The sequence below is a fragment of the Aurantiacibacter rhizosphaerae genome (assembly GCF_009807005.1).
In the GTDB taxonomy this organism is placed as follows: Bacteria; Pseudomonadota; Alphaproteobacteria; order Sphingomonadales; family Sphingomonadaceae; genus Alteraurantiacibacter; species Alteraurantiacibacter rhizosphaerae.
On record NZ_WUBR01000001.1, the window covers coordinates 1,253,184 to 1,310,113 of the forward strand.

54 protein-coding genes, 2 tRNA genes and 1 pseudogene (1 of these 57 only partly in view) are annotated in these 56,930 nt (G+C 59.7%); 36 read left to right on the forward strand and 21 right to left on the reverse strand.

What is annotated here, in order from left to right; translation table 11 throughout:
* Positions 1-55 precede the first annotated feature (55 nt).
* From GRF63_RS05880 to GRF63_RS05890, 3 genes are all read left to right on the forward strand, one after another.
* On the forward strand, positions 56-1,030 hold the full coding sequence (locus GRF63_RS05880; RefSeq protein WP_160484999.1) for an amidohydrolase family protein: 975 nt from the start codon (positions 56-58) through the stop codon (positions 1,028-1,030).
* A 97-nt stretch (positions 1,031-1,127) separates the two neighbouring features.
* On the forward strand, positions 1,128-2,288 hold the full coding sequence (locus GRF63_RS05885; protein WP_160485000.1) for a sialidase family protein: 1,161 nt from the start codon (positions 1,128-1,130) through the stop codon (positions 2,286-2,288).
* Between the two features lie 184 nt (positions 2,289-2,472).
* Positions 2,473-3,249 (forward strand): IclR family transcriptional regulator, encoded by a 777-nt coding sequence (locus GRF63_RS05890; protein ID WP_160485001.1) that lies wholly within the window; start codon positions 2,473-2,475, stop codon positions 3,247-3,249.
* A gap of 41 nt (positions 3,250-3,290) precedes the next feature.
* Here GRF63_RS05890 and GRF63_RS05895 read toward each other — a convergent pair whose 3' ends face one another.
* A complete protein-coding gene (locus GRF63_RS05895; RefSeq protein WP_160485002.1) occupies positions 3,291-4,076 on the reverse strand; it encodes an SDR family oxidoreductase in 786 nt (261 codons plus the stop codon).
* A gap of 433 nt (positions 4,077-4,509) precedes the next feature.
* Here GRF63_RS05895 and GRF63_RS05900 point away from each other — a divergent pair, with 433 nt between their 5' ends.
* The 6 genes from GRF63_RS05900 (at position 4,510) to GRF63_RS05925 (ending at position 13,610) form a co-directional block, all read left to right on the forward strand.
* A complete protein-coding gene (locus tag GRF63_RS05900) occupies positions 4,510-5,478 on the forward strand; it encodes a helix-turn-helix domain-containing protein (RefSeq protein WP_160485003.1) in 969 nt (322 codons plus the stop codon).
* A 265-nt stretch (positions 5,479-5,743) separates the two neighbouring features.
* Complete coding sequence (locus GRF63_RS05905) at positions 5,744-6,703, forward strand: ABC transporter substrate-binding protein (protein WP_160485004.1); 960 nt, start codon at positions 5,744-5,746, stop codon at positions 6,701-6,703.
* Positions 6,700-8,607 carry a nuclear transport factor 2 family protein gene (locus GRF63_RS05910; RefSeq protein WP_160485005.1) on the forward strand — a complete coding sequence of 636 codons (1,908 nt, stop codon included), beginning with the start codon at positions 6,700-6,702 and terminating at the stop codon, positions 8,605-8,607. The genes GRF63_RS05905 and GRF63_RS05910 overlap by 4 nt, the downstream gene beginning before the upstream one ends.
* A gap of 9 nt (positions 8,608-8,616) precedes the next feature.
* Complete coding sequence (locus GRF63_RS05915) at positions 8,617-9,534, forward strand: cupin domain-containing protein (protein ID WP_237392302.1); 918 nt, start codon at positions 8,617-8,619, stop codon at positions 9,532-9,534.
* A 22-nt stretch (positions 9,535-9,556) separates the two neighbouring features.
* Positions 9,557-10,414 carry an amidohydrolase family protein gene (locus GRF63_RS05920; RefSeq protein ID WP_160485006.1) on the forward strand — a complete coding sequence of 286 codons (858 nt, stop codon included), beginning with the start codon at positions 9,557-9,559 and terminating at the stop codon, positions 10,412-10,414.
* 160 nt (positions 10,415-10,574) lie between these two features.
* Entirely contained in the window at positions 10,575-13,610 is a 3,036-nt protein-coding gene (locus tag GRF63_RS05925) for a TonB-dependent receptor plug domain-containing protein (protein WP_160485007.1), read from the forward strand.
* Between the two features lie 106 nt (positions 13,611-13,716).
* Here GRF63_RS05925 and kce read toward each other — a convergent pair whose 3' ends face one another.
* The 7 genes from kce to GRF63_RS05960 all read right to left on the reverse strand — a co-directional run bounded on the left by kce (position 13,717) and on the right by GRF63_RS05960 (position 20,956).
* Positions 13,717-14,652: a 3,5-dioxohexanoate:acetyl-CoA acetone transferase gene (kce, locus tag GRF63_RS05930; protein WP_160485008.1), complete on the reverse strand. Its 936-nt coding sequence runs from the start codon at positions 14,650-14,652 to the stop codon at positions 13,717-13,719.
* Positions 14,653-14,663: 11 nt separating this feature from the next.
* Positions 14,664-16,121, reverse strand: coding sequence for an NAD-dependent succinate-semialdehyde dehydrogenase (locus GRF63_RS05935; protein WP_160485009.1), 1,458 nt, complete (start codon positions 16,119-16,121; stop codon positions 14,664-14,666).
* Positions 16,118-16,576, reverse strand: a complete 459-nt coding sequence (locus GRF63_RS05940; protein ID WP_160485010.1) for a nuclear transport factor 2 family protein — start codon at positions 16,574-16,576, stop codon at positions 16,118-16,120. The genes GRF63_RS05935 and GRF63_RS05940 overlap by 4 nt, the downstream gene beginning before the upstream one ends.
* A gap of 111 nt (positions 16,577-16,687) precedes the next feature.
* Positions 16,688-17,638 carry a helix-turn-helix domain-containing protein gene (locus GRF63_RS05945; protein WP_160485011.1) on the reverse strand — a complete coding sequence of 317 codons (951 nt, stop codon included), beginning with the start codon at positions 17,636-17,638 and terminating at the stop codon, positions 16,688-16,690.
* A 98-nt stretch (positions 17,639-17,736) separates the two neighbouring features.
* Positions 17,737-18,471, reverse strand: coding sequence for an SDR family oxidoreductase (locus GRF63_RS05950; protein ID WP_160485012.1), 735 nt, complete (start codon positions 18,469-18,471; stop codon positions 17,737-17,739).
* Positions 18,468-19,808 carry an MFS transporter gene (locus tag GRF63_RS05955; RefSeq protein WP_237392303.1) on the reverse strand — a complete coding sequence of 447 codons (1,341 nt, stop codon included), beginning with the start codon at positions 19,806-19,808 and terminating at the stop codon, positions 18,468-18,470. Before GRF63_RS05955 ends, GRF63_RS05950 begins: the two co-directional genes overlap by 4 nt.
* The gene (locus tag GRF63_RS05960) at positions 19,805-20,956 is read right to left on the reverse strand and encodes an iron-containing alcohol dehydrogenase (protein ID WP_160485013.1); all 1,152 of its coding nucleotides are present in this window, start codon (positions 20,954-20,956) and stop codon (positions 19,805-19,807) included. Before GRF63_RS05960 ends, GRF63_RS05955 begins: the two co-directional genes overlap by 4 nt.
* A 199-nt stretch (positions 20,957-21,155) precedes the next feature.
* Between GRF63_RS05960 and GRF63_RS05965 the strand changes: the two genes are divergently transcribed.
* Together GRF63_RS05965 and GRF63_RS05970 are read left to right on the forward strand one after the other, a co-directional pair.
* Complete coding sequence (locus GRF63_RS05965) at positions 21,156-21,719, forward strand: gamma carbonic anhydrase family protein (RefSeq protein WP_160485014.1); 564 nt, start codon at positions 21,156-21,158, stop codon at positions 21,717-21,719.
* Between the two features lie 7 nt (positions 21,720-21,726).
* The gene (locus tag GRF63_RS05970) at positions 21,727-22,494 is read left to right on the forward strand and encodes an HpcH/HpaI aldolase family protein (RefSeq protein ID WP_160485015.1); all 768 of its coding nucleotides are present in this window, start codon (positions 21,727-21,729) and stop codon (positions 22,492-22,494) included.
* 42 nt (positions 22,495-22,536) lie between these two features.
* Here GRF63_RS05970 and GRF63_RS05975 read toward each other — a convergent pair.
* Positions 22,537-22,612 (reverse strand) — tRNA-Thr (locus GRF63_RS05975).
* A gap of 164 nt (positions 22,613-22,776) precedes the next feature.
* On the opposite strand from GRF63_RS05975, the gene GRF63_RS05980 reads away from it, so the two are divergent.
* Positions 22,777-23,142: a TM2 domain-containing protein gene (locus GRF63_RS05980; RefSeq protein WP_160485016.1), complete on the forward strand. Its 366-nt coding sequence runs from the start codon at positions 22,777-22,779 to the stop codon at positions 23,140-23,142.
* Between the two features lie 10 nt (positions 23,143-23,152).
* Here GRF63_RS05980 and GRF63_RS05985 read toward each other — a convergent pair whose 3' ends face one another.
* Both GRF63_RS05985 and GRF63_RS05990 read right to left on the reverse strand, forming a co-directional pair.
* Positions 23,153-24,019 carry a hypothetical protein gene (locus GRF63_RS05985; RefSeq protein WP_160485017.1) on the reverse strand — a complete coding sequence of 289 codons (867 nt, stop codon included), beginning with the start codon at positions 24,017-24,019 and terminating at the stop codon, positions 23,153-23,155.
* Positions 24,016-25,329 carry a replication-associated recombination protein A gene (locus tag GRF63_RS05990; protein ID WP_160485018.1) on the reverse strand — a complete coding sequence of 438 codons (1,314 nt, stop codon included), beginning with the start codon at positions 25,327-25,329 and terminating at the stop codon, positions 24,016-24,018. The genes GRF63_RS05985 and GRF63_RS05990 overlap by 4 nt, the downstream gene beginning before the upstream one ends.
* 120 nt (positions 25,330-25,449) lie before the next feature.
* On the opposite strand from GRF63_RS05990, the gene GRF63_RS05995 reads away from it, so the two are divergent.
* Positions 25,450-26,361, forward strand: a complete 912-nt coding sequence (locus tag GRF63_RS05995) for a PadR family transcriptional regulator (RefSeq protein ID WP_237392304.1) — start codon at positions 25,450-25,452, stop codon at positions 26,359-26,361.
* Between the two features lie 64 nt (positions 26,362-26,425).
* Positions 26,426-26,860: a hypothetical protein gene (locus tag GRF63_RS06000; RefSeq protein ID WP_160485019.1), complete on the forward strand. Its 435-nt coding sequence runs from the start codon at positions 26,426-26,428 to the stop codon at positions 26,858-26,860.
* Here the strand turns inward: GRF63_RS06000 and GRF63_RS06005 are convergent.
* A complete protein-coding gene (locus GRF63_RS06005; RefSeq protein ID WP_160485020.1) occupies positions 26,852-28,021 on the reverse strand; it encodes a glycosyltransferase family 4 protein in 1,170 nt (389 codons plus the stop codon). The genes GRF63_RS06000 and GRF63_RS06005 overlap by 9 nt on opposite strands.
* Positions 28,022-28,157: 136 nt before the next feature.
* Between GRF63_RS06005 and GRF63_RS06010 the strand changes: the two genes are divergently transcribed.
* Together GRF63_RS06010 and GRF63_RS06015 are read left to right on the forward strand one after the other, a co-directional pair.
* Positions 28,158-28,913, forward strand: a complete 756-nt coding sequence (locus GRF63_RS06010; protein WP_160485021.1) for a hypothetical protein — start codon at positions 28,158-28,160, stop codon at positions 28,911-28,913.
* Positions 28,914-29,061: 148 nt separating this feature from the next.
* The gene (locus GRF63_RS06015) at positions 29,062-29,298 is read left to right on the forward strand and encodes a hypothetical protein (protein WP_160485022.1); all 237 of its coding nucleotides are present in this window, start codon (positions 29,062-29,064) and stop codon (positions 29,296-29,298) included.
* Positions 29,299-29,304: 6 nt separating this feature from the next.
* Here the strand turns inward: GRF63_RS06015 and typA are convergent, their stop codons facing one another.
* Entirely contained in the window at positions 29,305-31,143 is a 1,839-nt protein-coding gene (gene typA / locus GRF63_RS06020) for a translational GTPase TypA (RefSeq protein ID WP_160485023.1), read from the reverse strand.
* A 315-nt stretch (positions 31,144-31,458) separates the two neighbouring features.
* Here typA and GRF63_RS06025 point away from each other — a divergent pair, with 315 nt between their 5' ends.
* From GRF63_RS06025 to GRF63_RS06035, 3 genes are all read left to right on the forward strand, one after another.
* Entirely contained in the window at positions 31,459-34,155 is a 2,697-nt protein-coding gene (locus GRF63_RS06025) for a TonB-dependent receptor (protein ID WP_160485024.1), read from the forward strand.
* Between the two features lie 129 nt (positions 34,156-34,284).
* The gene (locus GRF63_RS06030; protein WP_202131572.1) at positions 34,285-34,764 is read left to right on the forward strand and encodes an RDD family protein; all 480 of its coding nucleotides are present in this window, start codon (positions 34,285-34,287) and stop codon (positions 34,762-34,764) included.
* Between the two features lie 34 nt (positions 34,765-34,798).
* Entirely contained in the window at positions 34,799-35,296 is a 498-nt protein-coding gene (locus GRF63_RS06035; RefSeq protein WP_237392305.1) for a DUF805 domain-containing protein, read from the forward strand.
* On the opposite strand, the gene GRF63_RS06040 is transcribed toward GRF63_RS06035, so the two are convergent.
* A complete protein-coding gene (locus GRF63_RS06040) occupies positions 35,293-37,800 on the reverse strand; it encodes an ABC transporter permease (protein ID WP_160485025.1) in 2,508 nt (835 codons plus the stop codon). The two genes, GRF63_RS06035 and GRF63_RS06040, sit on opposite strands and share 4 nt — an antisense overlap.
* Positions 37,801-37,804: 4 nt before the next feature.
* Entirely contained in the window at positions 37,805-38,518 is a 714-nt protein-coding gene (locus tag GRF63_RS06045) for an ABC transporter ATP-binding protein (RefSeq protein WP_160485026.1), read from the reverse strand.
* 39 nt (positions 38,519-38,557) lie between these two features.
* On the opposite strand from GRF63_RS06045, the gene GRF63_RS06050 reads away from it, so the two are divergent.
* Positions 38,558-39,313, forward strand: a complete 756-nt coding sequence (locus tag GRF63_RS06050; protein ID WP_160485027.1) for an arylesterase — start codon at positions 38,558-38,560, stop codon at positions 39,311-39,313.
* On the opposite strand, the gene recF is transcribed toward GRF63_RS06050, so the two are convergent.
* Entirely contained in the window at positions 39,310-40,395 is a 1,086-nt protein-coding gene (gene recF / locus GRF63_RS06055; protein WP_160485028.1) for a DNA replication/repair protein RecF, read from the reverse strand. The genes GRF63_RS06050 and recF overlap by 4 nt on opposite strands.
* A 223-nt stretch (positions 40,396-40,618) precedes the next feature.
* On the opposite strand from recF, the gene GRF63_RS16655 reads away from it, so the two are divergent.
* Genes GRF63_RS16655 through GRF63_RS06060 form a run of 3 tightly spaced genes read left to right on the forward strand, consistent with a single transcriptional unit; the run spans position 40,619 to position 41,130 of the window.
* Positions 40,619-40,747, forward strand: coding sequence for a hypothetical protein (locus tag GRF63_RS16655; RefSeq protein WP_272914647.1), 129 nt, complete (start codon positions 40,619-40,621; stop codon positions 40,745-40,747).
* 42 nt (positions 40,748-40,789) lie between these two features.
* Positions 40,790-40,912, forward strand: coding sequence for a hypothetical protein (locus tag GRF63_RS16660; RefSeq protein WP_272914648.1), 123 nt, complete (start codon positions 40,790-40,792; stop codon positions 40,910-40,912).
* Positions 40,909-41,130: a PspC domain-containing protein gene (locus GRF63_RS06060; RefSeq protein ID WP_160485029.1), complete on the forward strand. Its 222-nt coding sequence runs from the start codon at positions 40,909-40,911 to the stop codon at positions 41,128-41,130. The genes GRF63_RS16660 and GRF63_RS06060 overlap by 4 nt, the downstream gene beginning before the upstream one ends.
* A gap of 25 nt (positions 41,131-41,155) precedes the next feature.
* Here GRF63_RS06060 and GRF63_RS06065 read toward each other — a convergent pair whose 3' ends face one another.
* The gene (locus GRF63_RS06065; RefSeq protein WP_160485030.1) at positions 41,156-41,857 is read right to left on the reverse strand and encodes a queuosine precursor transporter; all 702 of its coding nucleotides are present in this window, start codon (positions 41,855-41,857) and stop codon (positions 41,156-41,158) included.
* A 58-nt stretch (positions 41,858-41,915) separates the two neighbouring features.
* Between GRF63_RS06065 and GRF63_RS06070 the strand changes: the two genes are divergently transcribed.
* The 9 genes and pseudogenes from GRF63_RS06070 (at position 41,916) to GRF63_RS06105 (ending at position 49,045) form a co-directional block, all read left to right on the forward strand.
* Positions 41,916-41,992 (forward strand) — tRNA-Arg (locus GRF63_RS06070).
* 97 nt (positions 41,993-42,089) lie between these two features.
* Positions 42,090-42,287, forward strand: a pseudogene (locus GRF63_RS16830) (DUF6538 domain-containing protein); the annotation flags it as partial.
* Between the two features lie 63 nt (positions 42,288-42,350).
* On the forward strand, positions 42,351-43,778 hold the full coding sequence (locus tag GRF63_RS06075; protein ID WP_160485031.1) for a site-specific integrase: 1,428 nt from the start codon (positions 42,351-42,353) through the stop codon (positions 43,776-43,778).
* Between the two features lie 182 nt (positions 43,779-43,960).
* A complete protein-coding gene (locus tag GRF63_RS06080) occupies positions 43,961-44,785 on the forward strand; it encodes a GIY-YIG nuclease family protein (RefSeq protein ID WP_237392306.1) in 825 nt (274 codons plus the stop codon).
* A gap of 11 nt (positions 44,786-44,796) precedes the next feature.
* Positions 44,797-45,156, forward strand: coding sequence for a winged helix-turn-helix domain-containing protein (locus tag GRF63_RS06085; protein WP_160485033.1), 360 nt, complete (start codon positions 44,797-44,799; stop codon positions 45,154-45,156).
* Between the two features lie 318 nt (positions 45,157-45,474).
* The gene (locus GRF63_RS06090) at positions 45,475-46,434 is read left to right on the forward strand and encodes a DNA cytosine methyltransferase (protein WP_160485034.1); all 960 of its coding nucleotides are present in this window, start codon (positions 45,475-45,477) and stop codon (positions 46,432-46,434) included.
* A gap of 52 nt (positions 46,435-46,486) precedes the next feature.
* Entirely contained in the window at positions 46,487-47,386 is a 900-nt protein-coding gene (locus GRF63_RS06095; protein WP_160485035.1) for a NaeI family type II restriction endonuclease, read from the forward strand.
* A gap of 14 nt (positions 47,387-47,400) precedes the next feature.
* Positions 47,401-47,976: a hypothetical protein gene (locus GRF63_RS06100; protein ID WP_160485036.1), complete on the forward strand. Its 576-nt coding sequence runs from the start codon at positions 47,401-47,403 to the stop codon at positions 47,974-47,976.
* A 25-nt stretch (positions 47,977-48,001) separates the two neighbouring features.
* A complete protein-coding gene (locus GRF63_RS06105) occupies positions 48,002-49,045 on the forward strand; it encodes a GmrSD restriction endonuclease domain-containing protein (protein WP_160485037.1) in 1,044 nt (347 codons plus the stop codon).
* Between the two features lie 58 nt (positions 49,046-49,103).
* On the opposite strand, the gene GRF63_RS06110 is transcribed toward GRF63_RS06105, so the two are convergent.
* Positions 49,104-49,754 (reverse strand): hypothetical protein, encoded by a 651-nt coding sequence (locus tag GRF63_RS06110; RefSeq protein ID WP_160485038.1) that lies wholly within the window; start codon positions 49,752-49,754, stop codon positions 49,104-49,106.
* A 342-nt stretch (positions 49,755-50,096) separates the two neighbouring features.
* Between GRF63_RS06110 and GRF63_RS06115 the strand changes: the two genes are divergently transcribed.
* The 4 genes from GRF63_RS06115 to GRF63_RS06130 all read left to right on the forward strand — a co-directional run bounded on the left by GRF63_RS06115 (position 50,097) and on the right by GRF63_RS06130 (position 52,489).
* Complete coding sequence (locus GRF63_RS06115) at positions 50,097-50,576, forward strand: hypothetical protein (protein ID WP_160485039.1); 480 nt, start codon at positions 50,097-50,099, stop codon at positions 50,574-50,576.
* Between the two features lie 29 nt (positions 50,577-50,605).
* Positions 50,606-51,589 carry a hypothetical protein gene (locus GRF63_RS06120; RefSeq protein WP_160485040.1) on the forward strand — a complete coding sequence of 328 codons (984 nt, stop codon included), beginning with the start codon at positions 50,606-50,608 and terminating at the stop codon, positions 51,587-51,589.
* 145 nt (positions 51,590-51,734) lie between these two features.
* A complete protein-coding gene (locus tag GRF63_RS06125) occupies positions 51,735-52,292 on the forward strand; it encodes a recombinase family protein (RefSeq protein WP_160485041.1) in 558 nt (185 codons plus the stop codon).
* Positions 52,289-52,489 carry a hypothetical protein gene (locus GRF63_RS06130; RefSeq protein ID WP_160485042.1) on the forward strand — a complete coding sequence of 67 codons (201 nt, stop codon included), beginning with the start codon at positions 52,289-52,291 and terminating at the stop codon, positions 52,487-52,489. Before GRF63_RS06125 ends, GRF63_RS06130 begins: the two co-directional genes overlap by 4 nt.
* Before the next feature lie 426 nt (positions 52,490-52,915).
* Here the strand turns inward: GRF63_RS06130 and GRF63_RS06135 are convergent, their stop codons facing one another.
* The 3 genes from GRF63_RS06135 to GRF63_RS06145 all read right to left on the reverse strand — a co-directional run.
* On the reverse strand, positions 52,916-54,358 hold the full coding sequence (locus GRF63_RS06135) for an RNA-dependent RNA polymerase family protein (RefSeq protein ID WP_160485043.1): 1,443 nt from the start codon (positions 54,356-54,358) through the stop codon (positions 52,916-52,918).
* Positions 54,359-54,700: 342 nt separating this feature from the next.
* Positions 54,701-56,080 (reverse strand): NAD-dependent succinate-semialdehyde dehydrogenase, encoded by a 1,380-nt coding sequence (locus GRF63_RS06140; RefSeq protein WP_160485044.1) that lies wholly within the window; start codon positions 56,078-56,080, stop codon positions 54,701-54,703.
* Between the two features lie 352 nt (positions 56,081-56,432).
* Positions 56,433-56,930, reverse strand: the 3' portion of a protein-coding gene (locus GRF63_RS06145; RefSeq protein WP_160485045.1) for an SOS response-associated peptidase. The gene runs 120 nt beyond the window's last position; the window shows 498 of its 618 coding nt (coding positions 121-618); its start codon lies off the right edge, out of view — the gene reads right to left on this strand; its stop codon occupies positions 56,433-56,435.

Here is a 56,930-nt window from a genome sequence, read left to right on the forward strand (position 1 = left end):
GGCGCTGCCCTGCGCTAGGATCGAATGACAAATGACTTCGGGAAGAGGACCCAGCATGATCAACCGTCGCACATTTATCGGAACGACTGCAGCCGCCGCGGGCCTTGCCGCGTTGCCGCGTTCGGCCTTCGCCCATGTCATCAAGCCGTCCTACAAATTGTGGGACGCGCACGGGCATTTCTATACCAACGATGTCGACAACTATCCCTTCAATTCCACCACGGCACGCTACGGCCCGGAAATCATGGTGGCCAAGGCCATGCGCTTTCCGCAGACGCCCAAGGAAGTGTTCGAGTTCTGGGACGAGAACAACATCGCGAAGGGCGCAGGCGTGCAGTATTCCAGCACATACCGGTACGACAATTCCTACCTGCTGGATATTGCGGATGAATATCCCGACCGGATCGTGCCTGTCGTCATCCTCGATCCGCGCGCAGAAGATACGCCGGAAAAGCTGGCGACAATGGCGCGCGACAACAATATCGCCGGCGTCCGCTTCACCGGCGTCGACCGCGAGGGCTTCTTCCCCTTCCTGACCGATGCGGCTTCGGGCGCATGGGAGGCGGCCAATGATCTTGGCCTCGTGGTCGTGCTGATGCCGATCGGTGGGGACACGCCGGGCGCAATGGCAGCGGTTGGCGAACATGCGGCGCGCTATCCCAACACGAACATCCTGCTCGATCACATCGGCTTCCCGCGCCCGCAGGAACTGCCGGAAACCTGGGGCCTGACGCCGCAGCATCTCGCGCTCGCGGATCTGCCCAACGTCTATTACAAATACACCACCCTGCTGATCGAGCAGTTGCATGCCGCCAATATCGACGAGAAGCCATTCCTGGAGGCGATGGTAGGCACGTTCGGGGCAGACAAGCTGTGCTGGGGCAGCGATGTGGGCAACACGCCGGGCAGCATGTTCGGCTGGGTGCAATACGCACTCGCTTCCGCGCAGGGGCTGACGCCCGCTCAGCAGGAACAGCTGTTCTGGACCACGGCAGAGACGATCCATGTTCCGGGCGGTCGCGGCTCCTGACATTCGGTACCCGTAATGCCCGCTTGGCGAAGATCGGCACGGCCATGCAAGAACAATGCTCCGCACGTTGCGGGAAGGGATGAATATGGCAACTGACATGAGGCCCCCGATCACGCCCACCGGGCTCGAAAACGACGTGGTCTATTACCGCGATGACGAATTTTGCTCATGGCCCTTCACCAGCGGGTTCTGGGAAAATGGCGACGGTACGCTGATTGCCAATTTCATGACCCGGAACGTCAGCTATGCCAGCGGCGATGCCATTCGTCACGACGTGCTGGGCCAGAACAGCTCCAACCCGCGTACCGTCACGGTCCGGTCCTACGACCGGGGGCGGACATGGGATGGCGAGGATCCGCAATACAACATGATGGCAGGGCCCGGTGGTGGGGGAGAGGCGCTCGATCCCGAAACGATGCCGCAGGCGTTCGACGCGCCGGTGGACTACACGGACCCGAACGTGCTGGTTTCCAGCGGCAGCATGGATGGTTTCGCCACGGCTAGCACCAAAGCGACCACGCGGCTGTCTCGCGATGGCGGCAGGACGTGGGGGCCGACTGTCCTCGTGCCGATGGAAAACCTGCCATCCTTGACCGGCATACAATCCACAATGGTCCGGCCCGACGGGCGGATGCTGATGTTCCTGTTCTCTGTCGAGCCGGACAACACCCGCCGCCGCCCGCTCGTTTATGGCAGTGTGAACGAGGGCCGCGAATTCCGCTTCATGAACTACATCGTTCCGGAGGAAGATCCTTGGGGGAATGCCGATGGCGACTATGACGATCCCAGCGTCGCCTTCGTCGGCCACCGCTGGTTCTACCCGCGCGGCTACATGCTTTCGTCCGGCCGCATCATCTGCGTGATCCGTTGTCAGCGCGATCCGACGGGCGTGATGTGGAGCGAGGTTTACAGCAGCGATGATGGCGGGCGGACATGGGGCTTTCTGTCGCGCATCAATGATTTCGGCGCGCCGAGCAGCCTGGTGGTGATGCCGGATGACAGGGTGGTTGCGATCTACGGCTATCGCCTCGCGCCGCAGGGCATCCGGGCGCGCGTCAGCGAAGACGGGGGCAAGACCTGGGGCCGTGAACTGATCATCCGTGATGACGGCGGCAGCTGGGACCTTGGCTATCCCAATGTCTGGCACGTGGAGGGCAGCACCGTAGGCGCGCTTTATTATTTCAACAGCAAGGATGATCCGATCCAGGCCAACGGAGGCGTGCGGCATGTCGCGCGCAGCCTGTTCTCGATCGATTGACGGAACCTCCCACTGGTCCGGGGTCGCTTCTCAAATTCTGAAATCAGGCGGTCCCGGACATTTTTCCACTTTTCCTTGAGGAGGCAGCATCGTGTTCGGCAGCTCATCGGGTGTGGAGGGCTTGATAGACGCGCATGCGCGACGCATGATGGCAAAATGCCGTCCGATCTCACCACCCGGTAAAATGCCCGACATCGCACCCGACAAGGCCGAGGAATCGGTCCAGGCAGCGCGCATGACCGTGCGCATGCTCGAACAGCTTGCCACGCATGAAGAGCTGGGCGTGAGCGAGGTTGCCCGCGAGACAGGCATGACCAAGGCGCGTGTTTACCGCTATCTGCGCACGCTGGTAACGCTGGGCTATGCGGTGCAATACAACGGCAGTGACCGTTATGCGCTCGGCCCCAAGATGCAGGCCTTGGCGCGGGTCATCGGGCAATCGTCCGAAGAAGGTGTGGTGGACCTGACGCGGCCCTTGCTGCAACGCCTTCACGAGACTTTCGATCACACTTTCAACCTGTCGCTGGTCTACGGCGATTCTGTAACGATCGTGGAATCCCTGCAGGGCAAGGGGCTTGTCGGGATCGTTGTGCAAACAAACCAGCAACTGCCGCTGCACTCGACGGCGGCGGGAAAGTTGCTGCTGGCCGATCGGCTTCGGCGTGATGGTAATCTGCCGGAGGGCAAGCTGGAACGGTTCACGCCGCACACGATTCAGGACCGCGAAGTGCTGCTGCGCGATATCGAGGATGTTGCCGAAAAAGGCTGGGCTGACGCGCCGGAGCAGGTGGTGCTGGGCATCAATGCGGTAAGTGTGCCGATTTACGACCATCGCGAGGAACTGGTGGCCATGCTGACAGCTATGGATTCAATCCAGTTCATCACCCGCGAGCCCGCCGAAGGTCTGATCCGTGCGCTGTGCAATGCGGCAACGGAAATCAGCGCGCGACTGGCGGTTTAGGGGGTGGGCTTGTTAGCGGCGCTGGCCTGCTGGCGCCGCTGTCAGAGCGCGCCGATATATCCGCCATCGAGCGGGATCACATGGCCGTTGACATAGGCACCCGCACGAGAAGCCAGGAATATCACCACACCTTGCGCATCTTCCGCCTCTCCCGCGCGGCCTGCGGGAATGTAGGTCGCGATGCTGCTGCGCGTTGCTTCGCTTGTCGTATCGTGCATCTTTGACGGAAAAGGGCCGGGGGCGATGGCGTTCACGGTGATGTTGTCCTTGCCCAGCGATTTCGCCAGCGAACGGGTGATCTGGTGCAGGGCGGCTTTCGATGCGCCGTAGGGATGGGCTTCCCAATTGGGCACGTGCAGGCCGCCAATCGATCCGACATTAACGACCCGTGCCGGATCGCCGGGCTGCGATGCGGATTTGAGCATGGGCGTCAGCATCTTCACCAGGAAGATCGGCGCGCGCAGGTTGACGGCCATTACCTCGTCCCACGCTTCCTCCGTCAGATCGGCAAGGTCCCCGTCGCAATTGGTGCCCGCGTTGTTGACGAGAATGTGCAGCGCATTTTCTCTGATGGATAGTTTGGCAGCGAGGGCGGACGGGGAGGAGGCATCAGCGAAATCGGCGGCGAGGGCGATGACTTCGCCGTCGCTATCTTGAGCCAGTTGCCGGGCAACCTCCGACGTGCGTGAAAGGTCGCGGCCGGTCACGTAGGTCCGCACGCCGCGCTTCGCGAGGCCGGTGGCGATCATGGCCCCGATGCCGCTCGTCCCCCCGGTGACGAGAGCGGTTTTTCCTGCAAGCGAAAATAGCGGATCGGCGGTGGTCATGGCGGTTTCCCGAAGTGTTCGGGGCAGAGCATAGGAACCGAAAACCGCTCGATTCAAGCAGGAAAAAAGCCCTATGCAAATATACTTTGCGCGGCAAATTCGCGCGCCGGGCCGGTCAAGCCACCGTACGATTCCAAGCTAGTTTGACGAGGTGCGTCTGCCCTCTCCGGCGCACTCTCCCTGGGGCGGAGCCGCGACAGCCGCGGCTCCGTCTTAACGGGATCCAGCGCAAACCGCGCGCTCCCAGCAAACTTGTTTGTCTCGCCAGGCACGATGCCTGCCATGCCTGCGACGATTTGTAGCGCCGTCCTTCATGCTGCACCGCAAAAACGAAACGTTGTTTCGAAAACTTGACATGATGCGTAAATTGCGGTTAACCAGACAACCGGAAAAATGACCGAAAGATTCGGCGAGGGACGGCGGGGAGAGAGTGATGGAACTACTGAGCACGAAGGGCTTGCCCGAAGGGCGCAGGGCGGCAGCGTGGGCGGAACTGTACGCCACCCGCATGAGTGCCTGCGATTTCATACCGCAGCATCGTGACGAGTTCGATGCAGAGCTGCGGATCGGCCACCTTGGGCCGGTAAAGCTGGCGCGGCTGGAGCTGGATCGCTGCAGCGTGGAGCGTAAGCCTTCTCACATCTCCCGCAACTCCTCTCGCCTTTACAATTTCCTGTTGCAGGCGAAGGGCACGAGCATCTTCTCCCACTGCGGCAAGGAGGCCGAGCTGGTGGAGGGTGATTTCGTCCTTTGCGATACCAGCCTGCCACATTTCTTTCGGACCGAGACGCAGTCAACCACCGTCATGGTGCGTGTTTGTGCAGAGACCCTCAAAACCTATCTGCCCACACCGGCGCAATATTGCGGCCAACGCCTCGGCCGTGCGGATGGCTTGTCCGGCGCGGTAGCAGCGATGGTGGGCGAACTCAGCAGCGGCGGCGTCGCCAGTGTCAACCACATGTGCCAAGAGAGGGTGGCTCGATATCTCCTCGAAATGATCTCGATGGCCTACACCACGGGAGCAGGCATCGCGCCAAGCGAGGAAGCGACCGCCGTTGCATGGCAGCGCCACAAGGATGTCATTGGCTATATCGAGGACAATCTGCGCGACCCTGAACTTTCGCCCGCGACAATTTCCGAAGGCCTGCGAGTCTCGCCCCGCTATTTGCGCGCGGTGTTCTCTCCCGGCGGGGAAAAGATGGGCGCCTACATCCTGCGCCGCCGCCTTGAGGAATGCGCCCGGCAAATGGCCAGCCCGGCATGGAAGGCGCATACGCTGACCGAGATAGCCTTTTCGTGGGGCTTCAACAGTGCGGCCCATTTCACGCGCACCTTCAATGAAAAATATGGTCAGGCCCCGCGCGAATATCGCCGCTCCCGGCTCGCGTGTCTCGCGGCCTGAGAGAGAACCCGTCCGGCAATGATAGCTTGAGCAACGGGATGACAATCACAGTGCGATTCATCGCGACCAGCTGCGGTTTTTGCCCTTTTCGGAACTGAAACCTGCCTTAGTCGGCTTCGGCCTTTGCAGCGATTGCAGTTTTGCTCCTTCCATGAATAGTTGATCCTGCATCGGACGGTGGGTTTTCTCGCCGAGCCGGATCGTCGGAGGGAGATTAGTCTTGGCTGGAAGCCTGAAATACGCGTTCGCAAATGTAACGGGGTTGATGCTGCTCGCATCATGCGCAGCCGTGCAGGAGCCTGCGCCGCAGCCAGATCCGGGGCCGATCGCTGTTTACGGCAATGTGCAGACTTTCGAAATTGCCTCCACTCTTCTTGCAGCGGAAGAATTCTATCCGGGCGAGGCGACGGTGCGGATGGGCTCGATCGCCAACCTAGTGGGCGAACCGCCGGTGCCGGGCTTTGGCGAGGAAGGGGAGGCCGATGTTGCGACCAATGCCGAAACGCAGGCCCTGCGCTATTCGGTAAAGCATCCCAACCTGCGCATCCTGATGACGGTTACCGAGGGACTTTACCGCGTGGTTGCGCGCCGCTCCGCCGGGATCGAGAGCATGGCGGATATGCGCGGCAAGCGCGTCGCCACCATTCCGCAGACCTCGGCAGGCTACTTTTTCAAGCTGATGCTGGAACGCGAAGGCCTGAGCTACGCCGATATCGAAGCGGTTTCCATCGTGCCGCTTGCCGGCATGACCGAGGCGCTGGAAGCTGGCGAAGTCGACGCGGTGGTGATCTGGGAGCCTGAAAGCGAAAATGCCGCGCAGGTGCTGGGCGACGACCTGATCGTGTTCAGCGGCGAGGGCGTTTACCGCGAGCTATTCAATTTGAATTCCACCGCAGAAAAGCTGGCGGATCCGGTTACCCGCAAGAAGATCGTCTATTTCATCCGCGCGATACTGGATGCGAGCGAAGAGGTTCGCAGCGATCCCGCACGGGCGCAGCAGCTGGTGACGCAATCGGGCGAGTTCGATCCGCAGGACGTGGTCGATAGCTGGGAACACCATGCATGGCTCGCCAACGTGCCGGATGACCTGCTGGATGTGCTGGTGGTGCAGGAACAATGGCTTGCCGAGCGCGACGATCGCGAGCCGCGCACGCGCGAACAGCTTGCCACGCTGATCGACACCAGCGTTTACGAAGAAGCCGTCGCGCTGGGAGCGGGCGGATGATCCGTAACGCTTTCATCCTGTTTTGCGCAGCTCTGCTGGCCATTCCCGCTGCGGCGCAGGAGGCCGCGAATGACGTCGCGCTGGAAACTGCGCGCCTCGAAGACCTGCGCTCCATCCGCGAGATCAAGAACCTGCAGGCCACGTGGGGGCATCTGGCATTCCACGGAGCCTTTCCCGCCATGGCTTCTTTGCTGACCAATGATATCGAACTGGTGAGGGCGGGTAGCGTCATCACCGGACCTGCTGGCGTGGAAGGCTGGCTGCGTGAAACACAGGGCGATGGCAGCAGCGGTGATGCTTTCGTCCCCGGCATTCTCAACGCGCGGATTTTTCTCAGCCCGGTCATCACGCTGGCTAAGGATGGCCAGTCTGCCACCGCACGCTGGCATGAAGTGGCCATGACCGGTCGCAGCGGAGAGCGCGCCGATTGGCAGGGCCTGACCCACGTCATCGACTATCGCCTGGACCGGGGCGAGTGGCGGATCTCCCGCATCCGGCCCTATGAGCATTTCGCCGGAACCCAGGCCGATGGCTGGTTCCACGATGCCGAGACGCTGGAGCGCGCGCCCTATCACTACACGCCGGACGAGGCGGGCCGGATATTCACCGGCAGGAGCGCCGCCGAACCGATGAGCCACGCGCAACTGGCAGCGCAATCGGGCGCGCTGCTTGATCAGAGCCATGCGCTCAACCTGGTGAATGCCTATGGCTATTATCTCGATCGCGGGTTGTACGACGATATCGTGGACCTGCTGGCCGACGACGCGACCATTGATGTCGCCGGACAAGGGCGCTGGGTAGGGGCGGATGGCGCGCGGCGCTATCTGCTCCGCTTCGGTGCACCGGGGCTGGAGCAGGGGGAACTGAACGACCGGCCTCTGCTGATGCCGAAGACAACCTTCCTGCCAGACGGCCAGATCGAAATCATGACGATCGAGCTGGGCATGACGGGGCAGCATGGCGGCAGCGGACAATGGTCGATCAGCACGCAGGTATTCCGCCTTGGCGAGGGCGAGGACGGCGTGTGGCGCATCGCCGCCATTACCCGCACGCCCTTTATGCGCGCCGATTATGAAACGGGGTGGAGCGATCCGCTGCCCGCAGCGCTGCCGGTGCCCGCTGGCGGAGAGCCGGATGCGGAGACCACGGTGCATGCGATGGCCTATCCGCAATCGGCCTATGGCGTGCCGCTGGCATCGCCATCGCTGAACCTGCCACTGTTCCGGCTGGAAGAGAAAGCCACGGGCGAGGTCACGAGCGAGGTGAATGCGCTCAATCATGCCGAGGCTTTTGACGGGGCGGCGAATGTTTCGAATGCCTATGGCTATTACATCGATCAGTTCGCCTGGCGCGACACCGCCGCCGTCTTCTCTCGCGATGGCTGGAAAGAGCTATCCTATATCGGCACCTTCATCGGTAAGGACCGGGTGCTCGCCAGCTTGATCCAGCGCTATGGCGAGGGCGGACCGAACGATGCCTTCCAGGCCATTCACCAGAAGACCCAGCCCTATGTCACCGTATTCGGCGATGGAACGCGCGCCTTCGTGCGCAACCGTTTGCTGCAATTCAATTCCGGTACGGAGCCGGGCGGCAGCTGGATCGGCGGCGTTTACGAGAACCAGGTGATCAAGGAAGATGGCATCTGGCGTATCCACGGCATGGATCTCGATTACGTCTGGCTGGGCGATTACGACGGCGGCTGGATGGGCATAGATCCTGCCAACAACTCGCGCTTTGGCGTGAGTGCGGATGTCATCGCCGAATTCGCCCCAAATGCGCCCCTGCGCGGCGAAACCTTCGCGCCCTTCCCTGATATCAGGCCGATGGGCTTCCACTTTGATAACCCCGTCAGCGGCCGGAAGGCCGAAACGCCGCTGACCTGGTCTGACGGCAATCGCGAGTGAAACTGGACCATGACGATGTATGAATCTGACGACCCGCGTGCGGGCCTCTCAACAGCCAAGGGTGGATCGGGGCAGGCCGCAGCGTCAGCCAGCGATGCCTTCGGCACCAGCACCTACGCCCGCTATTACGACAGCGAACCGCAGGAGCGCAGCGACCATGCCCGAACATGGTACACCAGGGGCCAGAACATGGTCGTCTGCTATTCCGAGGTGGAAGACGGCGCGGTGTTCGAGCGCGACGGACAGGTGGACGAATATGTTCTGCTGCTGCCCGAAACCAACGTCAGCGCCACGGTAGAGGCCAATGGCGAGACGCAGGAGGTCGAACCGTTTTCGATCACCATGATCCCGCCGGGCGACAGCAGGATCAAGCTGCATGGCGAAGGGCCGGCCGTGCGGCTGATCTCCACCCGCTCTCCCGATATCGTGGCCAAGGTCCACAATGCCGACCGCTATCCGGGCGATCATCCGCATGTGCCGGAACTGGAATCATGGCCCACACCGAATGGCGGTTTTCGCATCCGCAGCTACAGCCTCGACGTGCCCGATGAAGAGGGGCGTTTCGGCAAGATTTTCCGCTGCACCACCTTCATGGTCAACGTGTTTCCCCCGCAGGGTCCGCGCGATGTCACCAAGCTTTCGCCGCATCATCACGACGATTTCGAGCAATGCTCGCTGGCGGTGAAGGGCTGGTACATGCACCACCTGCGCTGGCCCTGGACGGCCGATCAGAACGAGTGGCGGGAGGATGAGCACGAGAGGTGTCTTGCCCCGTCGGTCTGCGTCATTCCGCCGCGCGTGATCCACACCTCCGCGCCATCGGATCCCCAGACCAATGTCCTCGTTGATATTTTCTCGCCCCCGCGGGAAGATTTCTCCGACATGCCTGGCTGGGTGCTCAACGCGGATGATTATCCGCGCAAGTGAGGCGCAGGGGAGGGGAAAACGAATGACCGCGGCAGGAGGAAACTCGATTGCGGGCAGTTTGATCATCGACTGCCACGCCCACGTGTTCGATGCATATATGCCGACAAGTCCCGATGCCTGGACGGTGCCGGACTATGCCTTCACGGTCGAGGATCTGCTTGGCACGCTCAATGCACACGGCGTGCATTTCGCCGTGCTTTCGGGCCTGTCCATTTCGGGCGGATACAACGACTACATGATCCGTGCTCTGCGGCAGCACAAGCGGTTGAAGGGCACCGCCATCGTCGATCCCCGGACAGACCTTTATACGCTGGAGCGGATGCAGGCGGACGGCATCGTAGGGGTGCGGCTGCAACTGGCGCGGCAGCAGACACTGCCCGACTTCAAATCTGCGGACTGTCAGCTGCTGATCCGCCGCATGCGCGATCTCGACTGGCATGCGCAAGTCGCGGTGGAAGGGCACAACCTGCGGCAGGTGATAGACCCCTTGCTGGATGCAGGGGTGAAAGTGGTGATCGATCATTTCGGCCATCCTGCGCCTGAAGACCCGCTGGGCTGCGATGGTTTCGATGCCATGCTGGCCGCTGTCGATACGGGTTTGTGCTGGATAAAGATGTCAGCGGGTTTCCGTCTGCCGGGAACGGCCGCGTGGCGCGACGATCCCGATGGCGATCTTGAAAGCGTTGCCGCGACGGTGGCGGCAGAGTTGCTGCGCCGCGTTGGTACCGATCGCCTGCTGTGGGGCAGTGATGCACCATTTGTGGGCTATGAAAGCCGGGTGACTTATGAGCAGGTTCTGGCCAGCTATGCCCGTTGGCTGCCCGACCCGGAAAAGCGCGCGGAAATCTGCCGCACGGGCCTGCAACTTTACTTCAATTGATCCGGTAATGCCCGGCCTGCGAGTGCCGCCTGCGGCAGAAAGGCGTACCCTTTTGGGAAAGCCCTGAATCCCCTTCCCTGCGAATGAAACAACCGAAGCGTCATCTCCGGCCACCAGAAACCCGGAAGAATGAGGCGCCGGACTTTGAGGGAGGGAATACATGCTTTTGAAACGATCACGTACTGGTAAACTGGAGACAGGAGCCGCACTGGCCGCATTGGCCATCGGTCTGCTGTCGGCGACTTCGGCCATGGCCCAGGAAAACGTTCCGCCGCCCGCTGACCCTGTCAGAACTGACGATGCAGAAGCCTCCATCGTGGTGACCGGCACGCGCATCAGGCGCGATGGCTTTAACGAGCCGACACCGGCAACCGTCTTTAGCGCGGAAACGACCAATGATCTTGGCATCGTGAATGCAGGCGACATCGTTGAACTGATCCCGCAGAACACCGCGTTCCAGTCCGACGCAACGGCGGGCATCACCGCCGGTGCCGATGTGGGCGCAAGCTTTGCCAACCTTCGCGGCCTCAACCCTGATGGTGGCACCCGCACGCTTACGCTGGTCAACTCGCGTCGCTTCGTGCCGACATCCAATGGCGGGTCGGTCGATCTCAACATGATCCCGACGGCAATGATCGAGCGGGTGGAAACGGTGACCGGCGGCGCTTCTGCTGCCTATGGCTCTGACGCCATTGCCGGTGTGGTCAACATCATCCTCAACACAAATCTTGAAGGGTTGCGGCTCCAGGCCGACTACGGGCAGACCTTCCGCGGGGATGGTGAGGATTATCACGCGTCCGCTGTTTACGGCACGTCCTTCGGTGATGGCCGCGGCCATGTGGTGTTCGGCGGCGAATACCAGAACGTGAAGGGCATTGGGGATTGTGCCGCCGTGCGCCTGTGGTGTGCGGAAAGCTGGGATATTTTCTCCAATGAAGGTGACGTGCTGCGCGATGGCACTGTGACCGGCTACAACACGCCCGGTTCTTCCACTTTCGGCGAGCCCAATTTCGTCATTGCGCCCAATTCCAAGCAGGCCTTCAACGATAGCCGCGGCGTGGTTCGCAACCGTGGCCCGGCAAATCCTGCCGCGCGCAACCTGCGCTTCAACGACGATGGCACGGCCATCTTCGACTTTGACCCCGGCATTTACGTAAACGCCAACACCTTCGGCCCGCGCAGCGGCGGCGACGGCGAATCCACCTATGCCGATTCCGATATCCAGACACCGCAGGAACGCTACGTCGGATATCTCTATGCGGAATACGCCTTCAGCGACGCGATCGAGGCTTACACAGAGCTGACCTACTCGCACCGGGAGGCATCGAATTCCGGCGTCACCGCAGGTCCGCGCTCGACCTTCTTCATTAAGCCGGACAATGCCTATCTGCCGGATGAACTTGTCGATCTGCTCGACGGTACGTCCTTCAGCCTCGGCAAGGATGTGGACAGTCAGATCCCGGCCTTCAACCAGGTGGAAGCCGATGTTTTCCGCGGGGTTCTGGGCTTTACGGGCGAAATCGGCAGCAACTGGACCTGGGACGTCTATTACCAGTACGGCAAGAACGACCAGCATCGCGATGGCCGCTATTCGCGCGTCAACACCGAGTTCCAGTATGCGCTCGATGCGGTTGACGAGGGCCAGTTCCTCACCGGCACGCCCAATGGCAACGTCGTCTGCCGCGAAACGCTGGCCGCAAATCCGGACCCGCGCTCGCAAGGCTGTGCACCGCTCAATCTGTTTGGCCTCGACAATCTGACGCAGGAGGCGATCGATTATGCCTATCGCCCGATCGTGCAGGATTTCAAATATTCGCAGCACGTTCTTGCTGGTGTGATCAGCGGTGACCTGTTCGCAGGGTTCGGAGCCGGTCCCATCGGTGCTGCAATCGGCGCGGAATATCGCACTGAAAAGGGTGACGTGACCAATGGCGACATTCCCAACTTCAATGATTACGCCTTCACCTTCGGCACCGATTACGGCGGCTCCATCGACGTTTTCGAGGCATTCGGCGAGCTGAATGTCCCGATCCTTGCCGATGTTCCCTTCGCCGAAATCCTGGAGCTGAACGGCGCGGTCCGCTGGACGCAGAACACCGCCGACAACGCCAACACCGGGGAGAGCAAGACCACCGATGCAATCAGCTACAAGCTGGCAGGTATCTGGGAACTTGGCGCAGGTGTCCGCCTGCGCGGTTCGCGGTCCCGCGATATCCGATCGCCGGGTTTCCGCGAGTTGTTCAACCAGCAGGTGCCGACCGAGGAAGGCTCTTCGCAGGGCATTGTCGACAATTTCAACATTCCCGGCTCACCGGGGCTGGGTGATGACCCGACACCCATCCTGAACGGAGGCAGCTTTGCGCTGCAACCGGAAAGCGCGGACACGACCACGCTCGGCGTCGTCTTCCGTCCCGACTTCATTCCCGGTCTGCGGCTGTCGGCTGACTGGTACCAGATCGAGGTGACCGACACCGTCACCACGCTGCCGGGCCAGAGGATCGTGGATTTCTGCGGCGACTTTGACCTGTTCTGCGATCGCATCACCTTTGCCTCGCCAAACGACATCACCTTCGTCGATGCGCGGCAGGTGAACCTTGGCAGCCTGGACGTGCGCGGCTTCGATTTCGAACTGGCGTATAATTTGCCGCTGTACGAGGTGTTCGCCGGATCGGAAGGGGCGGTAAGCCTGCGCTTGCTGGCCAACCACCAGTATGATTTCCAGGTACAGGCCGATCCAACGACGCCGGTCATCGATTATGCCGGTCAGTCTGGCCCGGTTACGAACGGCGGCGATTTCAACCCGGCACCGGATTGGATCTACAACGGGTTCCTGTCCTACGACGATGACAATTTCAACGCGACGCTGTCGGTCCGCCATATTCCAAGCGGCATTTACGACGTGGAGAAGATCGGGCCGCAAGACGCGGGTTATGACCCGTCACTGCCGGACAGCATCAATGACAACCGTGTAGACAGCGCGACCTATTTCGGCCTCGCCATGTCCTACCAGATACCCATCAACGCTGGCGGAGACCGGTACGTGGAGGTGTTTGGCGCGATCCAGAACCTGTTCGACACCAAGCCTCCGGTTGCGCCGGGCGGTGGTGGCCTTGGCGGGTCCAACTACCCGACCAACCCCGTCTATTTCGACACCTTCGGATCGCGTTTCCGCGCAGGGGTTAGGCTGCGCTACTGATCCTGACAGGGTCGACGAAGCAAGGGGCCGGATCGCAGCAAAGCGATCCGGCCCCTCTTTGTTTGTAATTTGAACTGTAGCGCCCGCTGGCGCTGCCCATTGGAAGCTAGAAGGCTACAGCGTCGCCGCCCTTCAGGCCCAGCATTTCGCGTGCTTCGGCTGGCGTTGCCACTTCGCGGCCCAAAGCCTCCACGATGCCGCGCAGCTTCGAGACCTGTTGAGCGTTGCTCTTGGCGAGCTCGCCGCGATCTATGAACAGGCTGTCCTCCAGCCCGACGCGCGCATTGCCGCCCAGCAGGACGGACTGCGTGCCAAAATCCATCTGGTGCTTGCCCGCGGCAAATGCGGAGAAGATGTAGTCCTCGCCAAACAGGCTGTCGGCAACCGTAACCATGTGGCCAAGGTTGCGCAGGTCCGGCCCGATCCCGCCAAGGATGCCGAATACGCCCTGCACCAGGAACGGCGGATCAATCAGCCCGCGATCGGCAAAATGCGCCAGCGTGTAGAGGTGTCCGATGTCGTAACATTCGAATTCGAAGCGCGTGCCGAACTCCCGGCCGACTTCCAGCATGATGCGTTCGATATAGGCGTTGTCATTATACATTATGCGGCCGCGCGAGCTTTCGACATATTCGCGCTCCCACTCATGCTGCCAGTGCTCCACTCTTTTGCCAGCGCCCGAAAAGTCGAAGATCAGCGGGCCCATGTTGAGGGAACAGACTTCGGGCTGGGCGGCCTTCGCGCCTTCCAGCCGGTCATCCAGGCTCATCATGGCGCTGCCGCCGGTGGAGATGTTGATTACCGCATCGCAGCCCTGCTTGATGCGCGGCAGGAAGCGCATGAAGTCCGCCGCGCGCGGGCTGGGGCTGCCATCAGCCTCATTGCGGGCGTGAAGGTGCAGGATAGCGGCCCCGGCCTCCGCCGCCTCGATCGCCGCGTGGGCGATCTGGTCTGCCGTGACTGGCAGATGCGGCGACATGGAGGGCGTGTGGATGGAGCCTGTGGGCGCGCAAGTGAGGATTACCTTGTTCGTCTTGCGCATTCACATGTTCCTTACAGACCGGCCTGACAGATGTACTTGGTGTTGAGATATTCCTCGATGCCATGGTGAGAGCCTTCGCGGCCCACGCCCGACATCTTCACCCCGCCAAACGGCGCGGAGGCATTGGAGATGAGGCCGGTGTTGATCCCGACCATGCCCGACTGCAGTCCACGCGAGACATGCGCGATGGTTTCCGGGTCACTGGAGCAGAGATAGGCGGCGAGGCCGAACGGGGTGTCGTTCGCCAGCTCGAGGCCCTTCTCGATTGTGTCGAAACCGATGACACCGGCGAGCGGCCCGAAGGTTTCCTCATGCGCCAGTTTGGCGTCTGCGGGCACGTCCGTCAGCAGGGTGGGAATGGCGATCCGGCCACCGGGAGACGATCCACCTGCAACGCATTGCGCGCCATGCGACAAGGCGTCCTCGCGGTGTTCGTCCACCTTCTCTATCGCATCGCCATCGATCAGCGGGCCGATGTCGTTATCCTCGTCAAACCCGTCACCGGCCGACATCTGAGAGACGCGATCCTTGAACGCATCGAGGAACTTGTCGCGTATGCCGTCCTGCACATAGATGCGGTTGGCAGCGATGCAGCTTTGCCCGCTGTTGCGGAATTTCGCGACCATCGCGGCTTCGACGGCAGTGTCCAAGTCGGCATCGTCGAAGATCAGCATGGGGGCGTTGCCGCCCAGTTCCATGCTCACCTTTTTCATCGTCGCTGCGCATGCCTCCATCAGCGAAACGCCCACGGGGGTGGAGCCGGTGAAGGTCAGCTTGCGCACGGCCATGCTTTTCGTCAGCACCTTGCCGATGTCGCTGGATTTGCCGGTGACGACGCTGAACACGCCCGCGGGAATGCCCGCTTCCTCGCCCAGCTTGGCGAAGGCGAGCGCGGTGAGCGGGGTCTGCCCAGCGGGCTTTGCCACCATGGTGCAGCCTGCGGCCATCGCCGGGGCCGCCTTGCGTGTCAGCATCGCCAGGGGGAAATTCCACGGCGTGATGGCCGCGCATACGCCAACAGGTTCGCGCTCTGCCAGCAGGCGGCGGCCCGGCTTGTCGGCGGGGATGATCTCGCCCAGCACGCGCGTTGCCTCGTCGGCGTAGAATTCCATGAACTGGTTGGCGTAATCGACCTCGCCGCGCGCTTCGCGAATGGCCTTGCCGTTTTCGCGCGTCATTATCGTGGCAAGGTCTTCCTTGTGCTCCTCGATCAGTTCGAACCATTTGCGCACGATGGCTCCGCGCTCCTTGGCCGGGCGCGTCGCCCAGTCGGGCAGGGCTTCGGACGCAGCATCGATTGCGCGCTGCGTGGTCGCGGCGCTGACAGAGGCAATTTCGGTGATGGTGTCGCCGGTGAACGGGTCATCCACCGCAATAGCGTCGTTTTCCCCTTCAACCCATTTGCCGGCGACGAACGCCTTGGAGATGAGCAGGTCTGGTTGGTTAAGCTTGCCGCGTTGTTCGGTCATGTTTCCTCGTCGAGATCCGGATTGGTGATCGGAGTGTCACTCTCGAACAAATGCTCGAAACGCCGAAAAGTGCACAGCCACCTGCCATCGACGCGGCGGAAACGGTCCGTGGCAAGAGAGATCGTTACCGGCACATGGCTGGCGAGCGGCTTCTCGCCATTCGCGGCGTAGAGGAACAGGAAGTTGGTCGCCTCGGCCGTGTCTTCGCCCGTGAAATACGCGCGGAAATTGGTGAAGCTGTGTACCGACAATCGTGGGCCTTGTCCGCGCCGCCAGTCATAGAAGGCCTGGATCTTGTCACGCCCTACGTAGGAGGCGAACTGACCGTGGAATTCGGCGTCCGGTGTGTAATATGCGCTGGCACCGGCGCCGCCGTTGAAATCGATCTCGTGCCAGTAGTCTGCCAGCACCAGCGCCAGCTCCTGCGTCAATGCCGATCTGCTGTCGCTTGTCATGCCCGTCTCCGCCAATAGTAACCTGGCGAGCGCTGACAGGTTAGGGGAGCGGCGACTTGCCTGTCGGGGCAGGGTGACTTGCCCTAAACGGTTTGGTGCAGAATCTGGCGGTCACTTCATCATGCGGCGCCGATATTCGCGCGGGGCGACGCCGTGATGTTCGTGAAATGTGCGCGTGAAGTGGGATGCGCTGTTGAAGCCCCAGCCAAATGCGATCTCGGTCAGCGTATGGCCGCACCAGTTGGGATCGCGGATCTGCTTTGCGCATTCCTCAAGCCGCCGCCGGATGACATAGGATGAAACCTTCTCGCCGGAACTCGCGAAGATCGTGCGCAGGTAGCGCGGCGAGATGCGCATGCCCTTCGCAATGCTGGCAGGTGACAGGTTCGGATCGCGCAGATTATCCTCGATATAACGGATAACCTCTGCATGCCGCCCGCGAAGCACGGCGGATACATCGGGCTCCAGATCGAAGCCGATGGCATAGGACATGGAGAGCATTTCCAGCACGTTCTGTGCGAAACGCTCGTCATAAGTGGAGGTGAAGCCCTTCTCCAGCTGCCTGTCCAACCGCTCCAGCATGGCCGACATCGTGGCGGTCAGGCCGACTTCGTTTTTCAGGTGCAGGCCGCAGAAACGCTCCGGCGTGGGCAGATGCTTCTTCAGCGTCTTGGCATCGATCCGCAGCATGATCACGATGCTGTTGTCGTCCACGGTGAAATTGTGCGGGGCGGAACTGTCGCACAGGGCGAAGTCGCCCGCGGTCAGCTGCGCTTCCTGCCCGCAATGCGAAAGCGTGCTGCTGCCGCTGGCCTGCAACAGGAAGGAATAGAGCCGCTGCTGGCTGGGCAGAATGTGTTTGCGCGTTCGCATTATGTTGGTGCGATTGGTGCACATGCGCGCAAACTGGATCGGGCCCAGCTGCCCCAGGCTCAGCCGTGCGGCGAAATCGACATTGCTGGCGGGCGTGAATTCGACGTTGTTGAGCTGCTTTGAATAAAGCGCATTCCACGCTGAAGTCCGCGTGGCCGCCGGCAACGTGTCGGAATTGTAGGACTGCATTCGCTTTCCTCTCTCCGGCCCAGGCTTCTTGTCGAGCCATTGGTACCTGTTATCAATACTCTAACATCGTTCGTCGTTTGGCAAGTCGGGCCACTGGCCTATGCACCTCCCGCTACGGCCAGATTTGCGCCGGTTACGTAAGATGCTTCGTCCGATGCGAGATAGATCACCGCATCGGCGATCTCGGAAGGTTCGGCAACGCGGCCCATGGCCACGGCTGCTGCGCCCTTTGCCTGCCGCTCTGCGCTCAGCATCCCTGTATCCACCGGGCCGGGCGAGACGCAATTCACGCGAATGCCCTCCTGCGCCACCTCTCGCGACAGGCCGATGGACAGGCTGTTCACGCCGCCCTTGCTGGCAGCGTACCAGACATATTCGCCCGAAGAGCCGCGATCCGATGCGCGCGAGGATATGAAGATGATGGAGCCGCCTTTGCCCCCGTGCCGCGTGGACATGCGCTTAACGCTTTCGCGGGCGCACAGCATCGCACCGGTCAGGTTGATCGCAACCACATCGCGCAGCGTTTCGCCGCTGACTTGCGCCAGCGGAGACGCGGGGCCGGTGATGCCGCTGGAGTAGACCATCGCGGAAAGCGGCCCGAGTTCGGCTGCTTTTTCAAACAGCGCCACCACATCGCTTTCGTCTGCGACATTGCAGGGAAGGGCAGTCGCAGAACCACCTTCCGCGTCGATCTCGCGAACCACCGCAGCCGCTTCATCGGGGCTGCTGGCGTAGGTGAGCGCGACGGTATAGCCGCGCCGTGCCGCCTTTCTTGCCGTCGCGGCACCAATCCCGCGATTGCCGCCAATCACCAGCATTACGCCCTTGCTCATGCATCACTCCGATCTGTCACTGGTTCCTGTCCGGGCGAAAGGGCGCGCCCGACGGTTTCAGGAAGGATCAGCGTGGGTATCAGTGCGCAGGCAATGCCGACAATCCCCATCGTCGCCATTGCTGCGCTAAGCGGCATGAATTGCGCGGTAATCGGGACGGCGAGGATGAACAGCGCCGCTCCGGCCCGGCCAGAGTTGTAGGCAAAGGCCTGGCCCGATCCACGTATCTCGGTGGGGAAAAGCTCGGTGAAATAAGGGCCGAAGCTGGCATACATGCCGAACTGGAAGAAGCCGTAGATCATCCCGATCGGTACCAGGAACCAGAGGTTCCCGCCCCATGGCCCGAACAGGTAAATAGACGCCATGATAAGAAAGCCGAAGCCGAACAGGCGAAACACGGTGCGCCTGCCCATCACGTCGCTGATATAGGAATTGGCGATGCAGCCGAAGAAGCCGCCGGCCGAATTCACCAGCACCAGCAGGCCCGCCACGGTCTGCGTCAGCCCGCGCTCCACCGTCATGAAAGAGGTCAGGTAATTGGCAACCGAATAGGCCGCACCCTGCACGCCGAGGGACAGCATGGAGGCCAGCAGCGTGATCCACACCACCTTGCGATTGAAGATCGCACCAAGGCCGACGCTGCGGTTCTCTGCCTTCAGTTTGGCATGGGTATCCTTGAAGATCTGCGAATCGTCCGAACCCTTGCGAATGAAGAAGATCAGCAGCGCCGGGGCAAGGCCAGCCCAGAAAGCGATGCGCCAGCCGATATCGGGATCGAAGCTGGCCGCCACCGGCCCCGCCATCAGCGCCGCGATGCCCGATCCGATCGGAGCGCCCGATTGCACCGCGCCCAGCGCCTTGCCGCGATGCCTGGGATTGATCATCTCGCCCAGCAGCACCGCGCCCACGGCCCACTCGGCACCAAAGCCGATGCCGTGGAGCACGCGGATCACCAGCATCTGCTCATAATTCTGCGCGAAGCCCGAGAGGAAGGAGAAAACCGAGAACCACAGGATGGTGACGATCAGGATGCGCGCACGGCCATACCGGTCGCACAACCAGCCGCCCAGCCAGCCGCCGATCGCCGCTGCAAAATAGCTGGCACTGGCGATGGATCCGGCCTCGGTCAGCGTAATGCCCAGCGACATGATCAGGAGCGGTATCAGGTACTGGAAGACCTGCGCGTCCGCGGCATCCATTACCCAGCCGCCAAACACGGTCCAGAAAACGCGCCGGGTCTTGCGCGGGGCTTCGCGATACCAGCCGAACAGGCTGCGATCCGGCGCTTCGGATTCTGCGCCTTCAGCTTCGGCAGGGATGTTCGTCGCGGTGGTCATAGCGCTGCCTCGTAAATGGCCAGGGCATCTGCCTCGGTAACCTCACGCGGGTTGTTCTTCAGCAATCGCTGCACGGTCATGGCCGCGGCTGCCATCTTGGGCAGGGCGTTGGAACTGATCCCCACGTCGCTAAGGCGGCGGTCGATACCCACGACGGAAGAAAGGCGTTCAATCTCGGCAACGCCTGCATGCGCATCGGCGCGCGCATCGCCCGTCGGCTCCACGCCCAAGGCGTAAGCGACCTGTGCATAGCGGCCCGCTTCAAGCTCTGTATTAAAGCGGATGACGTGCGGCAGCAAAAGCGAGTTTGCCACCCCGTGCGGAATATGGAACTCTCCACCAAGGGGATAGGCGAGCGCATGTACGGCAGCAGTGTTGACGGGGCCAAGGCACATCCCGCCCAGATGGCTTGCCATCAGCATGCCCTCCCGCGCCGCAAGATCATTGGGTTCCTCGCAGGCGCGTTCCAAATTTTCGGCGATCAGGCGGATGCCGTCCAGCGCCCAGCGATCCACCACGGGATGCGAAAAGCGGTTGGCATAAGCCTCGATACAATGCGTCAGCGCGTCCAGCCCGGTGGAGGCGGTTACCTTGCGCGGCATAGAGCAGGTGAGCTTCGCGTCGAGATAAGCGAAGTCCGGCACCAGATGGCGGCTGACGACGCCCTTCTTGAGCTCGGCCTCCTCGTCTTCGATGATGGCGATTGGGGTGACTTCGCTGCCGGTGCCCGCCGTGGTGGGGATGCAGGCGAGGGGAAGCGTGCGATCCGCCAGAAGGTCTATCCCGACCACATCCTCGAACGATTGCGGTGACTGGTGCAGCGCTGCGACCAGTTTTGCGAGGTCCATCGCGCTGCCACCGCCAAGGCCGATCACAAAGTCGGCATTGAAGTCCGTCGCTGCTGCCAAGGCCTGCAACAGATCGGCGCGCGTCGGCTCGCCTTCGGGGCCGGAGTAGACGAGGTTGTCAATCTTCCGCGCATCCAGGGCTTGCGAAAGGGGCGCAGCCAGCGCGGCGATGGGGCTGGAGGTTATGATCATGACCTGCTTCGCCCCGGCAGCAGCGCAGTCACTAGCGCACTTGGTCAGGATGTCGGCACCAATCCTCACGCAGGAAACCTGGTACAGGTTGATACTTGTGTCAGTCACTTTGGCGGTCTCCCCTCGCGCGGCACCCTTGGCATGTTCGGCGTATTTCTCAGGGCGTGCCTCTTATCGCCGCTGGGATCGGGGTTTTCCAGTATGATGGGTGCCCTCAACTTGACCCAAGCGGCATCATATCCGGTCATAAGCGGCTCAGGAGCGATTGGCGGTTTTTTGGCGGACCAGGGATGTGCAGGATATTGCCATGCACGACCATCCAGAAGCACTCGTCCTCGCCTATCGCGGCAAGGCACCGCAGATACACCCCAGCGCTTTCATAGCGCCGGGGGCAAAGATCATCGGCGACGTGGAGATCGGTGAACACGCAAGCATCTGGTACAACTGCGTTCTGCGCGGCGATCTTGGCCCGATCAGGGTCGGCGCGCGCAGCAATGTGCAGGACGGCACCGTGATCCATGTCGAAGGACCGCGCATTGGCGCGAAGGGCGAAGTGCTGCCCACCATCATTGGTGAGGATACGTTGATCGGGCACATGGCAGTGCTGCACGGTTGCCGCGTGGATGATCGCGCCTTCGTGGGGATGGGCGCCATAGTCATGGACAAGGCGGGGGTGCTCTCAACCGGGATGCTGAGTGCAGGAGCGCTGCTAACTCCGGGAAAAACCGTGGGAGCGGGCGAGATCTGGAGCGGCCGTCCGGCAAAACCGATGCGCGCGCTGACGCCCGAAGAAATCGCCGGCATGGCGGAGCAGTGCGATCATTACCTGGAAATGGCGGACCACCATCGTGGCCTCGCGAACGTGGGCTGAGGGCAGAATGAAGAATATCATTGAAACGATTGCGAAGGCCGAGCGCGGACTTCTGGGCACCTGGGTCAAGATCCCTTCGCTCGAAACTGTCGAATTGCTGGGCCATGCCGGTTTCGACTTCGTCGTGATCGACATGGAACACGCGCCCCACACCCTCGAAACGGCATACAAGCTGGTTTTCGCCGCGCAGGCCGCTGGCCTTGCTGCACTGGTGCGCTTGCCGGATTGTAGCGGCTCGACCATCCAGCCTTTGCTGGACGGAGGGGCGGATGGCCTGTTGGTGCCCCGCGTGACAAGCCTTGAGGATGCCGAGAGCGTTACGAGGAAAATGGTCTTCAGCCCGGCAGGGGAACGGGGCCTGGGCACGACATCGCGTGCAGGCCGCTGGGGGCTGGGCGAAATGTCCGACTATCTCGATCGAGGTGACAATCAATGCTTGCGGATGGTCCAGCTCGAAGATTGGAAGAACCTGGAGATGGCGGCAGAATATGCTGCGCTCGAAAACGTGAACGGCATTTTCATCGGTCACGGCGATTTGATGCTTTCCAGCGGCAAGCCATCGGCTGATCCCGAAGTCCGGGCGCTTACCAAGCAAGTGCTGGACGTGACACGGCGAGCCGGGATTGTTTCAGGAGCCGCAGCTGGAACGCCGGAGGAGGCAAAGCTCTATCTTGAAATGGGTTTCTCGCTGGTGATGGTGAGCAACGATGCGACGATCTTCGGCAGCGCCGCTAGAGAAGCGGTGCGGCGTGCGGCTCCCCCGGCAATCACCTGACGATGGGTTTGCTGACTGGTGAGATGCATTGCAATTCGGGGATGGTGCCGGTTGAAGGATTCGAACCCTCGGCCTGATGATTACAAATCAACTGCTCTACCAACTGAGCTAAACCGGCTTACCAATCGGACGATGGCCAATCGGGCGATGGCCCCTTTGTCCGAAACGCTTCGCAATGGCAAGTGGGTGCAGCTGTTCTTTGCGGCAAATCGCGCGAAAGTGCCGTTTGAAACCAAGTTGCGTTTGTGCTTCTATCGATGTGGGGCGAAGCAGGAGCATTGAATGGATTCCCGTACCCAGGACCACCTGATTTTCGAGGCGCATCGCAAGTCCACCGGCGTCAGCTACCTGCTGTGGTTCTTCTTCGGATTTCTTGGTGCACACCGGTTTTATATCGGGCGCACGCGCAGTGGGATCGTGCAGTTGCTGATGTGCCTTTCGGTGATCGGCATCATCCCGCTGGCGTTCTGGTGGCTGATAGACGCCTTCCTGATCCCGGACTTGGTGAGGGATGAAAACCTGGAAACCATTCGCAAGCTGGGCGCGCGTGAGCCGATGGCGCCGGAGCCACAGCTTGCCAAGCCCGCGCAGCCCGCCGCTTCTTTCGATCCGAGGGTGGAGGAAATTCGCGAGATGCGCCGCCGCTAGGGCAAGAGGCTCACGCCACGCCGAAGGTCCACCCCTCCGTTTGCGCGACCTGCGCTGTCATGGCAGCGGGAGCCCACAGCGCCGGATTGTCTGCCACCGTGCGCAGCCAGGCGGATGTCACCAGAGCATCGCTGGCGTGATCGTCTATCGCGCCCTTCGCGGCAATCGGCGGGCTGCCCAGATTGATCAGCGCTGCGTTCAATTCCTCAAACGTGCGCATTTTTGCGCGCGACGCGGTGCGACCGGCGGTGATCGCGGCAAGCGAGGTGTAGATCTCCACGATTACCGAGCCTTTGGCGGGCAGCGGATCGATGGGCCACACGGGCAGATGTCCGCGCAGGGCATGCAACATGCGCATGCCCGTGAGGCTGGATTTCCCGACCTGCGCCGCACCAACAAGGTTGAAGTTTGAATAGGGTTTGCAGCCAAGCTTCGCTTGTTCGATCTCTGTCACGCGGAAGCGGCCACGCCCACCGCCGAACCGCGCCCCCTCTCTCCCACCGTGACGCCGGAAATAGGCGCTGGCATCGGGATGATCGACAAAGCTGCTGGCGGCCAGATGTGGGTCATCAAGGCATATCCGTTCGATCATCTGCCACAGGCTGCGCGCGTCGGATGGGCTTTCGTGCCAGCCGGGAAAGAAGCTGCCGCAATCCACGAAGGGCAGCGATATGCCAAGGTCCAGACCAACCAGCGTTGCAGGCGGCAGATCGTCACGCAGCAGTGCCAGAACCTCTTGCCTGCTCCACCCCTTTTCGCGCTTCACCAGAACGGGCGCGCCGCCCTTCGCATCGGCAATCGCCATGGCGATCGCCTTGTGCCGGGGGCCGACCGCGCCTGACCAATCAATGGCGACGAAATGGCTGAACCGCGTCAATCCCGCTCGGCTCTCAGCTTGTTCCAGTAATCCAGACGCTTGGAAATCTCCCGCTCGAACCCGCGCTCCACAGGTGCGTAATAGGTTTGCGGCTGCATTTCGGCTGGCCAGTAATTATCGCCGGAAAAGCCTTCCTCCGCATCGTGATCATAGGTGTAGCCCTTGCCGTAGCCGACGTCCTTCATCAGCTTGGTTGGCGCGTTCACGATGTTCATCGGTGGCATCAGGCTGCCCGTTTCCCTGGCGCTTTTGAAGGCGGATTTCTGCGCCTTGTAAACGGCATTGGATTTGGGAGCGGTCGCGACATAAAGGCACGCTTGCACCAGGGCAAGCTCGCCCTCCGGACTGCCGAGGAACTGGTACGCATCCTTGGCGGCCATGCATTGGGTCAACGCCTGCGGATCGGCAAGGCCGATATCCTCCACCGCCATGCGGATCAGGCGCCGGGCAACGAACAGCGGTTCTTCTCCCGCCACCAGCATGCGCGCCATGTAATAGAGCGCAGCCTGCGGATCAGAGCCGCGCACGGCCTTGTGAAGGGCGGAGATCAGATTGTAATGCCCTTCGCGATCCTTGTCATACACGGCCACGCGGCGTTGCAAGAATTGCCCCAAGGCAGCAGGATCCAGCGGTTCCTCGATCTTGGCGGCGTAGAGCGTTTCCGCCTGGTTAAGCAGGAAGCGTCCGTCTCCATCGGCCGATGCGATCAGGGCTTCGCGCGCCGGCTGGGTTACGGGTAGGGGGCCTTCCAGCTCCTCTGCACGGTCCAGCAGGCGGCCAAGCGCCTCTGCATCAAGGCGGTGCAGGATCAGCACCTGCGCACGGCTGAGCAATGCGGCGTTGAGCTCGAACGAGGGGTTTTCCGTGGTCGCGCCAACCAGCGTCACCAGGCCGCGTTCGACAAACGGCAGGAAGCCATCCTGCTGCGCGCGATTGAACCGATGAATCTCGTCCACGAACAGCAGGGTTCGCTGGCCCGCCTGCTGCGCCTTTTCGGCGGCGGCGAAGGCCTTTTTCAAATCCGCAACGCCGCTGAACACGGCGCTGACAGCCTCGTACCGCATGCCCACGGCGGCTGCCAGCAGGCGCGCGATACTGGTTTTGCCAGTACCCGGCGGACCCCATAATATCGTGCTGGAAAGCTTTCCGGCGGCCACCATCCGGCCAATCGCGCCCTCCGGACCGGTGATGTGCTCCTGCCCAATAATCTCGGCAAGGGTGCGGGGACGAAGGCGATCTGCCAGCGGAGCGTCATCGCTCACCACTTCGGGTGCGGATTGCGGTGTATCATCGGCAAAGAGATCGGCCATACCCGCCTATGTAGCGCCTCTGCCTGCGCGAAGTAGGGCGCGCGGCAAATTTTTCACCGGCTCTTGTTAAGATAGCACTAAGATATATCTTAAGCGCGTGGGATATATTGGAGAGCACGGATGAGCAAGAACGACGCAAAACCCCCCAAGCCGCCGAAACCGCCCAAGGCACCCAAGCCGGGCAACGCGCGCCGACGTGGCGCGAAGGGCGAAATCGTGGAGCCTGAGGGTATCGAAGGCCAGATTGACGAATATCATGAGGGCGAGGACTTTAACGTCGATATCGACGTGGAGATTGACGACACTGAAGAGGATGAGGGCATGGGTAATCGCGGATCACACCGCTATCGCCGCCGTGCCTATCGCAGCAATGATCTGTTCGGTGCAGAGGGCCTGTTCGGCCAGGATGGCCCGTTTGGCACGGGCGGCCCCTTCGGCCCCGATGGCCCCTTCGGCAAGGATGGACCTTTCGGAAAGGACGGCATGTTCGGACCCGGCGGCTTGTTCGCCAAGAGCGGCAAGGCCCGGCGTAGAGAGCATGTGCAGCCTCATGGCGGGGATGCCCCGCGCAGGCGTCGCCTGTTCGGGCCGGGCGAGTTGCGTCTCGTCCTGCTGGCCATGTTGGCAGAGGAGCCGCGCCACGGTTATGAGCTGATAAAGGCGCTGGAAGAGATGACGGCGGGTTCCTATTCGCCCAGTCCCGGCACCATTTATCCCACATTGCAAATGCTGGCCGACGAGGGCGTCATCGCCGAAAAGACCAGCGACGATGCAAGGAAGCTGTTCCAGGCGACCAAGTCCGGCCTTGGCGAATTGCAGGACCGGCAGGATGAGCTGGAAGAATTGTGGGCACGTTTGGGCCGCAAGCGGGAACGCGCACGTCCAACTGGTTCAGCAGAGCTTTTCCGCGCCATGGGCAACCTTGGTTCGGTGCTGACAAATAAGGCATCGAAAGGCGGGTTGAAAGATATGGACAAGGACAAGGTCGTCGACCTGATCGACGAACTGGCACGCAAGATAGAGCGCCTGTAGCATTGTGAACTATTTCCTGTTGCGTTGATTTATGTTATTAAACATCGCAACAGGGAGTTTGCGAATGGCCATCATGGAACGGCGTACACCATGGCATTTCTGGCTGGTGACCATATTGGCGCTGCTGTTTTACGGTGGCGGCTCTTATAACTACTTGATGATGCAGTCAGATAATGCTGCGTATCTTGAAAGTTACACACCCGAACAACTCGCCTATTTCGAAACTGCGCCGATATGGTTCGATGCCGCGTGGGCCATTGGCGTATGGTTCGCGCTGCTTGGCGCGCTGCTGATGCTGCTGAAAAGCCGGTTCGCGGTTTCAGCCTTGCTGCTGGGGTTGGTGGGATTTGCCATAGCAACGCTGCACCAGTTTTCTGGCGCGGCGCCTGCCAGCATGACCACTGGACTGGGCATGATCTCAACGATTGTGCTGGGCGTCATCCAGGTGGCAATCTTCGTATACGCGATGGCCATGGCGCGCAAACGCGTTTTACGCTGATTTCGCTTTGGCTTCGTCCCGGCGCTGCTCAATCAAACGCAGATAGGTATCGGCCACCGCGCCGTTGATCGTATCCCAGTCGAATGCATCGGCACGCTTTGCGCCCGCTCTTCCGTGCGATTGCCGCAGTTCCGGATCGGCGGAATAGGCGGCAAGCTTGTCCGAATAGGCGGCGATGTCGCGCGGGGGTACCAGATATCCGGTCTCCCCATCGATCACCAGGCTTGATGCGCCTGTTGCATCCGCTGCCACCACCGGCACGCCGCAGGCCATCGCCTCCAGCGTTACATTGCCGAATGTCTCTGTAACAGAAGGGTTCAGCAGTACATCCATGCTGGCCACCGCACGGCCAAGATCCTTGCCCTGCTGGAATCCGATGAACTTCGCCTCCGGCACCTTGTCCGCGAAAAAGTCCTTCGCCGGTCCTTCGCCGATTACCAGAACCTGATGCGCGACATTGCGCCGGCGCAATTCCACCATCGTTTCTGCAAAGATATCGATGCCCTTTTCCAGCACCAGCCGGCCCAGAAAGCCCACCACCATATCGCCATCGGCAATGCCGAGGGATCGCCGCCATTCCAGATCGCGCTGCTGCGGTGTGAACACGCTGCGGTCCACCCCGCGGGACCATGTGCCGATATCATCGTGCATGCCCTGTTCGCGCAGCTCTGCAATCATGCTGGCCGATGGCGCGACGATCGCGTCGCATCGCTGATAGAACCGCCGCAGCAGGGCCACGAACAGCGGCTCCACAAAACCAAACCCATAATAGCGCGGATATGTTTCGAACCTTGTGTGGACGCTGGCCAGCACCGGTTTCCCCTGCGCACGCGCCCAGGTGAGGGCGCGGTGGCCGGCCACGTCGGGGCTGGATAGATGCACGATATTGGGATCGAACTCTGCAAGGTTTTCCTTAATCGGATCGCCAAGGCCGGTGGAAAACTGATATTCACCACGGCCCGGAATCGGCACCGAGGGCAGGCTCACAAGCTCTCCTGCAGGCTCAAACGCCGGGGTGTCGGTGGTGGGCGAATACACGCGCACCTGCGCGCCCTGGCGCAGCAGGTAATCCACCAGCCGGTTAAGCGCCTGGTTCGCCCCATCGCGGACGTAGTTGTAATTGCCACTAAACAGGGCCACGCGAAGGTCCGAACTTTTCATCGTTGCAGCCTTTAATGGAGGCGAGGCGGATTGGCGAGTGTCAGCACACGAAGTTGTCACGCTGAATGCAGAATGCCGCATGAAGCATAGTCGGCCACGGCCGGAACGGGGAAGCCCGGCGCGGCGTTGGGTGGGAATGGATATCAGCGAAATCGCCATCACCGCAGCCATGGCCAGTGGCTTTATCGCTATTCACCTGATGGTGCGCCGCCTGAATTTCCTGGATGCAACGCCGCGCAGTGGCTGGCTGTCTTTCGCAGGCGGTGTCGCGGTATCCTATGTGTTCCTGCACGTGCTGCCCGATATCGCCCTTCATCAGCGCGAATTTGCAGATGGCATGGGCGTGGGTGCCAAGGAAGCGGAGAGCATAATCTACTCCCTCACCCTTGCCGGCCTCGCGGTGTTTTACGGGCTGGAACGGGCCGTGAAGATGAGCCGTGGCGAAAGCCGCAAGGCGGGTGAGGGCGACAAGATGGGCAACCGGGTGCTCTACCTGCACCTTGTCACCTACGGCACGCTGAACGCGTTGATCGGCTATCTGCTGCTGCACCGGGAGGATGCCGGCGCATGGTCGCTGGGACTGTATTTCGTCGCGCTGGGGCTGCATTTCTTCACCGCCGATTTCGGCATGCGACAGGATCATCCCGAGGCTTATGACAGGCTGGGGCGCTGGGTGATCAGTGCAGCGGTGCTGGGCGGCTGGGTGCTGGGGCTGGTGGTTGATCTGTCCCCCGTGCTTGTCGGCTGTCTGTTCGCGTTCCTGGCGGGCGGCATCATCCTGAACGTCTTGAAGGAGGAACTGCCCGAGGAACGCCAGAGCTATTTCATGCCATTCGTGGTAGGCGTATTGCTATATGCCGGGCTGATCCTGGCAGAGCGCCACTGGGTTTGAGGCGCCGATGTCAGCAAGGCTTGCATGCATACTCGCAATATCGCTGAATTGCGCAGCCTGCTCTGGCGAGGCGCCGGAAAAGGCGGCGGGTGCAAAAATTCAGGAATCGCACGCGATTCCCACACGATTTCGCGGACTATGGGCGGAGATGCCTGCCGCCTGCCTCACCCATAATACGCGGCGCTATGAAATCAGCGCAATCCAGATAGATCGCGCCGATTTCTCAGGCCGGGTGGAGGGTGTGACCTTCTCCGAGACTGCGGCAGACGTTCACCTGTCCATGCCGAAGGGGGAGGCGCTTTTCCGCATAGAACTGGACGACGCCAACACCATGCGCGCGCATTATGGGCAGCGGGAAGAATTTATCCTTCGCCGCTGCCGTTAATATGCATCAATCCTGGTTGGAACGCTTGGCGCGCTTGCGCTCATGCGGATCGAGGTGGAGCTTGCGCAGACGGATGTTCTGAGGCGTGACTTCCACAATCTCGTCATCACCGATGTAGGCGATGGCCTGCTCCAGCGTCATCTTGCGCGGCGGGGTCAGGCGGATGCCCTCATCCTTGCCGCTGGCGCGGAAGTTGGTGAGCTGCTTGGATTTCAGCGGGTTCACTTCCAGATCGTCCGGCTTGGCATTCTCGCCGATGATCATGCCCTGATACAACTTTTCGCCCGGCGCGATGAACAATACGCCGCGCTCCTCGATGGTGTTCAGCGCGTAGGCCATGGCCTCACCCTGTTCCATGCTGATGAGAACGCCGTTCTGGCGACCGGAAATCTTGCCCTTGTAGGGGCCGTAGCTGTCGAACAGGCGGTTCATGATGCCCGTGCCGCGCGTGTCAGACAGGAATTCACCGTGATAGCCGATCAGGCCGCGGCTGGGCGCGATGAAGGTAAGGCGCGTCTTGCCGCCGCCGCTGGGGCGCATTTCGGTCATCTCGGCCTTGCGCTGCGCCATTTTCTCCACAACCGTGCCGGAGAATTCGTCGTCCACGTCAACAACGACGGTTTCGTACGGCTCCATCCGCTGGCCGTCCTCTTCCTTGTAGAGGACGCGCGGGCGGCTGATGGAAAGTTCAAAGCCTTCGCGGCGCATGGTTTCGATCAGAACGCCAAGCTGCAATTCGCCGCGGCCTGCCACTTCGAAGGCATCCTTGCCGGCGGCCTCTGTAATGCGGATGGCGACGTTGCCTTCAGCCTCACGCTCCAGGCGATCGCGGATCACGCGGCTCTGAACCTTGTCGCCTTCGCGGCCCGCATAGGGGCTGTCGTTCACGGCAAAGGTCATGGAGAGGGTGGGCGGATCGATGGGCGATGCGTGGATCGGCACGCTGACGTGCGGGGCGCACAGCGTGTTGGAAACGGTTGCATCCGTAAGGCCCGCGATGGCGACGATGTCGCCTGCCTTGGCGTGCAGCACGGGTTCGCGCTCCAGCCCGTTATAGGCGAAGACCTTGGTTGCGCGGCCGGATTCGACAAGGTTGCCGTTCACGTCCAGCGCCTTGATCGGCATGCCGGTTTCCAGGCGGCCGCTTTCGATGCGGCCCGTCAGGATACGGCCGAGGAACGCGTCACGGTCCAGCAGGGTGGCCAGCATGGCAAATTCGCCATCGGGATCGAGATCGGGTGCGGGCACGTGGCTGACGATCAGCTCGAAAAGCGGGATCAGGTCACCCTCGCGCGCGTCGATATCCTCGCTGGCATAGCCGGAGCGGCCGGAGGCGTAGAGCACGGGGAAATCCAGCTGCTCGTCATTCGCGTCAAGATTCACGAACAGGTCGAACACCTCGTCCAGAACTTCTGCGGCGCGGGCATCCTGGCGATCGATCTTGTTGACGACCACGATGGGCTTCAGGCCCAGGCCCAGCGCCTTGCCGGTAACGAACTTGGTCTGCGGCATCGGGCCTTCGGCGGCGTCCACCAGCAGGATAACGCCGTCCACCATGCTGAGGATGCGCTCCACCTCGGCGCCGAAGTCGGCGTGGCCGGGCGTGTCGACGATGTTGATGTGGTAGTTCTGCTGGCCACCGGGAGGCGCCCATTCCACGCTAGTGGGCTTGGCAAGAATGGTGATCCCGCGCTCCTGCTCCAGCTCGTTGGAATCCATGGCGCGTTCTTCCACGCGCTCATTCTCGCGGAAGGTGCCGGACTGGCGGAACAATTGATCGACAAGAGTGGTTTTGCCGTGGTCGACGTGGGCGATGATCGCCACGTTGCGAAGAGGGGCGGACATAATCTGTGGTTTCCTGGGCTGTGCGAATGCAGAGGGGCGGGCGCTCAATGCTGCACCTGCGAATTGGCGCGCCGATAGCCTAAGACTGGCTTCGCCGCAAGCGTATCTAGGAAGAGTTGCTTGACGTATACGTAAGATACCTCCATGTTGCGGAAATGCTACACAGGCGGTTTCTTCGGTAATCGGTGGTACCACGTTGATTGTACGAGGCCCCGCCAAGCTATAATAATACACTGCCTCGCAAGAAGGTCCTTGATAGCGATCGACATCACCGAAAGGGAGCGATCGGCTATCTTGGGAGAGATGGAGATTTTAATGACCAGCATTACCGCCGGCCCCGCCGGTTTTACGCGCAAGTGCCTTTGTGGTGTCGCAGCCATCGCGCTCGTCGCTCCTGTTTCCGCCTATGCTCAGGCACAGGTCGACACGGTCGAACCTGTTGACGAGCCGGAGATGGCGCAGGGCAACAGCATCGTCGTTACCGCCACGAAGCGCGAACAGACGCTGCAGGAAATTCCGGTTGCCGTTTCTGTCACCACGGCAGAGACGCTGGACCGCGAACAGATCCGCGATCTGAAGGATCTGCAGTCCATCGTTCCATCGCTCCGCGTTACGCAGCTGCAAAGCTCCGCCAACACCAACTTTATTATCCGCGGCTTCGGCAATGGTGCCAACAATGCGGGTATCGAACCTTCGGTCGGCGTGTTTATCGACAACGTCTATCGCAGCCGCTCCGCCTCCCAGATCAGCGATCTGCCCAATGTCAGCCGCATCGAAGTGCTGCGCGGGCCGCAGTCCACGCTGTTCGGCAAGAACGCCTCGGCGGGCATTATCTCGATGGTGACGTCCGAACCGTCCTTCAATCTCGAAGGCACGGCCGAAGTTTCCTACGGCAATTATGATGCCATGGTTGCCCGCGGATATATCACCGGCCCCCTGGGAGAAAATGTTGCAGCCAGCTTCGCCGCCGGCATCAACAAGCGCGACGGTTACAATTATGACCCCGCTTCGGACACCACGACGAACGAGCGTGATCGCTGGTTCGTGCGCGGACAGCTGCTGTTCGACAATGCCGAGAATTTCAGCGCCCGCATCATCGCCGATTATGACCGGATCAATGAAAACTGCTGCGGCGTTGTAAATATTCAGCCGTCTTCCTTCACCCAGGCCATCCAGGCCGTTGGCGGACAGGTAAACGCCCCGGCGGACGCCTTTGACGGGATCGTGTACAACAACTTCCCGTCCACCAACGATGTGAAGAACTACGGCCTCTCGGCGCAGCTCGATTATGATGTGAGTGATGACGTCGCGCTCACCTCCATCACATCCTACCGCGAAACGCGCGGCGATTTCGGCCAGGACGTGGATTTCACCTCCGGCGATCTGTTGCAGCGTTTTAACGAGCAGGCGCTGGATACCTTCACCCAGGAATTCCGTGTTAGCGGTGACTGGGATCGGATCAGCGCGCTGGCCGGTGTGTTCTACTTCAATGAATCCGTGATCGAAAACCAGACCGTGAACTACGGCCAGGATTTCCGTCCGTTCGCCAACGTGCTGACCACGCAATTGCTGGGCCAGTCACTGACGCAGGCCGAAGGGCTGATCGGCGCGCTTTCGGGCAATCCGGCGCAGTTCATCGGCACCTTCTTTGCACCCGGCAGAGTGGAGGGCGGCCAATTCACGCTCGACAACGAATCCGTGTCGCTGTTCTCGCAGGTCGATTTCGAGATTGTAGACGGCCTGACGCTGACGCTGGGCGGCAATTACACGATGGACGAGAAGACCGGCACGACCGATTACCAGTCGTTCGGCACCTTCTCCAACATCGATCTGGTGACCGTGGGCAACCGCGCCATCGTGGCGCAGGGCATTGCCAACCAGGTCGGCGCGGCATTGATGCTGGGCCGTCCAGCTACGCAGGCCGAAATTCAGGCTTTCGCCACTGGCATGAGCCCGGCTGGCGCAGCAGGTGCGGCGGCGTTCCCCACCATCCAGGCAGGCGTGCAGGCATTTGCGAATGCCAATGATGCAAACCCTGCTGTAAACCCGCTGTTGCAGGCGCAGGCGTTGCAGAACTTCCCGCGCTTCGTGAACATCCCCAACGTGGTGGAAAGCGGCAAGACGGATGACAAGGATTTCTCCTACACCGCGCGCCTTGCTTATGACATCAACCCGGACCTCAACATCTACGCAAGCTATGCGACAGGCTTCAAGGCAAGCTCCTTTGCCCTGAGCCGTGACAGTCGCCCGGCGCGCGCTGATGCGGCGGCCTTGGCTGCGGCGGGTCTGCTGCGCAACAACCAGACATTCGGCAGCCGCTTTGCCGGGCCGGAGGAATCGAAGGTTATCGAAGTTGGCCTGAAGGGCAACTGGGGTGACTATTCGGCAAACCTCACCGGTTTCCGTCAGGATATCGATGGCTTCCAGTCCAACGTCTTCACCGGCACGGGCTTCTTCCTGGCAAACGCCGGCAAGCAGCGCACCTATGGCGTGGAATTCGAAGGCACGGCCAACCCGGTCGATCCGCTGACGTTGAGCCTGGCTGTAACCTGGCTGGATCCAAGCTATGTCAGCTTCCCGCTGTCGCCCTTCGGAGACATTTCGGGCACGACCCCTGCGGGTATTCCTGAATGGTCCGTGGTGATCGGCGGCCAGTATGCGCAGCCGATGGGCAATGGCGATGAACTGATCCTGCGCTCCACCTATGCCTACGAATCCGAAGTGCAGATCGTGGATGGCCTGCCGGGCTTCCTTGACCGGACATTGCCCGACGGCGGTAAGGCTCAGGCGCTGGCCGCAGCCACGCCTTTTACCCGCCAGGTGGACGAGCTTTCGGCATCATTGACCTATGTCTTTGACGAGCCGGGCATCGAACTTTCGGTGTGGGGTCGTAACCTGCTGGACGATCGTTACTTCCTGTCGATCTTCGATTCCCCGGCACAACCGGGATCGATCTCCGCCTATCCGAACCAGCCGCGTACCTATGGCGCGACGGCAAAGGTCCGCTTCTAGACAGAAGCAGCTTGCGAAAAACGGGAAAGGGGGCCTTCGCGGCCCCCTTTTTTGTGTCCACAGCTTGCCATGCACGATGAATTGTGATGCTTTTCCAACAGTGAGGGATTTGCAAAGGGGGATTGAATTGTGCAATTTGCAGGCTTCTGGATCAGGGTCGGTGCCTATCTGATCGACGCCATACTCCTGGCGATATTCATCTATCTTTTTCAAAGCCTCACCGGCATCAACATGGGCGCCAGCTACAGCGCGAACATGGGGGATCTGTCCGCAGCAGGCGGGGAGGATGTTGCATCTCCGCTGGGCTCCGTCATCAGCTTCCTGATCTATCTTGTCTATTTCGCCGGACTGGAAAGTTCTGCCTGGCAGGCCACCGTGGGCAAGAAAGCCCTGGGCCTGATCGTGGTGGATACCAGCGGCAATCGCATTTCCTTCCTGCGCGCATTGGGCCGGTTTTTCGGGCGGCTACTTTCGGCCATCATTTTGATGATCGGCTACATCATGGTGGCGTTTACAGAAAAGAAGCAGGGCCTGCACGATAAGTTGGCCAGCACTTATGTGCTGAAGGGCCAGCCGGGCGAGTATTCGACAGCTGGCGTATTCGAATAACCGCGCTGAGATACGAGAGGGGCACGCAGCTGTAATGTCGAATTCTGTACTGGACTGGATGATCCTGCCGCTGCGGCGCTATGCCGATTTTCGCGGGCGCTCGCGGAGGGCGGAGTTCTGGTGGTGGACGCTGCTGTATTACATCATCACCGCCGTGCTGCTCGCTATCACGTTTTCCGGTTTTCCTTGGGAGGCGATAATCAATGAAAGCCTGGCCCCGGACTTGATTGAAGACGACCCGTTCGAGGTGTTTGGCGCTGGCCTGTGGGTCGGGGCGGGGCTCTATGGCCTGTTTTTCCTTGCCACATTCATTCCCAATCTGGCCGTCACCGTGCGCCGCCTGCATGATCGCGGAATGTCGGGGTGGTGGTATGGCGGATTGCTGATCGCGAGTTTTATTCCCGTCATCGATATGCTGGCGTTCTTTGGTTATATCGCCCTGTTCATCATCTGCATCCTGCCGGGGCAGGAGGGGGCGAACCGCTGGGGCCCTGATCCAAAGGACCCGTCGCAGGCCTCCGTCTTCGCTTAGAGCGAGCGCAGGGTCTGCGCCGGACGGGCCCGCAGCAGTGGCAGCGAGGCGGCCAGAGCAAAGGCCAGCACCAGCACCAGCCCGCCGCCCAGCACGGCAAGGATTTCCGCCCAATCGGGCAGCCAATCGAATTCGAACATTTGCACGATTACCAGCCACGCAACGCCCGTGCCCAGTGCCAGCGCAACGATGGCCAGAACGGCGGCCAGCAGCCCGAACTCTGCAAATTGCAAGGCCAGCAGTTGGCGGCGGCTGGCGCCCAGCACGCGCAGGATCACGGTGTCGTAAATCCGAGCGGCACGGGCGGCGGCAATCGCGCCCAGCAGCACGGCAATGCCCGCCAGCACCGCCACGGAAGCGGCGGCCAGGATAGCCAGCGATACCTGGTCCAGTATGGTGCGGGCTTCGGTCAGCAAGGGCCCGACCTCGATCACGCTGGAGGATGGAAAGGCCGTGACGAGGGTGCGCAGCAAGCCCTGTGCCGTGGTCCCTTCGGGAAGCTCTATCGTCGCAGCCAGATTGTGCGGCGCGTTCTCAAACGTGTTGGCGGAAAAGACCCAGACATTGTTGAAGCCAAGGCTCTCCCAATCGATGCGGCGGGTGTTTGCCACGCGGGCAGAGAACGCCACTCCCAGCACGTTGATGTCAATCCTGTCGCCAATGGAGATGCCGGCAGCCTCCGCCAGCTCCTCGTCAACGGATACCAGCGGTTCTCCGTCGTAGCCTTCATCCCACCATTCGCCTGATGTCACCACATTGCCTTCGGGCACGGTGTCCGAATAGGTGAGGCCGCGTTCGCCGCGCAGGCCCCATGTGCCCTCGCGCTCCTCCATCTCGTCCACGTGGGTCATGGCGTCTTCCGGGCCGAAGGCGGTGATCGCGCCGCGCAGGGTGGGCACGGTCTGCACCAAGGCATCGGGTGCGCTTTCGCTCACCAGGCTGCGGAACTGGTCCACCCCGTCACGTGGCACGTCCAGCACGAAATAGTCCGGGGCCTGCGCAGGCACGGATTGCCGGATATTGCCATCGAGGCTGGATTGCACCGCCGCCAGCAGCACGAATGCAGAAAGGCCAAAGCCCAGCGCGGTGACCAGCGATCCGGTCGCCGCTCCCGGTCGGTGGAGATTGGCCACGGCAGCGCGCAAGATCGGATCGGACGGGCGAGGGACGCGGGAGGCGGCCCAGCGGATCGCGCGGCCCAGCAGCGCCAGGAAACCCAGAATGGCGGCAGACCCGCCAAGGAACATCGCCGTCAGCAGCGGATTTGCCGAGCCTACCAGCGCCAGCGCCACGATGGCGGCAATGCCAAGCCCCACGGGCAGCGCCGCGCCGCGCCATTGCTGCGCCAGCGGGGAAACGCGCGAACGCATCAGCGCCATTGCCGGAAATTTCTTTGCGCGGGCAAGGGGAGGGGCCGCGAACACCAGCGCCACCAGCAGGCCGAACGCGGCAGCGCGCAGCAAGGCCAGCGGATCGAACACAAAGGCCGTGGAGACGGGCAACAAGGAGCCAAGCGCACCGGCAAGCAGCGGCGTGACCAGCACACCGGCCAGCAGGCCTGCCAGGGCACCGACAGAGGCAGCGATGCCGATTTCCAGCGCATAGATGCGATTGATGTCGCGCGATGTTGCACCCAGGATTTTCAGCGTGGCAATCGAATTGCGCCGCGCCTCAAGGTACGAATTCACCCCGCCGCCAATGCCGATCCCGGCAATCACCAACGCGGCCAGCCCTACGAGCGTCAGAAATTCGCCCATGCGGCTGACAAAGCGATCCGCGCCGGGGGAGGCACGGTTACGTGTGCGGATATCAAACGGACTGTCAGGAAAGGCTTCCTGCAATGCCTCTGCCGCTTCATCGGGATCCTGCTGACCGTCAAAGGCGACGCGGGTCTTGGTCTGGAACATGGCGCCGGGCGCCACCAGTCCGGCAGCTTCGGGCAGGCTGCTGGGCACGATAACCGTCTGGCCAAGGGCAAAGCCTTCGGAAAGCCGGTCCGGCTCCTCTGCAATGATGCCCGCCACGCTCACCTGCTCGGTGCCCAGCGAGAAGCTGTCTCCGGGCTCCACGCCCAGCCGCTCTGCCGCGCCGGCGGCGAGATATGCCTCGCCTTCCTGCGGTGCGCCTGCGGCGCTGCCATCCTGCAGCAAAAGCGTGCCGTACATGGGATAATTGTCTGCAACCGCCTTCATCTCCACCGGAACGGCAGCATCCGGCGTGGTGGCCATGGCCTGCAGGCGATAGCCGGGAGAGGTGGTGCCAAGCCCTTCCAGATAGGCCATTTCTGCGTCGCTGGGCATGCGCTGCCACAGCTCCACTTCCAGATCGCCGCCCAGGATCGCCTGCCCTTGGCCGTTCAATTCACCCTGAATGGCCGACGTCAGGCTGCCGATCGCCGCCAGGGCGCCCACGCCCAGGAAGAGGCACACCAGCAGCAGCCGCAGGCCGCGAAAGCCGCTGCCAAGGTCGCGCTTGGCGATGATCCAGGCCTGTCCCCAGCCCATGTGCTCAGGCAGCCCCGATCGTCTTTGTTTCGTCCGAAGCGATCTTTCCATCGCCCAGCGTCACCACGCGGTTGCACATATCGGCCAGGTGTTTGTCATGGGTTATGATAACCAGCGTGGCGCCGGTTTCCTCGCGTCGGCGGAACAGCACGTCCACCACGCTATCGCCGGTGCTGGCATCAAGATTGCCGGTAGGCTCATCGGCAAAGATCAGCGGCGGGCGCGGCGCGATGGCGCGGGCGATGGCCACGCGCTGCTGCTCTCCGCCGGAAAGCTGCGCCGGGTAATGGGTGAGGCGATGGCCAAGGCCGACCGATTCAAGTTCTTCCCCGGCACGGTCCCACGCGCCCTTGTTGCCCGAAAGCTCCATCGGCGTGGCCACGTTCTCTATCGCGGTCATGGTGGGCAGCAGGTGGAATGCCTGCAGCACGATGCCGATGCGCCCGCGCCGGGCCATGGCCAGCGCGTCCTCGTCCAGCGCGGTGAAATCTTCTCCCGCCACGATAAGAGAGCCGGACGTTGCCTGCTCCAACCCGGAAAGCACCGCCATCAGAGAGCTTTTCCCGCTGCCCGACGGGCCCAGCAGGGCCACCGTTTCGCCGGGCATCACTTCAAGATCGATCCCCCGCAGGATTTCAACCACGGCAGCACCTTCGCCAAGGGTAAGGCGCAGGTTTTTCGCGGCGATTACGGGATTTGCGATGTCGGAACTGGTCATAGGGCTTGTCACCGGGCGGCGATGACATAGCTATGGGTGATGAGCAAGCCAGTCCTAAGTCGGTGGCATAGCGCCATTCGCGCTTCGTCGATCACCATTCCTGCCGCGCTGGCCCTGTCCGCTTGCGCGGAAGAAGCGCCGGTAACGCCGCCGGAACCCACCGCCAGCACGGCATCGTCGGTGGAGGACCCCTTGCCCGTGATGGGGCCGGAACGTGTGATCCTGGGCTTTGGGGATAGCCTGATGGCGGGTTACCAGGTGGAAGAAGCGCAAGGCTATCCTGAAACGCTGGAGCGCGCCCTGCGCGGCAAGGGCATCAATGCCCGCGTGATCGATGCAGGCGTATCGGGCGATACCACCGCCGCCGGTGCGCAGCGCATCGCCTTCGTGCTGGATAACAACGCCGACAAGACGATAGACCTCGCCATTATCGAACTGGGCGGGAATGATCTGTTGCGCGGTATCCCGGTAGAGCAGACCCGCGCCAACCTCTCCGCCATTATCGAGGAAGTGCAATCGCGCGATATCCCGATCATCCTGATGGGCATGCGCGCGCCGCCCAATCTGGGCGCGGATTTCGTCGGCCAGTTTGACGGCATCTATACCGATCTTGCCAGCCAGTATGGCACCGCGCTGGTGCCGTTCTTTATGGAGCCACTGTTTCAAAACCCCGACCTGTTCCAGGGGGACCGCGTTCATCCCACCGCGCAGGGTATCGAGGAAATGGTGAATGCCACGGTGGACGATGTTGCGGCGGCTCTGCCGGAACAGACGGGGCCAGAAAAGACGGATTAAAGCCGTTCCACCGCGCCGCCGGTAACGCGCCAGACGGCGGCTTCTTCCAGTATCGCTTCGAACGGCGCAGGCTCCGTGCCTGTCAGCCACACCTGCGTGCCGCTGTCGCGCAGCCTTGCGAACAGCGCCTCCCTGCGCACGGGATCGAGATGCGCGGCCACTTCATCCAGCAAGAGCACGCCGGGCCGACCGCGCGCGGCCAGTTCCGCATGGGCCAGCGTAATAGCCACCAGCATGGCCTTTTGCTCGCCTGTCGAACACTCGGCGGCCGGCATGTCCTTGCCTGCCATGGTGACGCCAAGCTCGTCTCTATGCGGGCCGGACAAGGTGCGTTGGGCCGCGCGGTCCCGGCTGCGGTTCTCTCGCAACTGGGCGGCCAGATCGGCCTGCGTCAATGCGCCGCCGGGGCAGTATGACAGCAGGGGATGCGCGAAGGGTGCCTCAGGCAGTTCTGTCAGCCGCGCGGTGAGAGCGCCCACCAGCCGCGCGCGTCCCTGCGCCAGCCCGGCACCCACAAGTGCCATCTGCGTTTCGATGGAATCGAGCCAGGATGGGTCCGGCTCCATATCGTCAGACAACAGCTTGTTGCGTTCGCGCAAGGCCGCTTCATAGCGGCTGGCATTGCGCGCATGCTCCGGCTCCAGCGCCACGGCCAGCCTGTCCATATACCGCCGCCGCGTGCCTGCGCTTTCGGCAAACAGGCGGTCCATCGCCGGGGTCAGCCAGCCCACGGCCAGCCATTCGCCCAGGCTGATGGCACTGGCCTCCGCGCCGTTGACCTGCACGATCCGCCTGCCGGGGCGATCCGCCGCCATGCCCGTGCCCAGCTTCACAGGCTCCGCCTCGTCGCGCGTATCCAGGGTAACGCTGGCCGCGAAGCCGCCCTGTCCGGCGTGCCCCGCCATATCCGCCAGCGCGGCGCGGCGCATGCCCCTGCCGGGCGCGAACAGCGATAATGCCTCCAGAATATTGGTTTTGCCGGCGCCGTTTTCCCCCACCAACAGGTTCAGCTGGCGCGTGTGGTCCAGCTGCGTTCCGGCGTGGTTGCGGAAGGTGGAAAGGGTGATGCGATCAAGCGCCATGGTATCGCGCAAACCCTATGCGAGGGTGCGGCATCGCGCCACACTAAATCCCGATCCCATAGGTTGGTGAAAATCACCAAATATCGGTTTGGTTGTCAGGGAAACCTTTCTGCTTCGTGAACGGGAATGGCAGAATTCCGCCATTTTTCAAAACTGGCACACCCCATGCAATGTTTGCTGCATGGGACGAAACGGTTCCGAACTAACACAAGAGGGAAACAAAATGACTTTCACCAATGACTTCACCGCTCGCATCACCGCTGCCTTCTCCGCGATTGTGGTGACCACCACGATCCTCGTCAGCAGCTTCTCCACCCCCGGAGCCAGCGTCGTCACCAGCATCATTGCCTGACGCCGATCACCACCAACCGCAACCACAACACAGGAGAAAGATATGACCCATGAATTCCAGAGCAAGCTGATGGCCGCATTCGCCGCCGTCGCCGTGACCTTCACCCTGCTGACCAGCAGTTTTGCCAATCCCCATGCCACCACCGTTGCAGGTATCCTGGCATGAGCGATCTTGAGCGCAACAACAACGCAGTGCGCCCGTCGGGACAGAAGAAATTCCGCCTCGACCACGCCAATGGCAAGATCGCCGGAGTGTGCGGCGGTATCGCCAAATATATCGGAATGGACCCGCTGATCGTGCGGATCATCTTTGCCGTGGGTGCCGTTGCCGGCTTCGGCAGCTTTATTCTCATCTATCTCGCGATCTGGCTGCTGGCGGACTGACGCCGGCGGCCATTTCGCCAACTCCCTATCGGCTGTCGCGCGCCGCGAAGGGAGAGAAATCGGTGTCGGTATCGAAAATCTCGACACCTTCGCGCTCCTTGAGGAAGCCGACCACGCGATAAGTGACAGGTGTTAGCGCAGCTTCCCAGCCCACCTTCAACGCCCAGTTCGTCACCATCACCAGCAGCACATCGCTCGTCTCCCACACGCCCAGAAAGGCGATGGGGTAGAACAACAGGCTGTCGACGCCCTGGCCCACCAAGGTGGAACCGATGGTGCGCGTCCACAGCGCCTTGCCCCTGGTCCATACCTTCATTTTCGCCATGACATAGGAATTCACGAATTCCCCGGCCCAGAAGGCGGTGATGGACGCCAGCACGATGCGCGGCACCTGGCCGAATATCTGTTCATAGGCGTCCTGCCCGGTCCAGCTTTCGGAAGGGGGCAGGGCAACCACAACGAAGCTCATCACAGCCATGAACACCAGCGCGGCGAAGCCTGCCCAGATCACGCGGCGCGCGCGGGCATAGCCGTAAACCTCGGTCAGCACGTCTCCGATGACGTAGGAGAGTGGGAAAAACAGTATCCCCGCCCCGAAGGTAAAGCCCGCCACGGTAGAAAGCTTCGCCGCGCCGATAACATTCGACAGCACCAGCACCACGACGAAGGCGGCCATCACAAGGTCGAAATAGCGGAAACGCGGGTGGTCTGGCGGCGAATTTGTCATCGCCAAGGTGCTAGCGGCATTTGCGTGATCCGCAAATGCCGCTAAACGCCCCTGCAACGCGCCCATAGCTCAGCTGGATAGAGCACGGGACTTCTAATCCTGAGGCCGCAGGTTCGACTCCTGCTGGGCGCGCCAACTTTCTTGAAAGCCGCAGAAAACCGCTAAACCCAAAGGCCCATTGGGCTTTTGTTGATGAATTGGTCCTAGATCTGGTCCTAAGCGAGGATCGGAAATGACATCAAAACGGAAAGGTATCGAAGGCTTTCCATACCTTCGACAGCGCGGGCGAAGCTACGAAGTTCGCCTTCAGGTTCCACGCCCACTAAAAGCGGCAGTGGGAAAAGGGGAATTGAAGAAATCGCTCGGCGGCGATCTAGCCGCTGCGAAGCGGGCATACCACCGGACCGTCTCGGAGCTTCAAAAACCGATTGATAGAGCCAGAGGCGCATTTCCGCAGCTAGATGTAGCATCCCATATGCCACGAGAGCCGAGCTTGGATGACATAGAGATTTCATCATACCATCATTATTGCCGCATGGTTGAGTTGCAGCGTGGCAAGGTGGTTTCGCTTCAAGGGGAGACCCAATCGACCCGACAAGGACGGATTGCCAGCCTGGAAGAGACTTTGCTCTATCATGTGGACAGGGCGGAGGCCGAAGATTGGGGAATTATGGACATCCAAGCGCGCTGGAAGATCGAAGAGATGGGCTGGGTGCTCTCCGAAAAGTCGCCACGCTTCAAATACCTCTGCGAAATGCTTCTCCGCGCCCGCCTCGAAGCCTATCGCACCGAGCTTCGGAAGCTAAATGGCCATTTTGCGCCCGATCCTGAAGCGGACCCGCTGTTTGCCGCCAACCCCGAGAAAGACGCCAAGCTCGTAACTACCCTCGGCGACTTAAAAAAAGGGTTTGAAGCGGAGAAACATGAGCATTGGTCGCTATCGACGCGAAAGAATTACAAAATCATCTTCGCAGTTTTAGAGCAGATTTGTGGCTTTGATACTCCTGTTTCTGCTATTGATCGAGACTATTGTCGGGACATTGCCAAGCGGCTGGCAGGCTTGCCTGTCAACTATCAGAAGTCACCTCTCACTAGGGGACGGTCAGTAGCCGAAGCTATCGAGATTGCTCATTCCCACGAGATGAAGACAATCGCTCCGGCAACGATCAACAGCCATCTCGGCAAGCTCGGGGCGATTGTCCGTTACGGTCGTGACAAGGGCTGGATCGCAGGCAATCCTACGGCTGATTTGCAGGTTCCAGACCCCATCGACCCATCCGAAAAGCGTGATCCATTCACCATCGAGCAGTTGAACCTTGTTTTCGCCCGATCACCTTGGAGCGATAATGGTGTAAGCACCAAGGAGCGACCTTCACGATATTGGGCACCGTTGGCCGCCCTTTTTTCCGGGGCGCGCTTGACCGAGATTTGCGGTCAGCGTGTCGATGAGATGATCATTGAAGAAGGCATCCACGCCTTTCATTTTCGACATCGTCCCGACGACAGAGCGATCAAGAATGGTAAGAGTAGGAAGGTGCCAGTCCATCCAGAACTTTTGAGGCTCGGCTTTTGGGATTTCGTCGTTGAGGCGCAAACAGCAGGGCGCGAACACCTGTTTCCCGATGTGAAACCCGACAAGCTAGGAAAGTGGGGGGATCACACATCAAAATGGTTCTCTCGACAGGTGAAGTCCCTCGATCTTAAGGGGCGTAATCTGTCGTTTCATAGTTTCCGCCACAGTTTCGAGGATGCTCTACGACGAGCCGATTTGCACGACACGCCGATAGGCAATGCTCTCACAGGGAGGTGGACCGCAGGCGTGTCAAAGAGTTATGGATCGAAGTATCCGGTGGGGAAATTGCATCAGGCGCTGATTGAGGTGGGGTATCCGGGACTGATTTCACCAGAGCCGTGGTCGTAAGCTTCCCTAGCTCGCGTGATCGGCCGATTTCTCCCGTCTCTGCTGTAAACTGGGCGATATTTTCCCCTTGCGTTTTCGAGCACTTGAAAATCGGCTGTAAACCGAAATGAAGGTCTAACCGTGCAACGGGTTGCACTTTCCATCTAGTTTTGGAGAGTGATCGGATGGCGCTCAGGTTCAATATGCTGTTGCAAGACGAGGGTTACGATCCTCGCGAAGTGCGGTTGCTGCGTCACCAGCACGTGGCCAAAGACGGATTGACGCCTTATGCCCTCTGGCGAGACAGGCCGGGGGAGTTCGAGCGTTACCAGAGTGCGCAAAAATCCGACCGGAGCGCATACTTCGCCAGCCGTTATTGGGCCGCATTTGTCGTGCCTCCTGACGGCTCGACATTGTTCGTCGGGCTTTATGAGATTGGCGATTGTGCCCCGGTTGCAACTGACTGGATAGACCCGCTGATGCGGCAAACCTCGACGCAAATTGGCAGGGCGCTGGACATCTATCAGTTCGAGCGAGTTCCCGCGTTTGACCATTACGCTGGGAGAGTTCGGGTCGAGTGGGGCGACGGGACCAGAGCGTGGGCGCAACGGGCGAGCAATCGAAAGGGCGACAAGCCGGTGGTGGAGCTTGCTCGTGAGTTCCGAGAACCCGATTTCCCCGGCTTCACCAATTTCATCGGCAATTTCGGTGGGCTTCCCAGCTTACCGCAATCTTGGGTCATGGCATTATCCGCCGCGCGCGGTGTCTATTTGCTCACGTGCCCCCGCACATTTGAGCAGTATGTCGGTTCGGCTTGCGGCACTGAAGGCTTTTGGGGACGCTGGAAAGATTATGCGGTGACTGGCCATGGCGGTAACATTCGCCTCAAGAGCAGAGATGCCTCGGATTATCAGGTAAGCATCTTGGAAGTCGCCGGTTCCGCTGCGACCACGGAGCAAATCCTCGCGATGGAACAGCTATGGAAGCGCAAGCTTCAAAGCCGGGATATGGGGCTTAATGCCAACTAGGGGAGAAGGGCATGTCATTGCAGCGCGCACACAAGCAAGAAGATGTCGAGGATGTGATCTTGGAGGTTCTTGAACCGGGGCATGCGAGAACTACGCAGGAAATCTATGCAGCGGTTCGTCGCCGCCTCAATCTCACACCCGACGATTTGGAGCGAGCGAACAAGCGGGACGAAAGCAAGATCAATCAGATCATTGCTAATGCGCTTCAGGGCAAGCGCAGGCTATGCCGGAATGGATTAATCGTGCGAACTGGCGTGGGCGAGTTCAGGATTACCGAGGCTGGCTGCACTTACCTAGACAAACATCGGGCATCGGTCGCAGAAGGTTTAAAACTGCTCGACGGAATGTTCCTGGATACAAGCAGGGACTAGAGAAAGCTGGCTACCACGATGATAAGCAAGTCCTTCAGGGACAAAGAACATTCGTGGTCAAGCTTACGCAACAAGCATCAGACCGGCATCTGTGGCGCGCGACGGACATCCTGCGGAGCACGGTCGATGCTGGTGATCCGACCAAGCAGCGCCCTCTTCGGAAACTGTCGCTCCCTTGAGGTTCCGCTTAGTTTTTGGAGTTCTGGGGATACCATTGTCGTAAGGCTTCCCTCAAGGTGGGCCACCGAGCCATGAAGCTGTCGCTTGCGTTTGCGGTTAACTCGGTTACGAACGTAACGAGAACAGATTGGATGAAATATGAAATCCCTTGAACTTTGCGCAGGTGCGGGCGGGCAAGCCCTAGGATTAGAGCAAGCTGGCTTCGAGCACGTTGCGCTGGTCGAGAATGACGCGCATTGCTGCGCGACACTCCGTAAGAACAGACCAAGTTGGAATGTGATCGAGGATGACGTTCGATCCTTTAAAAAGGTCGCCAACGAGTATTCGGGGATCGAATTGGTCGCCGGTGGACTACCGTGCCCTCCTTTTTCCAAGGCTGGCAAACAGTTGGGAGAGAAAGACGAGAGAAACCTCTTTCCAGACGCACTTGAGATTATCGACACCATAAGACCTAAGGCGGTGATGATCGAAAACGTGCGCGGGTTCCTAGATGGAGCGTTCGAGGACTACCGCCGTGAATTGAAGTCGCAACTCGAAGGGATGGACTACGAAGTCGATTGGGACCTCTTGAATGCGTCAAAGTTCGGAGTTCCTCAGCTTCGGCCCCGTGTCATTATCGTTGCTATGCAGAGGCAATTGTGGCCTCATTTCCAATGGCCAAGCGGGTTGGAGAAGCCTCCTAAGACCGTCGGAGAGACGCTCTACAAGCTCATGTCGGCCAATGACTGGATCGGTGCGAAGGCATGGAAAGAGCGTGCGGATGATATTGCTCCAACAATTGTCGGCGGATCAAAAAAGCATGGTGGACCTGACCTCGGTCCAACTCGTGCAAAGGCCGCTTGGGCCACCCTCGGCGTGAACGGAAAAACCATTGCCGAAGAAGCGCCCGAGCGGGATTTTGTCGGCATGCCGCGTCTCACAGTTGAGATGGTTGCTCGTATCCAGGGCTTCCCTCCTCGATGGAACTTTGTGGGTCGTAAAACCGCTGCATATCGTCAGGTTGGCAACGCTTTCCCACCACCAGTTGCAAATGCCGTTGGCACAAAGATCCGTGAAGCAATTGAGGCAGCCGAACGCAAAGCCTTAAAGGCCGCTTGAGCCTTCCAAATTTCGTTCGATGATTGCATACCGCCTCCATTAGGAGGCCGGTTTGAAATCGAACATTCCAGAGAGCAAGATCGTTGAAGGACATCCGCGTTTTTCACTGCTGTCAGCAATGAAAGATGATCTGATCAATAGGGCGGGCGCCCTTCGATCCATTTGCTCAGAGATCCCGCCCTTACTTAGGGAAGCGATTGATGTGGTAATAGATACCCCACGGACGGGACGCCGCGATTACGAGGATCTCGAAAAGACAGAGAAAACCTACATCGGCACACGTGTGGAGATCCTTGTCAGATCGTATTTCCGGCTTCCGAAGGGTAAGCTGGATTTGCTCCTATTGGGACAAGACGCCGACGTTAAATTCACCACGAAGAATAACTGGATGATACCACGAGAGGCTGTTGGTAAGCCCTGTCTTTTGCTGGCTGCCGATGAAGCTGAGGCGAAGTGCTACTTCGGATTGTTCTGTGCCGATGAAGAGTATCTTACTGCCGGGGCAAATCAGGATAAAAAGCGTCAGGTATCTGCCGAAGGCTTCGGGCACATCCTATGGGTATTTTGCAAGCATCCGTTGCAACCTAATTTTTGGAGGACAATTGCAGAGGCGTCTGCTGAAGCAGTCGCGGTTCAGAGAACTGGGAACGACCGTGTTGTAACGCTTTTTCGAGAAGTTCAGGGCATACCGATTGCCAGAGAGGTGGTAGAGGCGACGGCCCGTCAGAAAGACTTCATGCGTAGGATACGAGCAGACAATGGACGCGGGACCAGAGACCGACTGGCGAAGGAAGGAATTTTGCTTCTGTCCGGAACTTATGATGCAACTGCAATCGCAGCGCTGGGCTTGCCGCCTACTGGAAAGAGCGAATTCGTCTCGCACGCCCCGGACGCTGCGCAGTTCAAGGTGGTTCCTAGACGCTCAATCCCCGACAGCTTCGTTCTAAAATGAAGAGTGGCGAGGTATTGAAGCGGCTGAAGAAGGATGGCCCTGTTAGGTTCGTCGAACAAATCCTGTTCGATGATAACGCATGGTATTTTCCTACCAGAAGCGGAGCAGAATATGCGGACTTCAAAAGCGGCTTCGCGCCAGTTTTCGGGGTTTCTTCGCCTGAAATCGCCGTTGTTGGTAGCGCTAAGTTCGGTTTTAGCCTAGCACCCCAAAAAGGATTTCGTGCTTTTCAGCCGAGCGATGAGGAACCCAATCCATCAGATCTTGACGTGGTGATTGTATCCCGACCAATTTTCAATGAGACATGGCACCAATTGCGCAGAGCGCACTACCAGGGTGCAATCAACGCGAGAGAGTTTTTTCAAGAAGACGTGTTTCGCAGATTTATCATGATCGGGGCTGATGATGAGCGGGACACCCATTATCTTCGCGATCTATCTCGCTTAATGGACCGGGTGCGTAAGGAAGCGACAACAAAATTCGGCATAACGCAAACGATCAAAATGCGTGTCTACGCCTCGTGGACAGATGCTAAAGCATATCACATTTGGAGCATGCAAAAATTGGCGGAGCATCATGGGATACAATAGCGAAATCCAACCATCACGCCCAAATGTGACCGAGATCGTAAACAAGATGCGGTCAGGGGATTATTTCGTCGATCCTTCATTTCAACGTCGTTTGGTCTGGAACGAGAAGCAAAAAGTCCGCCTGATAGAGACGGTGCTTATGGAATATCCGATGCCCGAAATTTATCTTTGGGAGCAAGCGCCAGACCCTCAATCTGGATCGCAGAAATTTAGCATCGTTGACGGCCAACAGCGTCTCTCTACTCTCCGCGAATTCACTAGTAACGAATGGCCTCTCAAAAAAGCCTATCTCGATGAAGAGAATGCGGAAAAAGATTTTGCGGACTGCTTCTGGAAGGATTTAGACGCTGATACTCGATCAAAGTTCTTTCAATACAGCATCAATGCGCGCCGCATCCCTAGCGAGGTCTCCGATGACGATATACGGCAAATGTTTGCTCGACTTAATGAGACCGACCGCTCACTCAATCCGCAAGAGATGCGCAACGCTACGCTGAACGGTGAATTTCTCGCCGCGGCGAACTCACTTGCAGATACCGATGAGTTTCTCGCTCTCCAAATTTTCTCTCTGGACAATATACGCCGGATGGGGGACGTCGAGTTCGCCAGCCAGCTTCTCGGCTACGAGAGAAAGGGGATAGCGAATGACACCCCGAAAACGATGAACGAACTCTATAATGAATTCAATGATGACTACTCGGAAGCGGAAATTGATAAGGCGAATGTTTCAAAGTCTCTGAAACTCGTCAATGAGGTGTTTCTAGACGAGGAGATAGAGGCGTTTTTCGCGACCCAGAACTACGTATATACACTCCACTCACTTTTCGATGTATGTGAGGAAAAGCCAGCAGATCAATGGCGTGCAGGACTTTTGGGCTTTGTTCAGGCCTATGCAGGCCTCCCCGCGAATGATGATGATGTGAAAGAGGATCAGAAAAGTCTTGCGGAGTTCAGAAAAGGCGCAAGTTCTCGCACCCGGAGTAAGTCTAGTCGAACCCAGCGACTTTTCGGCTTAAAGAATTGGTTGGCGCAAAATTTTCCAGAGCTTATTGAAGATAAGGATAGCTGATCTCATACAGCCCGGCCTTTGAAGAACGGGCAACTCACGAGGTTGGGTTCGCAAGCCGCTAAGCTCGTAAACCTTCAATCGACCAGCGCACGACGTCCTCCCGGGTGTCACTTCCCCAAACGGACAAATGAGGCACATTCCCAAACCGAACGTAAAAGCCAAATGCTGAGGCCTCACCACGGTGGGCTTGCCACTTGCCATGGTCTGCGCTTCGACTTTCTTGCGAAATTATTTCAATGCCAGATGCAAAGTGTTCGATATGGCCGAACGTCATCAGAAAAAGCGGTTCAATCGCTTCAATGAACATCTTATGCACCGGCTCACATAGCTTCACTGCTCCTCTATAGCCGGGATGGGTTGCAACGCCGGTCGATCTTGTAAAGGCTAGGTTGGAGGCGGGAGTAGATCGCGTAGCTACGCCCATCTCCCCGCAAAGAGCTTTAATTCGACGTTGCATCGTCGATTGGCCTTTCGGCAGAATGTGCCCGCCCGGTGCCCATTCTTCATCTAAAAAGGCATTGTTTCCGCGCCGTGAAGCGTCAATGCTGTCCTGCAAGGTCGAACTCTCGGACCCTCCTGGATTTAAGCCTAAAAGATAAACCGGACCTTTCGTTAAAGTCTCATCAGAGGAGTAAAGAACCGCGCCGGGACGATTGATTAGGCCAATATCCGATAGATAAATCTCTGCGTTATCGAGCACATCACTCATATCATCGTATTCCTTCCGATTAGCCTCTGCGATCCTAGTAACTATCGAGTGCACTAGGCCCTGCTCATGTGACACCGTGTAGTCTCCTGTGAGCGTGTCTCACATGAGTTGTATTTGCCGCCGTGGGACGGTTTCTCGCTTTGCCATAGAGCCTAGTGAGAGAGTTTAAACCTACCTCTAGTTCTGCCCGTTCTGCTACGTCTCGTAGCCAAGGCACGTTCGGGTAAATTGCTGCTTGGTGCGATTTGTTAACAAGAGAATGTGGGGCCACGCGCCAATGTCCCTTTAGATTTTGTTCGTGGTTTTACACTATCACGCATCCTTCCTAGATGGAGGGAAACAATGCGATTATTCTTTGGCGGCTTTTTGCTTCTCTGCGCCGCAAGTCCGACACTCGCGCAAGATCAGTCATCGCGTTTCGACCTAGTATGCTTGGGTGCTGGCGCAGCAAACCGTCAAGCCACCGCAACCGTCAACGCTTGGGACAACCAAGGAGGCTTCGGTTCGGCTAATGTTGTCGGAAATCGCTCTGTTCCCTTTGACGATCAGGTCAACCTATGGATTGAGGGCGAAGAAGGCCGGTTGCGTATGCCGCGCGCAATGTTGCCAGCTATTCGAGGGGGAGAAGATGGGTGGTTCAGGGTATCTTCTATCGAAATCACCCCTGATGAAATTACCGGCTCCATCCGCGTCAATCCTCTCAATAATCCGAGACTTCGGATTGACCGCATGACAGGTGCTATTAGCATTTCGGGCAAGGCGGGCGATTACTCCGGTCGGTGTCAGCGATATGATCCTGAAACGGTTCAGCGGGCATTTTGAATGTCGGCTAGGCGCGGCGGAGCGAAGCAATGAATAACAAAATGCTGGGTTTTGCGGGATCAGCCCTGCTCATTGCAGGACTTTTCTTACCCATAGCGTCGTTACCGTTCGTCGGTAATATCACGCTCATGAGCTATGGCTTCAATGTCGTAGCCGTTGGGTTGCTGATTTTGGGTCTTTTAAGCGGACTATTCGTTTGGGCCAACCGCCGCGATGTTTTGATTTGGACCGGAGGAGCAGCACTAGCCACCTTGATCTATATGTTCGGACGGCTGCAATGGGGCATGATGCAAATGCGCTCCAATATGACGGAGCAACTGGAAGGCAATCCATTCGCGGGTTTTGCTCAAACAGCTATGGCGTCAGTGGGCTTGCAGTGGGGTTGGATTATCCTCGCCGCAGGACCGGCACTTTTGGTTTATGTTGCGGTTCAGGACCGGAAGTCGGAAGGCTCGCCTCTGTTTTCCCTAGGTGACAATGTCGAGCGTATTATTGCTGGTATCTCTGCGCTCGTCCTAGTGATAGCGCCGGTGCAGGACGCATGGGGGTATTTGAACGCTGCCGCTGCGGACGACACCGATGCACGCTCACTCTTTTCGTCACCCGTGACACAAGCCGAAACCAGTTCCGGCCCCACCGGCGAAGAAGCAGGTTATATCCAAAACAGCCTGCGCCTTTATGAGTTCGAGGCGAAATACCACGACAGCATGTTTGAAGGCCGGGTACCTGGTGTGGACTTCAAGATCAAAAATGAGGGTGATCGCACTATCAACAGCTTGACGTTGAAGGTCATCTTCTATGACGCAGATGACCAGCCCATTGCTGAAGAACTATATTATCCGGTCAATGTTGGCGGTTTCAGCATGGGAAATGAAGACCGACCACTTCGCCCGAATTATATTTGGCAGCAGGAGAACGACCGCTTCTACATGGCGAAGAACGTGCCCACCGAATGGAGCGAGGGAAAAGCCCGCGCAACTATAACCGACATTGAGTTTGATCCAGCCAATTGATCCTAGCCCCGCCCAAATCGGCAGGTAAAACCGATCAATTCAGATTGTGCAAAAATCTCTGTGACGCTTAGAATAAGCTAGTCTTTTCCGTGACTTAAGTAATACCCGATGCTAGATTTCCCTTGGCAAGAGCGAGGGAAATCAGATGCTTGTTGGCTATGCGAGGGTATCAACTGCCGATCAGGAGGCGGGACTTGAGGCGCAGGAACGCGATCTGCGTGCAACGGGTTGCACAAAGCTATTTAGCGAGAAGTCATCATCGGTCGCGCAGCGCGATCAACTTCCCGCCGCGCTCGATTTCGCGCGCGAGGGTGACTGCTTGGTGGTGACTAAGCTCGACAGGCTGTGCCGGAGCGTTGCGGACCTTGTGTCGATCATGGATACCCTGCGGACCAAGGGCGTGGCGCTTCGCATCCTGTCGATGAGCCTCGACACTGCAACACCAACCGGCAAACTTATGGTGAACTTGCTCGGCTCGATAGCGGAGTTCGAGCGGGAATTGATGCTCGAACGTCAGCGCGAGGGTATCGAGAAAGCGAAGGCCGCCGGGAAATACCGTGGCCGGGCACCCACAGCGCGCCGTATGGCCCCGCAGGTGCGAGAAATGCGAGCGGATGGTGCTCGGGCCTGCGAGATCGCCTCCCGGCTTCATATCAGCCGCAGTTCGGTTTATCGCATCTTGTCGGAAGCCGAGGCAGGATGAGCAACGCCGTTCCCGCCCTGTTTGCTGCGATCACCGCCAAGCTCGAAGATTTGCACGCTATCGCTATCGAAGGGCAGCGGAGAGATAACTCGCCAGACATTCAGCGTGCGCTTGCAAGGCTGCTTCGTAGCGGAACCGGCTCAATCAACCGAACGATCAACAGCGTTGGGAAGCAGGTCGATGCCTCCGATGAGTAGCAGTCGTGCACGTCCTTGGGAGACATCATACAACGGATGGACTTGGGCCGAACGTATAGCCGTCAACCCGATCCAAAATGCACTGTTTCGCTCTGGTCAGCTTGCGCGGCCCACGGTCTGTTCGATTTGCGGATTTAGCGATCCGGCGCGGCTACGAACGAGCGGTTACATATTCGCGCACCTCGAACAATATGACCGGCCCGCCGAACTCTTTCCGGCTTGCAAGAAATGTCATGCGGCTCTCCATGCACGGTTTAGTGACCCACAGCGGTGGCTATCGCGCCTGCAGAGCGTCGAAGTTCGTTCAGAGTGGCCTAGGCTGCTGTCACTCGATCCGGCGTCTCAATGGCGATCATTTCGCCTCACCTACCCGGAGAGACTGCCAACGCCCCATGATAAACCGTCGCCCCACCTTCAATTTGATTTCTAGGCTGCTCGGTCGGTATCCACTGGACGACGGATGTGGTTGAGCAGCCGGGCACATTCTGCGATCAAATCCTCCCGGCGGTCCACGGCATCTTTATTGTCGTATTCGGGCACCAGTTCTTCCAGTGTGCGCCCTTCCCACCGGGTAATGATAAGCGCGAATACGAGGTCGCGTCCCGCTGACGCTAGTCTCTCTGGCGTCGGAGAGCGCATATACAGGGCAGCCGATAGACTGGCCCGTTCTTCTGCCTCCCGAAGTTCGCGCGTTGCCCATCGCGGGTATGCTCGATGGGACGCGGCAACCCGACGCTGCGCTCGAAGAATTTCTTCCTCTGTCGGGCAAATCTCCCGCTCCGCAATTCTGTGCCGGTTATGCCGTTCAGGCGTCGGCTGCCAATTAAACGCGCCGTCCGGTTCGATCTGACCGAATTGACCAACAAATGGCACTCCGGTAGAAAATCCTCCGCCTTCGGATCGGCCGGGCGGAAGGAAGTGTCCACGATCCTTTTCCCTCAACCTCAATGACCCGTAGACCGGCTCTAAAGCCAAGGCCGTCAGGCGTTCTGCTCTCGCTTCCGCCTCCTGCTCTGAATGTCCTAGAACAAGCAGATTGTCGGCATAGGTGATGATGTCTTGATCAAAGTCGATCTCGTTTGCGGCCAGCAGACGGCCTATCACTACCTCCCCAACAATAGGAGACGACGCGGAACCCAACGACAAGCCATACGAGGCATTGAGGGGAGGTGCAGCACTGCGAGACCATATACGCCTTGAAACGCCGTCGCCCGCCACACGAATGGACATGTCCCATACCACGTGATCGACAACCGCTTCCGGTAAAGGTCGCAGTAGACCGGCCAAGCACTCTCTCGGAAGGTTCCGATAGAAGCCTTCGACATCCAGTTCGACTGCATGTGTCAGGCCGCGTGCATAGGCCGCTTCGGCAGCACTAAGGGCTGCCGGTATCCCACCGTTGAACATGAATTGGTTCGCTCGGGGTGGATTGGTAGCGCGGATTAAATCAGCGACCATGTGCTGAAGCGCGCGCTTATGAGGTCCGTAATTGTCAACGAGACGTGTTCGGCCATCCTTTTCGATTTCCCGTTGCTGCATCGGCTCGAAGCATGGAGAGAATGGATCAAGCCGGTCAGCGAGTGCTTGCAGAGATTGGCGCGAGGCTTCGCGAATAAGCTTGGCTTTCAAGACCCCACGATAAGCATGGAAAAGGCCAAACTCATCGAAGCGCAGTATCTTACGAACCAGGCTATGTTGTTGCCGCCGCGATAGTCCGGCCAGTTGAGAGCAAATGTGCTTCCATCGAGACCGCTGTTCTGCAAGATCGGCAACCAAAGTAGAGTTGGTCCGTGCGAACTCGCGATATGCCCGCACGCCAAACGAAACGATTGGCGTTTGCCGTATTGAAGATCGCGAAGAAATCGTCATTCGGCCTTTACTATCGTCAACAGAGTTAAGAGCGACCTAACCGCGTCTAGATGATCTCCCGACGCTACACCGTCGAGCCGCTAAACTCATTAGCCGTTTCAATCCCCGTAACCGGCTTAAAACCTGCAAGCTCGGAGGCTGGGCGATGAATTTTCAATGGGATAGTCTAGGCGCATATAACCGACGATTGACAAAAAATATGGCTACCAACGGATGGGTAAATGGTCCTAATCTTGGTCCTAACGTAACCGAATTTGGACTAGAAAAATGGCTGAAACCCTTGCAACTTGTTGCATGGCGCGCCTTCCTGCTGGGCGCGCCAATCCTTTGTGGCAAAGCCGATTATGGCTGGCCGACGAAGATACTCTTCACGTTGACGAATTCCTTCACGCCGAACCGGCCGTGCTCCCGGCCATAGCCGGAGTTCTTCACGCCGCCGAAGGGCATCGAAGGGTCCGCCACGCCATAGACGTTCACGAACACCATTCCGGTGTCGAAATGTTTTGATGCCAGTTCGATCGCGCGATCTTCATTGGTGGAGAGAATGCCGCCGCCAAGGCCATAGCGGCTATCATTGGCAAGGCGCATCGCATCCTCGTCATCCTTCGCCTTGATGACGGAGGCGACGGGGCCGAAGATCTCGTCGTCATAGGCGGGCTGGCCCGGCTTCACATTGGAAAGAACGGTGGCGGGGTAAAAGGCACCATCACCATCCGGCACCTTGCCGCCGCATTCGATCTTTGCGCCGTTCTTCACGCTCTTTTCCACCTGTTCGTGAACGGTATCGCGCAAATCCGTGCGGGCCATGGGGCCAAGATCTGTGTCTTCGTCATTGGGATTGCCGGTCTTCACCCCTTCGAAGCGGGCGACGAACCTTTTCAGGAATTCGTCATACACCTTCTCCGTCACGATGAAGCGCTTGCCGTTGATGCAGGTTTCACCGTTGTTATACAGCCGCGCCTGCGAGCAGACCTCTACCGCTGTATCGAGATCGGCATCTTCCAGCACGAGATAGGCATCGTTGGAGCCCAGCTCCAGCACGGTGGGCTTCAGCACCTTTGCCGCGGCCTGCGCCACATGCTTGCCCGCATCGTCCGATCCGGTGAGGGTTACCCCGCGCACCTTGTCATGCTCGATAATCGCATCCGACGTATCGTGGTCTATCACCAGCACGGTGAACAGGTTCTTCGGCAGGCCACCCTTTTCGAAAATGTCCGCGATCATCAGGCCGCTGCCGGTGCAGTTGGATGCGTGCTTCAGCAGCACGCCATTGCCGGCCATCAAGCTGGCGATGGCATAGCGGATCACCTGATAGGCGGGGAAATTCCACGGCTGGATACCGTACACCACACCGATGGGCGAATAGGTAACGATGCCGCGGCCTGCGTTGGATGGGTCGCGCGGTTCCGACGCCAGTTCCTTGGGCCCGGTCTGCGCGGTGTAATCGCAAATGGCGGCGCAAAGCTCCACCTCGTCACGGCTATCCTTGATCAGCTTGCCGACCTCGTCCGTCATCAGCTGGGCCAGCTCTTCCTTGTTATCACGCAGCGCCTGGCCAAGGCCCTTGATCACCTCGGCCCGCTCCTCGGCGGATTTCAGCTTCCACTTCGTGAATGCCTCGTGACAGGCCTCAACCTTGGCGCTGGCAGCATCGAGATCGATTTCCTCGTAGGTGTCGAGATTCTTTCCATTCGCAGGATTGACGGTTGTGATCGTGCTCATTTTTATGGGTGTCCTTCAAACATTAGCGTTTGATTGAAAGACGCTTCGCGGCGGCGTTAGGTCCGGCATGGTGGCCAGTGCGCGCGCCATCAGCGATGGATTGAGCGGCACGCCTAGGACTAGCCGCCCCGCTGTCGGGATTCTTGACACAGGCGGCCGGCGTTTAGGTTTTGAAAACCATCGTAAGGCGCACAAATGCGTGCATCGGCAAAACTGGCACGGGCCGTGCAATGTTAGTGGTGTAATCAAGAGTTCTTCGAATGAGGCGGGGCCGATCCAACGGTCCCCAACCAAGTCTCCCGGCTCCGCCTCCCCCGAAGAAACCTTCTCCCCTTAAAATCGCAGAGAAGTACTAGCGCCTGCCGGCCCAGGGCTCGTCCGTTCGCGTCACCTGCATGTCACCGCTATAAGGGCGGCACAGCTGATACGCATCGTTCGGCGTGCCCTGCAACCATTGTTGCCAGTCAGCCTGCGGCAGGATCACGGGCATCCTGTCATGCACGCCCTGCACGTGGATGCAGGCCTCGGTCATCACCATCGTATAGGCCTCGCCAAATTCGGCACTGTCGCGCCAGAAACCGGCGACGGCCATCAGATCGCTGTCGGGCAGGGAGAACCACGTGCGCGTCTTGCCTCCTTTTGGCCCTTCCGCCTCTGCAAAGGCGGACACCGGGATAAGGCAGCGGCGCGTCTTGAAACTGGCCGCCCAGAATGAACTGCCAAGCTTGTCCGTCCGCGCGTTATTGATCGGTTTGGGCTTAAGCGGCTGGCCCTTTGCCCCGGTGCGATTGAGCGGGAAGCCCCAGCTCATCTGCGCCAGCCGCCCTTCGGCCAGCACCATGCCGGGATA

Coding starts and splice junctions, on each gene's coding strand:
- GRF63_RS05920 (WP_160485006.1), top strand. CDS start 9,557: ATGACCGCGGCAGGAGGAAACTCGATTGCGGGCAGTTTGATCATCGAC.
- GRF63_RS05940 (WP_160485010.1), bottom strand. CDS start 16,576: ATGACAAGCGACAGCAGATCGGCATTGACGCAGGAGCTGGCGCTGGTG.
- GRF63_RS06060 (WP_160485029.1), top strand. CDS start 40,909: ATGAGCGATCTTGAGCGCAACAACAACGCAGTGCGCCCGTCGGGACAG.
- GRF63_RS06080 (WP_237392306.1), top strand. CDS start 43,961: ATGCTGTTGCAAGACGAGGGTTACGATCCTCGCGAAGTGCGGTTGCTG.
- GRF63_RS05905 (WP_160485004.1), top strand. CDS start 5,744: ATGCTGCTCGCATCATGCGCAGCCGTGCAGGAGCCTGCGCCGCAGCCA.
- GRF63_RS05990 (WP_160485018.1), bottom strand. CDS start 25,329: ATGGCCGATCTCTTTGCCGATGATACACCGCAATCCGCACCCGAAGTG.
- GRF63_RS05995 (WP_237392304.1), top strand. CDS start 25,450: ATGAGCAAGAACGACGCAAAACCCCCCAAGCCGCCGAAACCGCCCAAG.
- GRF63_RS06090 (WP_160485034.1), top strand. CDS start 45,475: ATGAAATCCCTTGAACTTTGCGCAGGTGCGGGCGGGCAAGCCCTAGGA.
- GRF63_RS06025 (WP_160485024.1), top strand. CDS start 31,459: ATGACCAGCATTACCGCCGGCCCCGCCGGTTTTACGCGCAAGTGCCTT.
- GRF63_RS06130 (WP_160485042.1), top strand. CDS start 52,289: ATGAGCAACGCCGTTCCCGCCCTGTTTGCTGCGATCACCGCCAAGCTC.
- GRF63_RS06140 (WP_160485044.1), bottom strand. CDS start 56,080: ATGAGCACGATCACAACCGTCAATCCTGCGAATGGAAAGAATCTCGAC.
- GRF63_RS06000 (WP_160485019.1), top strand. CDS start 26,426: ATGGCCATCATGGAACGGCGTACACCATGGCATTTCTGGCTGGTGACC.
- GRF63_RS05880 (WP_160484999.1), top strand. CDS start 56: ATGATCAACCGTCGCACATTTATCGGAACGACTGCAGCCGCCGCGGGC.
- GRF63_RS05925 (WP_160485007.1), top strand. CDS start 10,575: ATGCTTTTGAAACGATCACGTACTGGTAAACTGGAGACAGGAGCCGCA.
- GRF63_RS05965 (WP_160485014.1), top strand. CDS start 21,156: ATGCACGACCATCCAGAAGCACTCGTCCTCGCCTATCGCGGCAAGGCA.
- GRF63_RS05915 (WP_237392302.1), top strand. CDS start 8,617: ATGACGATGTATGAATCTGACGACCCGCGTGCGGGCCTCTCAACAGCC.
- GRF63_RS06120 (WP_160485040.1), top strand. CDS start 50,606: ATGAATAACAAAATGCTGGGTTTTGCGGGATCAGCCCTGCTCATTGCA.
- kce (WP_160485008.1), bottom strand. CDS start 14,652: ATGCGCAAGACGAACAAGGTAATCCTCACTTGCGCGCCCACAGGCTCC.
- GRF63_RS06010 (WP_160485021.1), top strand. CDS start 28,158: ATGGATATCAGCGAAATCGCCATCACCGCAGCCATGGCCAGTGGCTTT.
- GRF63_RS05885 (WP_160485000.1), top strand. CDS start 1,128: ATGAGGCCCCCGATCACGCCCACCGGGCTCGAAAACGACGTGGTCTAT.
- GRF63_RS05980 (WP_160485016.1), top strand. CDS start 22,777: ATGGATTCCCGTACCCAGGACCACCTGATTTTCGAGGCGCATCGCAAG.
- GRF63_RS06050 (WP_160485027.1), top strand. CDS start 38,558: ATGAGCAAGCCAGTCCTAAGTCGGTGGCATAGCGCCATTCGCGCTTCG.
- GRF63_RS05955 (WP_237392303.1), bottom strand. CDS start 19,808: ATGACCACCGCGACGAACATCCCTGCCGAAGCTGAAGGCGCAGAATCC.
- GRF63_RS06005 (WP_160485020.1), bottom strand. CDS start 28,021: ATGAAAAGTTCGGACCTTCGCGTGGCCCTGTTTAGTGGCAATTACAAC.
- GRF63_RS05945 (WP_160485011.1), bottom strand. CDS start 17,638: ATGCAGTCCTACAATTCCGACACGTTGCCGGCGGCCACGCGGACTTCA.
- GRF63_RS06035 (WP_237392305.1), top strand. CDS start 34,799: ATGTCGAATTCTGTACTGGACTGGATGATCCTGCCGCTGCGGCGCTAT.
- typA (WP_160485023.1), bottom strand. CDS start 31,143: ATGTCCGCCCCTCTTCGCAACGTGGCGATCATCGCCCACGTCGACCAC.
- GRF63_RS05895 (WP_160485002.1), bottom strand. CDS start 4,076: ATGACCACCGCCGATCCGCTATTTTCGCTTGCAGGAAAAACCGCTCTC.
- GRF63_RS06040 (WP_160485025.1), bottom strand. CDS start 37,800: ATGGGCTGGGGACAGGCCTGGATCATCGCCAAGCGCGACCTTGGCAGC.
- GRF63_RS05935 (WP_160485009.1), bottom strand. CDS start 16,121: ATGACCGAACAACGCGGCAAGCTTAACCAACCAGACCTGCTCATCTCC.
- GRF63_RS06045 (WP_160485026.1), bottom strand. CDS start 38,518: ATGACCAGTTCCGACATCGCAAATCCCGTAATCGCCGCGAAAAACCTG.
- GRF63_RS06015 (WP_160485022.1), top strand. CDS start 29,062: ATGCCTGCCGCCTGCCTCACCCATAATACGCGGCGCTATGAAATCAGC.
- GRF63_RS05950 (WP_160485012.1), bottom strand. CDS start 18,471: ATGAGCAAGGGCGTAATGCTGGTGATTGGCGGCAATCGCGGGATTGGT.
- GRF63_RS05890 (WP_160485001.1), top strand. CDS start 2,473: ATGCCCGACATCGCACCCGACAAGGCCGAGGAATCGGTCCAGGCAGCG.
- GRF63_RS06110 (WP_160485038.1), bottom strand. CDS start 49,754: ATGAGTGATGTGCTCGATAACGCAGAGATTTATCTATCGGATATTGGC.
- GRF63_RS06135 (WP_160485043.1), bottom strand. CDS start 54,358: ATGACGATTTCTTCGCGATCTTCAATACGGCAAACGCCAATCGTTTCG.
- GRF63_RS05910 (WP_160485005.1), top strand. CDS start 6,700: ATGATCCGTAACGCTTTCATCCTGTTTTGCGCAGCTCTGCTGGCCATT.
- GRF63_RS05970 (WP_160485015.1), top strand. CDS start 21,727: ATGAAGAATATCATTGAAACGATTGCGAAGGCCGAGCGCGGACTTCTG.
- GRF63_RS05900 (WP_160485003.1), top strand. CDS start 4,510: ATGGAACTACTGAGCACGAAGGGCTTGCCCGAAGGGCGCAGGGCGGCA.
- GRF63_RS06085 (WP_160485033.1), top strand. CDS start 44,797: ATGTCATTGCAGCGCGCACACAAGCAAGAAGATGTCGAGGATGTGATC.
- GRF63_RS16660 (WP_272914648.1), top strand. CDS start 40,790: ATGACCCATGAATTCCAGAGCAAGCTGATGGCCGCATTCGCCGCCGTC.
- GRF63_RS06065 (WP_160485030.1), bottom strand. CDS start 41,857: ATGACAAATTCGCCGCCAGACCACCCGCGTTTCCGCTATTTCGACCTT.
- GRF63_RS16655 (WP_272914647.1), top strand. CDS start 40,619: ATGACTTTCACCAATGACTTCACCGCTCGCATCACCGCTGCCTTCTCC.
- recF (WP_160485028.1), bottom strand. CDS start 40,395: ATGGCGCTTGATCGCATCACCCTTTCCACCTTCCGCAACCACGCCGGA.
- GRF63_RS06115 (WP_160485039.1), top strand. CDS start 50,097: ATGCGATTATTCTTTGGCGGCTTTTTGCTTCTCTGCGCCGCAAGTCCG.
- GRF63_RS06125 (WP_160485041.1), top strand. CDS start 51,735: ATGCTTGTTGGCTATGCGAGGGTATCAACTGCCGATCAGGAGGCGGGA.